General features: G+C 61.9%; 52 protein-coding genes. 25 read left to right on the top strand and 27 right to left on the bottom strand.

Going from position 1 to position 50,152, the window contains the following annotated elements:
* On the top strand, positions 1 to 121 hold a 121-nt coding region (locus KGA81_RS27785), incomplete at its 5' end, for a transposase (RefSeq protein ID WP_141228961.1).
* A gap of 10 nt (positions 122 to 131) precedes the next feature.
* Here the strand turns inward: KGA81_RS27785 and thpR are convergent.
* Positions 132 to 674 (bottom strand): RNA 2',3'-cyclic phosphodiesterase, encoded by a 543-nt coding sequence (thpR, locus tag KGA81_RS27780; RefSeq protein WP_223550480.1) that lies wholly within the window; start codon positions 672 to 674, stop codon positions 132 to 134.
* A 122-nt stretch (positions 675 to 796) separates the two neighbouring features.
* Between thpR and KGA81_RS27775 the strand changes: the two genes are divergently transcribed.
* Positions 797 to 991, top strand: a complete 195-nt coding sequence (locus KGA81_RS27775; protein WP_223550478.1) for a hypothetical protein — start codon at positions 797 to 799, stop codon at positions 989 to 991.
* Between the two features lie 14 nt (positions 992 to 1,005).
* Here KGA81_RS27775 and KGA81_RS27770 read toward each other — a convergent pair whose 3' ends face one another.
* Complete coding sequence (locus tag KGA81_RS27770) at positions 1,006 to 1,359, bottom strand: DUF1428 domain-containing protein (protein ID WP_223550476.1); 354 nt, start codon at positions 1,357 to 1,359, stop codon at positions 1,006 to 1,008.
* A gap of 17 nt (positions 1,360 to 1,376) precedes the next feature.
* Positions 1,377 to 2,441 carry a hypothetical protein gene (locus tag KGA81_RS27765; RefSeq protein ID WP_223550474.1) on the bottom strand — a complete coding sequence of 355 codons (1,065 nt, stop codon included), beginning with the start codon at positions 2,439 to 2,441 and terminating at the stop codon, positions 1,377 to 1,379.
* A 320-nt stretch (positions 2,442 to 2,761) separates the two neighbouring features.
* On the opposite strand from KGA81_RS27765, the gene KGA81_RS27760 reads away from it, so the two are divergent.
* Positions 2,762 to 3,022 (top strand): hypothetical protein, encoded by a 261-nt coding sequence (locus tag KGA81_RS27760; RefSeq protein ID WP_223550472.1) that lies wholly within the window; start codon positions 2,762 to 2,764, stop codon positions 3,020 to 3,022.
* A 37-nt stretch (positions 3,023 to 3,059) separates the two neighbouring features.
* Here the strand turns inward: KGA81_RS27760 and KGA81_RS27755 are convergent, their stop codons facing one another.
* Entirely contained in the window at positions 3,060 to 3,296 is a 237-nt protein-coding gene (locus KGA81_RS27755; protein ID WP_223550470.1) for a hypothetical protein, read from the bottom strand.
* Between the two features lie 179 nt (positions 3,297 to 3,475).
* On the opposite strand from KGA81_RS27755, the gene KGA81_RS27750 reads away from it, so the two are divergent.
* The 6 genes from KGA81_RS27750 to yghX all read left to right on the top strand — a co-directional run bounded on the left by KGA81_RS27750 (position 3,476) and on the right by yghX (position 10,708).
* Positions 3,476 to 5,239, top strand: a complete 1,764-nt coding sequence (locus tag KGA81_RS27750) for an L-lactate permease (protein ID WP_223550467.1) — start codon at positions 3,476 to 3,478, stop codon at positions 5,237 to 5,239.
* A 227-nt stretch (positions 5,240 to 5,466) separates the two neighbouring features.
* Entirely contained in the window at positions 5,467 to 6,966 is a 1,500-nt protein-coding gene (glcD, locus tag KGA81_RS27745) for a glycolate oxidase subunit GlcD (RefSeq protein WP_223550465.1), read from the top strand.
* Positions 6,966 to 8,030, top strand: coding sequence for a glycolate oxidase subunit GlcE (gene glcE, locus KGA81_RS27740; RefSeq protein ID WP_223550462.1), 1,065 nt, complete (start codon positions 6,966 to 6,968; stop codon positions 8,028 to 8,030). The genes glcD and glcE overlap by 1 nt, the downstream gene beginning before the upstream one ends.
* A gap of 3 nt (positions 8,031 to 8,033) precedes the next feature.
* Positions 8,034 to 9,251 carry a glycolate oxidase subunit GlcF gene (glcF, locus tag KGA81_RS27735; RefSeq protein WP_223550459.1) on the top strand — a complete coding sequence of 406 codons (1,218 nt, stop codon included), beginning with the start codon at positions 8,034 to 8,036 and terminating at the stop codon, positions 9,249 to 9,251.
* Between the two features lie 19 nt (positions 9,252 to 9,270).
* The gene (locus KGA81_RS27730; protein WP_223550457.1) at positions 9,271 to 9,672 is read left to right on the top strand and encodes a heme-binding protein; all 402 of its coding nucleotides are present in this window, start codon (positions 9,271 to 9,273) and stop codon (positions 9,670 to 9,672) included.
* A gap of 148 nt (positions 9,673 to 9,820) precedes the next feature.
* Complete coding sequence (yghX, locus tag KGA81_RS27725; protein WP_223550455.1) at positions 9,821 to 10,708, top strand: YghX family hydrolase; 888 nt, start codon at positions 9,821 to 9,823, stop codon at positions 10,706 to 10,708.
* Between the two features lie 115 nt (positions 10,709 to 10,823).
* Here the strand turns inward: yghX and KGA81_RS27720 are convergent, their stop codons facing one another.
* Together KGA81_RS27720 and KGA81_RS27715 are read right to left on the bottom strand one after the other, a co-directional pair.
* Positions 10,824 to 11,477 carry a peroxiredoxin gene (locus KGA81_RS27720; protein ID WP_223550453.1) on the bottom strand — a complete coding sequence of 218 codons (654 nt, stop codon included), beginning with the start codon at positions 11,475 to 11,477 and terminating at the stop codon, positions 10,824 to 10,826.
* A 123-nt stretch (positions 11,478 to 11,600) separates the two neighbouring features.
* A complete protein-coding gene (locus tag KGA81_RS27715; RefSeq protein ID WP_223550451.1) occupies positions 11,601 to 12,545 on the bottom strand; it encodes an aldo/keto reductase in 945 nt (314 codons plus the stop codon).
* A gap of 130 nt (positions 12,546 to 12,675) precedes the next feature.
* Between KGA81_RS27715 and KGA81_RS27710 the strand changes: the two genes are divergently transcribed.
* From KGA81_RS27710 to KGA81_RS27695, 4 genes are all read left to right on the top strand, one after another.
* Entirely contained in the window at positions 12,676 to 13,464 is a 789-nt protein-coding gene (locus tag KGA81_RS27710; RefSeq protein WP_223550449.1) for an alpha/beta hydrolase, read from the top strand.
* A gap of 133 nt (positions 13,465 to 13,597) precedes the next feature.
* Positions 13,598 to 14,227 carry a hypothetical protein gene (locus KGA81_RS27705; RefSeq protein WP_223550447.1) on the top strand — a complete coding sequence of 210 codons (630 nt, stop codon included), beginning with the start codon at positions 13,598 to 13,600 and terminating at the stop codon, positions 14,225 to 14,227.
* 19 nt (positions 14,228 to 14,246) lie between these two features.
* Positions 14,247 to 14,876, top strand: coding sequence for a helix-turn-helix transcriptional regulator (locus KGA81_RS27700; protein ID WP_223550444.1), 630 nt, complete (start codon positions 14,247 to 14,249; stop codon positions 14,874 to 14,876).
* Between the two features lie 150 nt (positions 14,877 to 15,026).
* A complete protein-coding gene (locus KGA81_RS27695) occupies positions 15,027 to 15,887 on the top strand; it encodes a CAP domain-containing protein (protein ID WP_223550441.1) in 861 nt (286 codons plus the stop codon).
* Between the two features lie 554 nt (positions 15,888 to 16,441).
* Here the strand turns inward: KGA81_RS27695 and KGA81_RS27690 are convergent.
* Together KGA81_RS27690 and KGA81_RS27685 are read right to left on the bottom strand one after the other, a co-directional pair.
* Positions 16,442 to 17,074: a DUF5074 domain-containing protein gene (locus KGA81_RS27690; RefSeq protein ID WP_223550439.1), complete on the bottom strand. Its 633-nt coding sequence runs from the start codon at positions 17,072 to 17,074 to the stop codon at positions 16,442 to 16,444.
* A gap of 35 nt (positions 17,075 to 17,109) precedes the next feature.
* Positions 17,110 to 18,330 carry a helix-turn-helix domain-containing protein gene (locus tag KGA81_RS27685; RefSeq protein WP_223550436.1) on the bottom strand — a complete coding sequence of 407 codons (1,221 nt, stop codon included), beginning with the start codon at positions 18,328 to 18,330 and terminating at the stop codon, positions 17,110 to 17,112.
* Between the two features lie 84 nt (positions 18,331 to 18,414).
* Here KGA81_RS27685 and KGA81_RS27680 point away from each other — a divergent pair, with 84 nt between their 5' ends.
* The gene (locus tag KGA81_RS27680; RefSeq protein ID WP_223550433.1) at positions 18,415 to 19,173 is read left to right on the top strand and encodes a DUF899 domain-containing protein; all 759 of its coding nucleotides are present in this window, start codon (positions 18,415 to 18,417) and stop codon (positions 19,171 to 19,173) included.
* Positions 19,174 to 19,415: 242 nt separating this feature from the next.
* Entirely contained in the window at positions 19,416 to 19,688 is a 273-nt protein-coding gene (locus KGA81_RS27675) for a DUF2790 domain-containing protein (RefSeq protein ID WP_223550430.1), read from the top strand.
* 56 nt (positions 19,689 to 19,744) lie between these two features.
* Here KGA81_RS27675 and KGA81_RS27670 read toward each other — a convergent pair whose 3' ends face one another.
* From KGA81_RS27670 to KGA81_RS27650, 5 genes are all read right to left on the bottom strand, one after another.
* On the bottom strand, positions 19,745 to 20,677 hold the full coding sequence (locus KGA81_RS27670) for a LysR family transcriptional regulator (protein WP_223550428.1): 933 nt from the start codon (positions 20,675 to 20,677) through the stop codon (positions 19,745 to 19,747).
* 64 nt (positions 20,678 to 20,741) lie between these two features.
* Complete coding sequence (locus tag KGA81_RS27665) at positions 20,742 to 21,692, bottom strand: aldo/keto reductase (RefSeq protein ID WP_223550425.1); 951 nt, start codon at positions 21,690 to 21,692, stop codon at positions 20,742 to 20,744.
* Positions 21,693 to 21,715: 23 nt separating this feature from the next.
* A complete protein-coding gene (locus tag KGA81_RS27660) occupies positions 21,716 to 23,194 on the bottom strand; it encodes an efflux transporter outer membrane subunit (RefSeq protein ID WP_223550422.1) in 1,479 nt (492 codons plus the stop codon).
* Positions 23,195 to 23,213: 19 nt separating this feature from the next.
* The gene (locus KGA81_RS27655; protein ID WP_223550420.1) at positions 23,214 to 24,710 is read right to left on the bottom strand and encodes a DHA2 family efflux MFS transporter permease subunit; all 1,497 of its coding nucleotides are present in this window, start codon (positions 24,708 to 24,710) and stop codon (positions 23,214 to 23,216) included.
* On the bottom strand, positions 24,710 to 25,846 hold the full coding sequence (locus KGA81_RS27650) for an HlyD family secretion protein (protein WP_223550418.1): 1,137 nt from the start codon (positions 25,844 to 25,846) through the stop codon (positions 24,710 to 24,712). The genes KGA81_RS27655 and KGA81_RS27650 overlap by 1 nt, the downstream gene beginning before the upstream one ends.
* A gap of 260 nt (positions 25,847 to 26,106) precedes the next feature.
* On the opposite strand from KGA81_RS27650, the gene KGA81_RS27645 reads away from it, so the two are divergent.
* Entirely contained in the window at positions 26,107 to 26,733 is a 627-nt protein-coding gene (locus KGA81_RS27645; RefSeq protein WP_223550416.1) for a TetR/AcrR family transcriptional regulator, read from the top strand.
* Entirely contained in the window at positions 26,726 to 27,247 is a 522-nt protein-coding gene (mug, locus tag KGA81_RS27640) for a G/U mismatch-specific DNA glycosylase (protein WP_223550414.1), read from the top strand. Before KGA81_RS27645 ends, mug begins: the two co-directional genes overlap by 8 nt.
* Before the next feature lie 152 nt (positions 27,248 to 27,399).
* Here the strand turns inward: mug and KGA81_RS27635 are convergent, their stop codons facing one another.
* Together KGA81_RS27635 and KGA81_RS27630 are read right to left on the bottom strand one after the other, a co-directional pair.
* Positions 27,400 to 28,482, bottom strand: coding sequence for a sterol desaturase family protein (locus KGA81_RS27635; protein ID WP_223550411.1), 1,083 nt, complete (start codon positions 28,480 to 28,482; stop codon positions 27,400 to 27,402).
* A 77-nt stretch (positions 28,483 to 28,559) separates the two neighbouring features.
* On the bottom strand, positions 28,560 to 29,222 hold the full coding sequence (locus tag KGA81_RS27630) for a VIT1/CCC1 transporter family protein (RefSeq protein ID WP_223550409.1): 663 nt from the start codon (positions 29,220 to 29,222) through the stop codon (positions 28,560 to 28,562).
* Between the two features lie 151 nt (positions 29,223 to 29,373).
* Here KGA81_RS27630 and KGA81_RS27625 point away from each other — a divergent pair, with 151 nt between their 5' ends.
* Together KGA81_RS27625 and KGA81_RS27620 are read left to right on the top strand one after the other, a co-directional pair.
* Positions 29,374 to 29,745: a DUF3302 domain-containing protein gene (locus KGA81_RS27625; protein ID WP_223550407.1), complete on the top strand. Its 372-nt coding sequence runs from the start codon at positions 29,374 to 29,376 to the stop codon at positions 29,743 to 29,745.
* Between the two features lie 3 nt (positions 29,746 to 29,748).
* On the top strand, positions 29,749 to 30,708 hold the full coding sequence (locus tag KGA81_RS27620; protein ID WP_223550406.1) for an HlyD family secretion protein: 960 nt from the start codon (positions 29,749 to 29,751) through the stop codon (positions 30,706 to 30,708).
* A gap of 55 nt (positions 30,709 to 30,763) precedes the next feature.
* Here the strand turns inward: KGA81_RS27620 and KGA81_RS27615 are convergent, their stop codons facing one another.
* The 9 genes from KGA81_RS27615 to KGA81_RS27575 all read right to left on the bottom strand — a co-directional run bounded on the left by KGA81_RS27615 (position 30,764) and on the right by KGA81_RS27575 (position 39,417).
* Positions 30,764 to 32,275: an aldehyde dehydrogenase family protein gene (locus KGA81_RS27615; RefSeq protein WP_223550403.1), complete on the bottom strand. Its 1,512-nt coding sequence runs from the start codon at positions 32,273 to 32,275 to the stop codon at positions 30,764 to 30,766.
* The gene (locus KGA81_RS27610; protein WP_223550400.1) at positions 32,256 to 33,329 is read right to left on the bottom strand and encodes an aminoglycoside phosphotransferase family protein; all 1,074 of its coding nucleotides are present in this window, start codon (positions 33,327 to 33,329) and stop codon (positions 32,256 to 32,258) included. The genes KGA81_RS27615 and KGA81_RS27610 overlap by 20 nt, the downstream gene beginning before the upstream one ends.
* A 5-nt stretch (positions 33,330 to 33,334) precedes the next feature.
* Complete coding sequence (locus tag KGA81_RS27605) at positions 33,335 to 33,679, bottom strand: cupin domain-containing protein (RefSeq protein ID WP_223550398.1); 345 nt, start codon at positions 33,677 to 33,679, stop codon at positions 33,335 to 33,337.
* 187 nt (positions 33,680 to 33,866) lie between these two features.
* Entirely contained in the window at positions 33,867 to 34,235 is a 369-nt protein-coding gene (locus KGA81_RS27600) for a cupin domain-containing protein (protein WP_223550396.1), read from the bottom strand.
* Positions 34,228 to 35,511 carry a nucleotide disphospho-sugar-binding domain-containing protein gene (locus KGA81_RS27595; protein ID WP_223550393.1) on the bottom strand — a complete coding sequence of 428 codons (1,284 nt, stop codon included), beginning with the start codon at positions 35,509 to 35,511 and terminating at the stop codon, positions 34,228 to 34,230. Before KGA81_RS27595 ends, KGA81_RS27600 begins: the two co-directional genes overlap by 8 nt.
* 32 nt (positions 35,512 to 35,543) lie before the next feature.
* Positions 35,544 to 36,623 carry an ABC transporter ATP-binding protein gene (locus KGA81_RS27590; protein ID WP_223550391.1) on the bottom strand — a complete coding sequence of 360 codons (1,080 nt, stop codon included), beginning with the start codon at positions 36,621 to 36,623 and terminating at the stop codon, positions 35,544 to 35,546.
* Positions 36,616 to 37,422, bottom strand: coding sequence for an ABC transporter permease (locus KGA81_RS27585; protein ID WP_223550388.1), 807 nt, complete (start codon positions 37,420 to 37,422; stop codon positions 36,616 to 36,618). The genes KGA81_RS27590 and KGA81_RS27585 overlap by 8 nt, the downstream gene beginning before the upstream one ends.
* Complete coding sequence (locus tag KGA81_RS27580; RefSeq protein WP_056727353.1) at positions 37,419 to 38,279, bottom strand: ABC transporter permease; 861 nt, start codon at positions 38,277 to 38,279, stop codon at positions 37,419 to 37,421. The genes KGA81_RS27585 and KGA81_RS27580 overlap by 4 nt, the downstream gene beginning before the upstream one ends.
* 82 nt (positions 38,280 to 38,361) lie before the next feature.
* Positions 38,362 to 39,417, bottom strand: a complete 1,056-nt coding sequence (locus KGA81_RS27575) for a spermidine/putrescine ABC transporter substrate-binding protein (RefSeq protein ID WP_223550385.1) — start codon at positions 39,415 to 39,417, stop codon at positions 38,362 to 38,364.
* Positions 39,418 to 39,671: 254 nt separating this feature from the next.
* On the opposite strand from KGA81_RS27575, the gene KGA81_RS27570 reads away from it, so the two are divergent.
* The 4 genes from KGA81_RS27570 (at position 39,672) to KGA81_RS27555 (ending at position 43,820) form a co-directional block, all read left to right on the top strand.
* Complete coding sequence (locus tag KGA81_RS27570) at positions 39,672 to 40,604, top strand: GntR family transcriptional regulator (protein ID WP_223550383.1); 933 nt, start codon at positions 39,672 to 39,674, stop codon at positions 40,602 to 40,604.
* 100 nt (positions 40,605 to 40,704) lie between these two features.
* A complete protein-coding gene (locus KGA81_RS27565; RefSeq protein WP_223550381.1) occupies positions 40,705 to 41,979 on the top strand; it encodes a nucleotide disphospho-sugar-binding domain-containing protein in 1,275 nt (424 codons plus the stop codon).
* Positions 41,980 to 42,049: 70 nt separating this feature from the next.
* Positions 42,050 to 43,447: an NAD(P)/FAD-dependent oxidoreductase gene (locus KGA81_RS27560; protein ID WP_223550379.1), complete on the top strand. Its 1,398-nt coding sequence runs from the start codon at positions 42,050 to 42,052 to the stop codon at positions 43,445 to 43,447.
* A gap of 13 nt (positions 43,448 to 43,460) precedes the next feature.
* Positions 43,461 to 43,820 (top strand): cupin domain-containing protein, encoded by a 360-nt coding sequence (locus KGA81_RS27555; RefSeq protein ID WP_223550377.1) that lies wholly within the window; start codon positions 43,461 to 43,463, stop codon positions 43,818 to 43,820.
* Here the strand turns inward: KGA81_RS27555 and KGA81_RS27550 are convergent.
* The 3 genes from KGA81_RS27550 to KGA81_RS27540 form a co-directional block, all read right to left on the bottom strand.
* Positions 43,817 to 44,854: a GGDEF domain-containing protein gene (locus KGA81_RS27550; RefSeq protein WP_223550374.1), complete on the bottom strand. Its 1,038-nt coding sequence runs from the start codon at positions 44,852 to 44,854 to the stop codon at positions 43,817 to 43,819. The genes KGA81_RS27555 and KGA81_RS27550 overlap by 4 nt on opposite strands.
* 336 nt (positions 44,855 to 45,190) lie before the next feature.
* Positions 45,191 to 45,607, bottom strand: a complete 417-nt coding sequence (locus KGA81_RS27545) for an organic hydroperoxide resistance protein (protein ID WP_223550372.1) — start codon at positions 45,605 to 45,607, stop codon at positions 45,191 to 45,193.
* 125 nt (positions 45,608 to 45,732) lie between these two features.
* The gene (locus tag KGA81_RS27540) at positions 45,733 to 46,062 is read right to left on the bottom strand and encodes a hypothetical protein (RefSeq protein WP_223550370.1); all 330 of its coding nucleotides are present in this window, start codon (positions 46,060 to 46,062) and stop codon (positions 45,733 to 45,735) included.
* A 182-nt stretch (positions 46,063 to 46,244) separates the two neighbouring features.
* Here KGA81_RS27540 and potE point away from each other — a divergent pair, with 182 nt between their 5' ends.
* Together potE and KGA81_RS27530 are read left to right on the top strand one after the other, a co-directional pair.
* The gene (potE, locus tag KGA81_RS27535; protein ID WP_223550368.1) at positions 46,245 to 47,654 is read left to right on the top strand and encodes a putrescine-ornithine antiporter; all 1,410 of its coding nucleotides are present in this window, start codon (positions 46,245 to 46,247) and stop codon (positions 47,652 to 47,654) included.
* Entirely contained in the window at positions 47,651 to 49,936 is a 2,286-nt protein-coding gene (locus KGA81_RS27530; protein WP_223550366.1) for an Orn/Lys/Arg decarboxylase N-terminal domain-containing protein, read from the top strand. The genes potE and KGA81_RS27530 overlap by 4 nt, the downstream gene beginning before the upstream one ends.
* The last annotated feature ends 216 nt before the right edge of the window (positions 49,937 to 50,152 follow it).

The following is a 50,152-nucleotide window of genomic DNA, read 5'->3' as shown; positions in this document are numbered from 1 at the left end:
TACGGGCCAGCTGGAAGGCATCAACAATCGAATCAAGGTCATTAAGCGGATGGCGTACGGTTACCGGGACAGCGAATTCTTTTTCATGAAGATCAAGAGCGTCTTTCCCGGTAATCCGTGAAGAACCTTTTTTATTGGGGATCGATCAACGGCCATTCGGCCAGCGCCCGATAACGGCCCTTGTGGGATTCGAACAGGGTGAATCGGTCGGCACGCAGGAAGAATTCAGGCGGTGTCGCGGACTCCGGCACCGGCGCCCGATACTGCCGTGCCAGGGTCAGGTGCGGACGGTATTCCCTGGGTGCTTGCTCCAGCCCGAACGGCAACATCGCCTGTTCCAGGGCATACACCAGGCGCAGCAATGCCGGGGACGCCTGCTGCGGCGCGAGCACCAGCGCCCCTGCCCTGCGCCACACGTCCAGCCGATCCAGCACCACCGTCAAGCGCTCGCCCGGGGTACGGATGGACGCAGCAGCGGCGCAGAGCTCGGCGATCTGCGCCACACCCACTGCGCCCAAAAATTTCAGCGTCAGGTGAAAGTTATCCGCTGGCACCGGCCGTCCGCTGCGCAGTTGCAGCGCACTGCGCCATTGTGCGATATCCCGGCGCAGGGCCGGGGCGCAGTTCAGCGCAAAGAACAGGCGTTTGAACGGCTCGCGGGTTTCGTCGTTCATGCCGGGCACCTCGTGGGAAGACTGCCTGAGTGTACTCAACACTCGCGTGCCGGCCAGCGCATTTCTGGCGCCGTGCGGCAGGCGCGTTATAGTTTTAGCATCCCGCAATACCGGAGGGGGCCATGCGACAGATCATCAGCAAAGAGCCATGGTGGGCCACGCCACCCGAGCCAGGTCAGGATGAACTCAAGCTGGAATGGGGCTGGCTGGTGCATTACAACGAAGGTGAGCCGCGCTTCGAGTTCATCCACGAGCGGCCGACGGACGACGAGATCCGCCAGCGCAAGAGTTGCAGGATCACCCCGCCGCCGGAGTGATCCCACTTGCGGCATCAGGCCTGGAGCAGTACTTCGAACCCACCGTAGACCATGCGCTGGCCATCGAAGGGCATCGGATTGACGTTCGGCTGCATGCGCGGGTCTTGCATCATCTTGTCCATCCCGGCATTTCGGGTGGCCTTGTCCGGCCAGATGATCCAGCCAAAGGCCACGGTTTCGTCTTCCTTGAGCTTCACTGCCAACGGGAACGAGGTGACCTTGCCTGGCGGCACGTCTTCGCCCCAGCATTCGACCACGCTCAAGGCACCGTTTTCCTTGAAGATCGAGGCGGCGATTTCGGCGTGTTTAATGTATTGCTGACGGTTGGCGGTGGGTACGGCAGCGATAAAACCATCGACGTAAGACATGAGTTTTTCTCCTTGGGTCATGGGGTGTGCTGCAGGTTAGTCGGTTGCGCGGGCGTCCGATCGACAGTGCCGGCGCTCAAACCGACCGGCGGTTGTGCGCTGCCGCCCAGGCTGCCTTCGATCTGCGCCGCCATGGAAAGCGTGGCGGCCATGACGCCGCTGGTCGGGCTCTGCACCAGTTTGATCCAGGCCTTGTCGAAGGTATTGCCCAGGCTACGGCGAATCAGCGCCTCGCTATCGGGCCGGTCAAAGGCCTGGATGAATGCGCGAATGCCCGCCACCCCTAGCGTGATCAAGCCACCGGCCAGTTTCCCGGTCGCTGCGGCCACGGCGCTGGCGGCCCCGCGCGGGGCCATCTCGGCTTCCATCCGCCGGCTGGCGCGCCTGGCCACCGGCGCCATCGCGGTGTCGGTCGAGCCCACTCCCTTGTCGCCACCGGCCTTATGGACTTTGTCGATCAGCGCGGCGAAGGCCGGCAAGGAGTTCAGCGGTTCGGTGTGTACGACCTGGTACAACGAGGCGTCCCTCGTCGGCGGAGGCCCAAGGGCGATGGCCGGGACTTTCTGGATGCGCCCGTTGAGCTGGGCCATCGGCACGCCGTGGCGGTCGGAGATTTTCTGCAGCTCTTCCTTGAGGATGTCGACATAGAACGCCGCTGCCAGACTGAGAATCGCATCGGGATCGATTTCCACGGCCGCCGGGGCCAGGACCTTCTCCTGATAGGCTTCGAGCAGGTACGCCGCCAGGCGTTTTTCCACGGCGTCCTGCTCACCCTTGGCGCTGATGGTGTACCAGCTGACCTTCATCGACAGCCATTCCTGGGTCCAGTAACTGCTGAACCACGGTATGAAATTCTGTTCGGTCAATTCATAGACCCGTGTGCGCCAGTAATCCATGGCGCCGCGGGCGTAGATTCTGCTCTGCTCGGTGGCAGCCTGCGACGCGGTAACGATCTCCCGGTCCACTTGTTGCCAGGTGCTTGCAGGAATGGTGACCGGTGTGACTTCCACCGGCGCACGCGGCGGTGTGGCGCACCCTGCCAACACCACCAGCACGGCAACGATCAGCGAACGCAGGCTCACGATGGCGGCTTCCTGCAGTTGGCACCGGGCGAAATGCCCGGCACGCGAAACCTTCCGTTTCAGTATAGGTGGCGGTGTCCCGGAGCCCGCGAAAGAGCCCGCATCAACAGTGAAAAAAACACCATCACTCGCATCGATAATCACCATCGCCGCGATTGCCTTCCGTTTGATGGCCGTCAGCGTAGGATCGATCCCAAGCCAACACGAAACCCCGAATCGGAGGGGGACATCATGCTGATCCATTTGCTGACCTGCCTGGCTCTGACGGCTTTCACTTTGAGCGTATTTTCCTGGTACGTCCTGAGCGAGGAGCAAACATCATGATTCCCACGGTCACCCTCGCCGTACGCTTCCCGGTGTTCGGCAACAATTTCTACGCACAGAAATTCGAGTCACGTAAAAAGTTGACTCTGCTGTTCGACGAGAAGTTCGAGGCGTTGCTGATCCCCGCAGCCGATCATCACTTCAGCAACGAAGTGGTCGGGCTCAATGATCAGTTCCGTTTCTTGAATGACGTGCTGGTCGGGCATCTGCTGGATGTAGAAGTGGCAAAAGGCTCGGCCCGTTCGTTCGGGTTCTGACAGCGACCGCCGGTCGCCGGGCACGGACGGCAACCGCTCACAGCGTTCGCTGGCTATTGCCGATCCCCTTGGCAATATCGATCCCCCAATCCATCGCCGCTTCCATGTCCAGCATGTGCGGCCGCGGGTCATGGTTTTCATCGATGACGGTGCCGTCCGGCCAATAGACACCGATGAACATGCCCAACGAACCGTCCTTCAATATCTCGGCTTTGACCTTGATGCTGCATCCGTTCGATAGCGTTTCCTTGTGCTCCATATGGCGCTCGGTCATGACTGCATTGCTCCCCTGACTGAATTCAAACCCTATTGGCCATGCTAGCTCAGCCCTCCGGAGCGCGCCGATTGGCAGGACCGGAGGCCAGCCCTGACAGCGGCGCAATGCCACCTATACTCAAATCCACCTCCCTTCAGGGGACCTGCACGTTCAACAATAAAAAGCAGAGGTGGAACATGGTCTGGCAGCAAGTCTACGATCCGTTCGGTAACCCGGTGCTTTCTACACTCATGGCGGCTGTGCCGGTGGTGGTGATGTTGGCGTCCCTGGCGTTTTTCCATGTCAAGGCGCACCTGGCGGCGTTGCTCGCCCTGGCCTCGGCCTTACTGATCGCGATCTTCGCCTTCGGCATGCCGGCGAACATGGCAGGTACCGCGGCGCTGTTCGGTGCAGCCAACGGTCTGCTGCCGATTGGCTGGATTGTGTTGAACATCATCTTCCTGCACCGCCTGACCACCGAGAACGGCTCGTTCAAGGTCTTGCAAGACTCCCTGGCGCGCATCACCGATGACCGGCGCCTGCAATTACTCCTGATCGCTTTCTGCTTCGGTGCGTTTTTCGAAGGCGCGGCCGGTTTCGGTACGCCGGTGGCGGTGACCGGGGCAATTCTGATCGGGCTGGGTTTTTCGCCGCTCGCCGCTTCAGGGCTGGCGCTGATCGCCAACACCGCCCCCGTGGCGTTCGGCGCCCTCGGCACGCCGATCATCACCCTGGCCAGGGTGACCGGGCTGGACGAAATGGAGCTGTCGATGATGGTCGGCCGACAGTTGCCATTCTTTTCGGTGCTGGTGCCATTCTGGCTGATCTGGGCCTTTGCCGGCTGGCGCAAGATGCTGGAAATCTGGCCGGCGATCCTGGTGGCCGGGGTCAGTTTTGCCGTGCCGCAGTTCCTGGTGTCCAACTATCACGGGCCGATGCTGGTGGACGTGATCGCCGCACTGATTTCCATGGCCTGCCTGGCCGGCTTCCTCAGGGTCTGGAAACCGGCCACCGTGCACACCTCCGCGGCGCTGTCCGGCCGGGTCGACAACTCGAAGATCGACGCCGAGCACGACGAAAAGCCTGTACCGACTGCAACCTTCGCCGACGAGGCAAAACCGGCGGTGATGCGCGCATGGATGCCGTGGATCATCCTCACCGTCTTCGTGTTCATCTGGGGCACGCAAGGCTTCAAGAACACCTTCGACACCCGCCCTGCCATCGACCCGCAAACCAGTGCCGCCAAGCTCGACCCTCAGGGCAAACCGATGCGCGAGGCCAACCCGGTGTTCGCGCCGGTCCTGACCTTCACCACCCTGCACTTGCAGGTCGAGAAAGTCCCTCCCGTGGTGCCCGCGCCGAAAACCGAAGAGGCGGTGTACAAGTTCACCTGGTTCACCGCCACCGGCAGCGGCATTCTGCTGGCGGCGATTGTCGGCGGCTTGCTGATGGGGTACTCGATACCACAACTGATTCGTCAGTACCTGCGCACCTTGTGGGTGGTGCGCTACTCGCTGACCACCATTGCGGCGATGCTCGCGCTGGGCTTCCTCACGCGCTACTCGGGCCTGGATGCGACCATGGGCCTGGCCTTCGCCGCGACGGGCATCTTCTATCCGATGTTCGGTACCTTGCTCGGCTGGCTCGGCGTAGCGTTGACCGGTTCGGACACGGCTTCCAACGTGCTGTTCGGCGGCTTGCAACGGGTGACGTCCGAGCAGTTGGGCATGAGCCCGGTGTTGATGGCCGCCGCCAACAGCTCCGGCGGGGTCATGGGCAAGATGGTCGATGCCCAGTCGATCGTGGTCGCCTCCACCGCCACCCGCTGGTACGGCCATGAAGGGGAAATCCTGCGCTACGTGTTCTTCCACTCGATTGTGCTGGCGATCCTGGTCGGCGGGCTGGTGACGCTGCAGGCCTATGTCGCGCCGTTCAGCCACATGGTGGTAGGCGGACATTGAGTCGAGTACAAGCGTAATTCTGCGTAAACCTGATCCTCTGTGGGAGCGAGCTTGCTCGCGATGACTGTGTCACATTCGACAGAGATGTCGACTGAGCCACCGCTATCGCGAGCAAGCTCGCTCCCACAGTGGGCGGTGGTACGTCGAGCAGACAACGATCCCATGGACAGTCGGCTGTATCGGGCCAATGATTAAGGTCAGTGGCCTCCAGCGAGAATCGTGACCCCATGAACATTCTCTACGATGAACGCGTTGACGGCGCCCTGCCCGACGTCGACAAACAGGCGCTGTTGCACGCCCTGCAAACCCGCTTGCCGAATCTGGAAATCCTGCACCAGCAGGAGGAACTCAGGCCCTACGAATGCGACGGACTGTCGGCCTATCGCACCACGCCGATGCTGGTGGTGCTGCCCCGCTATATCGACGAAGTGCAAGGGGTACTGCGCGTCTGCCATGAGCGGCACGTCCCCGTGGTAGCCCGTGGCGCGGGCACCGGTTTGTCCGGCGGGGCACTGCCCCTGGAGAAAGGCGTGCTGCTGGTAATGGCGCGCTTCAACAACATCCTGGGCATCGACCCCGCCGCCCGTACCGCACGGGTTCAGCCCGGTGTACGCAATCTGGCGATTTCCCAGGCGGCGGCACCGTTCGGCCTGTATTACGCGCCGGACCCTTCCTCGCAAATCGCCTGCTCCATCGGCGGCAACGTCGCGGAAAATGCCGGTGGCGTGCATTGCCTGAAGTACGGTCTGACGGTGCACAACGTGCTCAAGGTCGACATCCTCACCATCGATGGCGAGCACCTGAGCCTGGGCTCCAACGCCCTCGACGCCCCCGGTTTCGACCTGCTGGCGCTGTTCACCGGCTCCGAAGGCCTGCTCGGGGTGATCACCGAAGTCACGGTCAAGCTGCTGCCCAAACCGCAGACCGCCAAAGTGCTGCTGGCAGCGTTCAATTCCGTGGAAAAAGCCGGGCGCGCCGTTGGCGACATCATCGCCGCCGGCATCATCCCCGGTGGCCTGGAAATGATGGACAACCTGGCCATCCGCGCCGCCGAGGACTTCATCCACGCCGGTTATCCGGTGGACGCCCAGGCCATTTTGCTGTGCGAACTCGATGGCGTCGAAGCCGACGTCAGCGATGACTGCGAGCGGGTGCGCCAGGTGCTGCAACAGGCCGGCGCCATCGAACTGCGCCAGGCCAGGGACGAAGCCGAACGCGTGCGTTTCTGGGCCGGACGCAAGAATGCCTTCCCGGCGGTGGGCCGCCTCTCGCCGGACTATTACTGCATGGACGGCACCATCCCCCGTCGCGAACTGCCCGGCGTGCTGCACGCCATCGCCGAACTCTCGAACGAGTACGGCCTGCGGGTGGCCAACGTGTTCCATGCCGGCGACGGCAACATGCATCCGCTGATTCTGTTCGACGCCAATCAACCCGGTGAGCTGGACCGCGCCGAAGCCCTGGGCGGCAAGATTCTGGAGTTGTGCGTGAAAGTCGGCGGCAGTATCACCGGTGAACACGGCGTGGGTCGCGAGAAAATCAATCAGATGTGCGCACAGTTCAACAGCGATGAGCTGACCCTGTTCCATGCCATCAAAGCCGCCTTCGATCCGAGCGGCCTGCTCAACCCCGGCAAGAACATCCCGACCCTGCACCGCTGCGCCGAATTCGGTGCCATGCACGTGCATGGCGGTCAACTGCCCTTCCCTGAGCTGGAGCGTTTCTGATGCACGGCCCTGCAGATTTCGATGACAGCCCGTCACTGCTGGAACAGGTCAATCAGGCGCTGGAAAACGCTACGCCGTTGCGCATTCAGGGATCCAACAGCAAGGCCTTCCTGGGGCGCACCACGGCCGGGGAAATTCTCGATACCCGTGCGCACCGGGGCATCGTCAGTTACGACCCGACTGAACTTGTGATCACCGTCCGCTGCGGCACACCGTTGTCCGAACTGGCGCAAGTGCTGGACGCCGCGCAACAGATGCTGCCCTGTGAGCCACCGTCCTTTGGCGATGGCGCCACCGTCGGCGGCATGATCGCCTGTGGGCTGTCCGGGCCACGGCGCCCGTGGGTCGGTTCGGTGCGGGACTTCATTCTTGGCACGCGGGTCATCACCGGGCAAGGCAAGCTGTTGCGCTTCGGTGGCGAGGTGATGAAAAACGTCGCCGGCTACGACCTGTCACGCCTGATGGCCGGCAGTTACGGCAGCCTCGGGCTGATCACCGAAGTCTCGCTCAAGGTGCTGCCAAAACCCCGGCAAGCCTTGAGCATCAGCCTGGAAATGGACGCCGAGCGGGCCTTGTTGCGCCTGGCGGAATGGGGCCAGCAGCCGCTGCCGATCAGCGCCGCCTGTCACGACGGTTCACGCCTGCACCTGCGGCTTGAGGGCGGTGAGGGATCGGTGGCGGCAGCCCATGAGCGCCTCGGTGGCGAGCAACTGGACGCTGGCTGGTGGGACGATCTCAACGAACAGCGCTTGGGTTTCTTCGATGAAGACCAGCCGCTTTGGCGCCTGTCCCTGCCGCACAACACGCCGTGCCTGTCGCTGCCGGGTCGCCAATTGATCGACTGGGGAGGCGCCCAGCGCTGGCTGAAATCCGATGCCGACGCGGCGTTCATCCGCCAGGTGGTCGACGAGGTCGGCGGCCATGCCACCTGCTTCAGCCACGACCTGACCGACACCCCGTTCCATCCGCTGCCGCCAGCACTGATGCGTTATCACCGCAACCTGAAGCAGCAACTCGATCCACGGGGCATCTTCAACCCCGGACGCCTGTACGCGGAGCTTTGAACCATGCAGACGACCTTGAGTGAAAGCGCCAGCCAGCTGCCCCGCGCCGCAGAAGCCGAAAGCATCCTGCGCACCTGCGTGCACTGCGGCTTCTGCAATGCCACGTGCCCGACCTATCAATTGCTCGGCGATGAACTGGACGGACCGCGGGGGCGCATCTACCTGATCAAGCAAGTGCTGGAAGGCAACGACGTCACGCAAAAGACCCAGCAGCACCTGGATCGCTGCCTGTCGTGCCGCAACTGCGAAACCACCTGCCCGTCGGGCGTCGATTACCACAACCTGCTGGACATCGGTCGCGCGGTGGTCGATGCGGCGGTGCCGCGCCCGCTCGGTCAGCGTCTGTTGCGCGAGGGGTTGCGGCAGACCGTGCCCCATCCAGAACTGTTCAAGAGCCTGGTCAATAGCGGTCAGGTGTTCCGCGCGCTGCTGCCCGGCACCCTGCAAAGCAAGTTGCCGCGCAATGTCTACCCGGCCAAGCCGCGGCCCATGACCCTGCGTGAGCGTCAGGTGCTGATGCTTGAAGGTTGCGTGCAACCCAGCCTGTCGCCCAACACCAATGCCGCGGCGGCGCGGGTGCTGGACCGGTTGGGGATCAGTGTCATCGCAGCCCGCGAAGCCGGTTGCTGCGGCGCCGTGGACTACCACCTTGGCGCCCAGGTCGCCGGCCTCGATCGTGCCCGGCGCAACATCGACGCGTGGTGGCCGGGCATCGAAAAAGGTGCCGAAGCGATTGTGCAGACGGCCAGCGGTTGCGGCGCCTTCATCAAGGATTACGGCCATCTGCTCGCCAGCGACCCGGTCTATGCCGACAAGGCAAAAAAGGTCAGCGCGCTGGCCCGGGACCTGGTGGAAGTGTTGCGCGACGAGCCACTGGAAAAACTTGGCATCCACGCCTCCCAACGCCTGGCCTTCCATTGTCCCTGCACCTTGCAGCACGGACAGAAACTCGGCGGTGCCGTGGAAGCGCTGCTGACCGGACTCGGTTTCAACCTGACACCCGTCCCCGACGGGCACCTGTGCTGCGGCTCGGCGGGCACTTATTCGCTGACCCAGCCCGAACTGTCGCGGCAGTTGCGCGACAACAAGCTCAACGCCCTGGAAAGCGGCCATCCCGAGGTGATTGTCACGGCCAACATCGGCTGCCAGACGCACCTCGACGGCGCGGGCCGAACCCCGGTGCGGCACTGGATCGAACTGGTCGAAGCCGCCCTGCCTTAACCCAATTCCGGAGATGCCCATGAACAGCAAAGCCGTCCTGAGCCAGACCGAAGTCAGCCAGATCATCAAAGCCGCCCGCGCCGAAGCACAGGCCAATCAGTGGGCCGTGACCATCGTGGTAGTCGATGACGGCGGCCACCCGCTGGCCCTCGAACGCCTCGACGGCTGCGCGCCGAGCAGCGCGTACATCGCCACCGAAAAGGCGCGCACCTCGGCCCTCGGGCGGCGTGAAACGAAAAGCTATGAGGACATGGTCAACGCCGGGCGCTACGCGTTCCTGTCAGCACCGTTGCTGACTTCACTTGAGGGGGGCGTGCCGATCGTTTTCGATGGCCAGGTGATTGGCGCTGTCGGTGTCTCTGGCGTCAAGCCCGAGCAGGATGCGCAAGTGGCCAAGGCCGGGGTGCAGTGCGTGAAATGATGCTTTGGGATCACCCTGGATCCCTGTAGGAGCGGGCTTGCCCGCGAAGACGGCGGCACATCCGATACTTTTGTGCCAGACACACCGCTTTCGCGGGCAAGCCCGCTCCTACAGGGGGCGTGTTGAACCAGACGAGAGGAGCCGTATCATGAACCGCCTCACTGCCAAAGACTTTGCCCCCGAACTGCTGGAACTGTACGACTACTACGCCCACGGCATGATCAACCGCCGGGAGTTTCTCGATCGCGCGGCGTTGTTCACCTTCGGCGGATTGACCGCTGGAGCCCTGCTCGCCGCGCTAAGCCCCAACTATGCGCTGGCCGAGCAGGTCGAGTTCACCGATCCGGACATTGTTCCCGAATACATCACCTACCCGTCGCCCAAGGGTCACGGCCAGGTTCGCGGTTATCTGGTGCGTCCGGCCAAGGCCACCGGCAAGGTTGCGGCGGTGGTGGTCGTGCACGAAAATCGCGGGCTCAACCCCTACATCGAAGACGTGGCCCGACGTCTGGCCAAGGCCGGTTTCATCGCCCTCGCCCCTGACGGCCTGAGTTCGGTCGGCGGTTATCCCGGCAATGACGACAAGGGCCGCGAACTTCAGGCCACGGTCGACCCGGAAAAGCTGATGAACGACTTTTTCGCCGCCGTCGAGTGGATGATGAAACACCCCGCCGCCACTGGAAAAGTCGGCATCACCGGGTTCTGCTACGGCGGTGGCGTGACCAATGCCGCTGCCGTGGCCTATCCGGAACTGGGGGCCGCCGTATCGTTTTATGGCCGTCAGCCAACGGCCGAGGAAGTGCCACGGATCAGGGCACCGGTGATGCTGCACTACGGCGAACTGGATACGCGGATCAACGAAGGCTGGCCGGCCTATGAGAAAGCGTTGAAGGCCGGGGGCAAGACCTATGTGGCCTACTTTTATCCGGGCTGCAATCATGGCTTTCACAATGATTCGACGCCGCGCTATGACGAGGCGGCGGCGAAGCTGGCGTGGGAACGGACGTTGGGGTGGTTTCGCAAGTATCTGGTTTGACCAAAATTTGAGGCCGGCAGGACCGGCCTCTTCGCGGGCAAGCCCGCTCCTACAGGGGATTGGTGAACCTGTAGGAGCGGGCTTGCCCGCGAAGGCGATCTCAAGGCTGCCACGATTACTTCGGCTGAGCCACCGTCCGCAGATACGGCTTCAGGGTCTTGAAGCCATTCGGGTATTTCTTCTTCGCGTCTTCGTCAGACACCGAGGTCGGGATGATCACGTCTTCACCCGGCCGCCAGTTCACTGGCGTGGCGACGGTGTGTTTGGCGTTCAATTGCAGGGAATCGAGCAGGCGCAGCACTTCATCGAAGTTGCGCCCGGCGCTCATCGGGTAGATCAGCATGGCCTTAACCTTCTTGTCCGGGCCGACGATGAACACCGAACGCACCGTGGCGTTGTCCGCTGCCGTGCGCGCGCCGCCGCTGGCATTGGGATGGATCATGTCGTAGAGCTTGGCCACCACCAGGTTTTCGTCGCCGATCAGCGGATAGTTGACCGCCGCACCCTGGGTCTCGGCGATGTCACCGACCCAGCGGTTGTGGTCACTGACCGGGTCGACGCTGAGGCCGATGATCTTGGTGTTGCGCTTGTCGAATTCCGGCTTGAGTTTGGCCAGGTAGCCCAGCTCGGTGGTGCACACCGGGGTGAAATCCTTGGGATGGGAAAACAGGATGGCCCACCCGTCGCCGATCCATTGGTGAAAGTTGAGGGTGCCTTCGGTGGTGTCAGCGGTGAAATCCGGTGCTTCATCGCCAATACGGATAGCCATGTTCGATCTCCTTGCTGTGATGGACAGGGACGCCGTCAGGGCAGCGAATACGCTTTCAACGGCATGGACGCGAGACATTATAGGATAGGTTCCGGCACACGCCCGCCTGCGTTGGGTGAGTCGCTAGCCCACCAGCGCAATCAGTTGCTGACGCTGGGCGTCGGTCAGCATCGGGCCGAAACCGGCCTGGGCATTTTCCGCCATGTAGCGCGGGTTGCCGGTGCCCGGAATCACGCAGGTCACCGCCGAATGCGACAGCAGGAACTTCAGCGCCAGTTGCGGCCAGGTCTTGACCCCGACTTGCGCCGCCCAGCCTGGCAACGGCTTATCCTTCAGCCTGGCCAGCAGGCCGCCTCCGCCGAACGGCCGGTTGCAGATCACCGCTACCCCACGCTCACGGCACAACGGCAGCAGGCGATTTTCGACTGTGCGATCATCCAGGGCGTAGTTGATCTGCAAAAAGTCCAGTGGCTCGGCCTTGAGTACCGCTTCCACTTCTTCATAGGCCGATGCGGTGTAATGGGTGATGCCGATATAACGAATACGCCCTTTTTCCTTCCAGTGGCGCAGGGTCGGCAAGTGCGTCTGCCAGTCCAGCAGGTTGTGGATCTGCATCAGGTCGATCCGGTGGGTCTGCAACAGGGCGAAGGATTGCTCCATCTGCGCGATGCCTTCTTCGCGGCCCCGGGTCCACACTTTGGTGGCGAGGAACGCCGGTGAGCGTGGCTCATGGATCGACAGCAACTCACCGACGGTCTGTTCGGCGCGACCGTACATCGGCGAGCTGTCGATCAACTTGCCACCCTTGTCGAACAACGCATCGAGCACCGCGGGCAAGTCTTTGTAGCCCGGTTGCGCAGGCTCGACATCGAATCCGCGATAAGTGCCCAGCCCTACGATCGGCAAGGACTCGTTACTGGAAGGAATGGCCCGGGTCTGCATGGTCTTGCCTCCTGTTCCCGTCGACGACGCGGGTTGCGCGACCGCCGAACCAAACGTGAAGACCGCCGAAGCACCGGCAGCCAGCGTGAGTATTGCTCTACGGGTGTAACCCTCAGGATGGCTCATAAAACGCTTCTCACCAGTCGCACGGGTTCGGCCCGCTGAATCGACAATCCGGATAATCCGCACCAGCGGTCGATTGACTACACTCAGGATGCCTTGCGGCGCCAGCCACTTTCACTCCCCCGAGCAGTCAATGCCGCCCACTAACGTTAGTCGAATGTCACGCACCCTGGTGTTACTCGTCGTCATCGTCGCTGCGTTGTACCTGGCGCTGTGCGTGGCGCTGTTCGTGTTCCAGCGGGCACTGATTTATTACCCGCAACCGCGTACCGTCGGTAGTGCCGAGACACTGCTCACCCTGCCGATCGCCGACGCGCAGGTGCTGGTCTCCACCCGACCTCACGAAGGTCCCAACGCGCTGATTTATTTCGGCGGCAATGCCGAAGACGTCTCGCGCAACCTGCCCGGGTTCACCCAAGCGTTCCCTGACTACGCACTGTATCTGCTGCATTACCGCGGCTACGGCGGCAGTTCCGGCGCGCCTTGCGAAGAAGCCATTGCCCGCGATGCCATGAAGTTGTTCGATCTGGTGCATGCCACCCATCCGCATGTGGCGGTGGTCGGGCGCAGCCTGGGTTCCGGGGTTGCCGTGCGCCTTGCCAGCGAACGCCCGGCCGCGCGACTGGTGCTGATCACGCCCTACAACAGCCTCGAAGAGCTGGCTGCCCGTCAGTTACGCTGGTTTCCGGTGCACTGGTTGTTGAAGGACAAATACCAGTCCTGGCGCTACGCCGCCCGCATCACGGTGCCGACTCGGCTGATTGCCGCCGAGCACGACGAAGTGATTCCGCGACCGAGCACCGAGCGCTTGTATACACACTTCGCCAAAGGCGTGGCGTCACTGCAGGTGATACCGGGGACGGGGCATAACTCGATCGGCGACAGCCCTGAATACCTCAAGGCGCTGGGGGACGGGTTGTAACGGCAACACTGGACTTTGTGGCGAGGGGGCTTGCCATGACCGTTAATCCGAGAATTCGCCAGCGCCCAATAAAAACATATTTTTATGTCTATATTGATATTGTCGAACGTTTCCACTCTCAGAGGGTGCCGTCATGAATATCAAAACCCTGGCTTTGCTCCTGCTGGCTTTGTGTGCGCAACCGGTCTGGAGCCAAACGCCCGCCGCTTCACCCGCCGCTGCCGACAGCCCTGCGCTGACCACGCGCCTGGCCGAGCGTGACCTTTGGGTCGAACACATTTTCTGGATCAGAAACTACGCGTTGGCCAATCAATCCGCCGATAAAAAGCAAGCCAAAGTCGCGGCGGACCAGGTCGTCGACAACGCGACCAAAATCGCCAACAGCATCGCCCCGCTCTACGGCCAACCGGCGGCGGATCAACTGCTCAAGCTGCTGGCCGGTCACTGGGGCGCGGTGAAACACTACAGCGATGCCACCGTCGCGAAAGATGCCAAGGGCAAGCAGGCCGCCGTCACCGAGTTGACCAGCAATGCCAAGGCGATTGCGGCTTTCCTGGCCACCGCCAACCCCAATCTGCCTGAAGCCACACTGGTCAACATGCTGTCGGTCCATGGCGGTCACCACGTCGCCCAGATCGATGCGTTTGCCGCGCACGATTACGCCGGCGAAGCCCGTACCTGGGCGATGATGCGCACGCACATCCAGGCCCTGGCCGACGCGCTGACCGCGGCGCTGGTCAAGCAGTTCCCTGACAAGTTCTGATATCGCGCGAGGGCATCCCATGCTGGAAGGACTGGGCCGAACACAGCAAGACCTGCTCAATGCGCTGCTGCACCATGCAGGCGGCATGAGCATTGACGAGTTGGCTGAACATCTGGCCGTCACGCGCACGGCGATCCGCCAACACCTGGCGGCGCTGGAGCGTGACGGTCTGGTGCTGCGCGGCGACACCCGTCCAACGGGTCGTCGTCCGGAGCAGTTGTATCGGCTCACCGACCACGCGCGGGAGCAGTTCCCTCGCCACTATCGGCTACTGGCCAGCGTATTGCTTGATGAAGTGGCAGGCATCATCGGACCCGAAGCCCTGGCCTCGCTGATGCGCAGCGTGGGTCGCAAACTGGCTTTGGAGCGTGAACAACAGGTCGTGGACGAAGCCAGGATCGTCCAGCACATGAACCAGACAGGCTACGAAGCCGAGGTGTTTTTTCGCTCGGGAGGCACCCCGGAAATCGTTGCGCATAACTGCGTCTTCCATCGCCTGGCTGCCGAGCACCCGGTGGTCTGCCAACTGGACCTGGCCTTGATCGGCGCACTGGGCGGCGGTGAAGTCGAACACAGCGAATGCATGGTGCGCGGCGGGCATGTCTGTCGCTTCAGGCTGCGACCGAGAGAGGACCAGGATCCCGTTTAAACGGCGCACCACGCCTTCACCTTCGTCGAACGCATCGGCTGGACGACAAGCAGTTGCTTGTCCGCCGTGAACCTTGTGTCGAGTCACCAGTCATACCCAGCGCTTTCCCCCCACTCCTATCGTCGTCATCTCATCCGAGTTGCCCGTCCCATGCGCCAAACCGCCGTTGCCTTGCGCTTTCCTTCGCTGTGCCTGTTTTCCCTGCTCCCGTTTTTTGCCAGCCCCGCCCACGCCGATGGGCAACGGCAACTGGTCGATGCCATCAACGACTATCGCGCCCATCCGCAACGCTGCGATCGACGACCGACGCAACGTTTATCACCCCTGACACTCAAGTCGAACCTGGCCTTGCCTGTGGGCGTGGGCGGTGGGTTGCGGGACCGGTTAAAGGCTTCCGGCTATCAGGCAACCATGGTGCGCTCTATCCGCGTGGTGGGTGCACAGGATGCCGAGGAAGCCTTCGATATGTTCCAGGACGAGCACTGCGCCGCGCTGCTCGACAATCAATACGCCGACATCGGCGTCAGCCGCGCCGGGAGTGAGTGGCAAGTGGTGCTGGCGCGACCGGTGCTCGATGGGCAAACCGGCGACCCACGCAACGCCGGCCAGGCGTTGCTGGCGCAGGTCAACGCCGCCCGGGCAAGGCCGCGCCTGTGTGGTCGCCAGCGCTTCGCTGCCGCGCGGCCGCTGACCTGGAACGCCGCCCTCGGCGCCGCAGCCCAGGGTCATAGCAAGGCCATGGCCTACGGCAACTATTTCGCCCACCAGGACCCCGACGGCGACATGCCCTACGACCGGGCCAGGGCTGCCGGCTACCGTGGTCGGCAGATCGGTGAAAACATCGCCGCCGGACAAGGCTCACCGAGCAAGGCCATGGCCGGCTGGCTCGCCAGCCCCGGGCACTGCGCCAACCTGATGAACCCGATGTTCACCCAGGTCGGTGCCGCTTACGCCGCCAACGCCCGCAGCGACAACGGTGTGTACTGGACGATGCTGTTTGGCGCGCCCTGAGCCGCTGGCCAGACCCACCTTGCGGGCATTAAAAAGCCCGCACTGGGCGGGCTCGCGGGTGAGTGAAGTAGGTGGCCGGCGCTGGTCTCCGGCTTACAAGGTTTATCAGGCTTCCCACAAAAGAGCCGTGAATCTGTATTGGACCTCTTCTGCTTCACACGGCATAAGGGCTGGATCCCAGCGCGGGGATCTTTCTAACCGTGTACCCTTCGGAACGCGCCCCACGTCTCCTTGCTATCCTTTTGCGCATCAGTCTGCGTCTTCACCTACAAGGTTGAGGATAGCAAAACAGGCATGATTGCCAACCAGGCTTTTAGACCGATTTCGACCAGCAGAAAACATGGCAGGACGGAAAAATGCTATCGATCCAGGGATGGCGTTACATGGCACATCCAACATTGATGGTGCCTGACACGCCGCCTTCGCTGCGATGCGGCGACCCGACAAGCCAGCTCCTACAGGGATTGTGGCCAGACGTTAATGCCGGAAGCGACAAATAACCTTGTAGGAGCTGGCTTGCCAGCGAAGAGGCCGGCACAACCAACATCGGTGCCTCAGGCAGGCCGACGCACCACCCTCACCCTGCCGCTATCGCCGCCACCGCAGAACAACCGCTCTCCGCCATCGGACTCCAGCCCCGACACGCCGACGCCTTCCGGCATCTTGAGGCTTTCCAGCACTTCACCGGTTTGCGAGTCGATGCGCCGCAGTTCACTTTCGTCGCCCTCCCAGGTGCCATGCCACAGTGAACCTTGCACCCAGGTCACGCCGGTGACGAAACGGTTGGATTCGATGGTGCGCAGGATCTTGCCGGTCTCGGGATCGATCTGATGGATCTTGCGTTCCCGGTACTGACCCACCCACAACGTCCCTTCGGCCCAGGTCAGTCCCGAATCGGTGCCTGCGCCGGGGGCGGGAATCGTGGCGAGAATACGGCCGGTGCGGGGGTCGATCTTGTCGATACGGTCTTCGGCGATCTGGAACAGGTGCTCGCCATCGAACGCGGTGCCGGCATGGGCAGCGACATCGATCGAGCCCAGCACCTTGCCGCTTTGCGGGTCCAGGGCGTTGATTTTGCTGTTGCTGGCGAACCAGACCTTTTCGCCGTCCCAGGTGACGCCGCACACATGGTCGACATCGGCAAACGGGCCATATTCACGAATGATCTCAGCAGTTGCGTGTTTCATTCCGGCATTCCTCATTGGGGTTGGTGGCGTTCATCCTAGCCACCGGGCGGCGGTACCGGGAGTAACAAGGTCGTCGCGAATCCCGGCACGGGCGGTGTCATCCAGCGCCGCGCGCGACCACGGCCAAACCACTGCACCTTGCCCTCCTGCGCCAGTGTATCGAGTGTGCGCTGCACCGTGCGCTGGCTGGTGCCCAGCGCCAATGCCAGGGCGGAGCTCGACCACGACTCGCCATCGGCGAGACAGGCAAATACCGCGGCAAATTTTTCCTCGACCGGCGGTGCCAGTGTCACCACCTGCGTACACGCCGGTGATTGCAGGGCAAAACCGCGAGCCGTCGCGGTGATGCCGGCCAGGGGCTTGAGCGCTTGACGCAACCTGCCGATTTCCACGCGAAGCCGGACGCGATGGGATTCATCCGAAAGCTTCAAGCGGAACGCCCGGGCGATCAACGTTTCCCGCGCAACGTCGGCGGGCCACGCTTCGGCCAATGCGCGGGCAAGCATGAACAGAATCGGCCGCGTCGCAAGCGACACCGACATGCCACGGCCCCGCACAGCGTACCGGCAGGCATCCACCACCAGCGACGTGGAACCGAGCAACGCTTGAACTTCATCGAGCAACAACGGCCGTGCCTTACCCTGGGCAATCAGGCGTGCCGCGGGGGCATCGAGCAGGTGCGCAGCGTGTTCGACCTCGGCCATCAGCGCGATAATCCCCGCTTGACTGGCCGCTTGCCCGGCCCTCGTCAACGCGTCCCGTGCCGCGTTCGATTGCAGGCGTCGAATGGCAATACCCGCCAGTACCAGTTCATGGGTCGCACGCAATGCCGGCGGCAATCGCCCGGGATCGAGTTCGGCCAGTCGCTGCTGCGCCTCATCGAGATGACCGATCAGCAGTAACCGGCGGATTTGCAGATACCGTGCATGGGCGGCATTGACCCGGTCACCGTGGTGTTCAAGGGTGACCCGCGCCGATTCGAGCGACTTGACCGGCCACCCGAGTTCCCGCGAAGCCAGGGCGATTTCGGCCTCGGCCACCACACAGCGCGCACGGGCCAGCACTTCCCTGGGCGCAAAGGCCCGTTGCGCACGCTTGACCAGCGTCCGGGCCCGCACCAGATCGCCCAGTTGCGCCATGGCGATACCGCGCAGGGCCAGCGCCGGCGCATCGTCGCGCAAGGCCACACGGTCCAGTGCGCCCAGCGGATTGCCCGCCGCCAGCGCCTGTGCGGCTGCTGCGATCATCGAGTCCATCGAAATCCCGCCACACTTGTCACTCCCCTCATTCGATACCCGGGTTTAGTCTAAATCACGACCTTTCACCAGGAGCGTACAACGATGAACACGCACAATACCGCGACCCGGGAACAATGGCTGGCAGCACGCTTGCAACTGCTCGAAGCGGAAAAGGCCCTGACCCGACGCAGCGATGAAGTGGCCAGGCAACGCCAGGCATTGCCCTGGGTTCGCCTCGACAAGACGTATCGTTTCGATACCGACAACGGCAGCGCAACCCTGGCCGAGCTCTTTCAGGGGCGCTCGCAACTGCTGGTCTACCACTTCATGTTCGGCCCCGACTACACGGCCGGCTGCCCGTCCTGCTCAGCCATCGCCGATGGCTTCGAGCCCATCGTCGTCCACCTGGCGAACCACGACGTGACCCTGATGGCGATATCCCGCGCGCCGTTGGCGAAACTGCAGGCTTACAAGCGCCGAATGGGCTGGACTTTCCCCTGGGCTTCGGCCGCCGACAGCGACTTCACCGCCGACTTCAACGTCTACTTCACCGAAGCACAGCAGCGCGAAGGCTTGGTCGAATACAACTACCAGCGCGGCGGTCATGCCATGGACGCCAGTGAAGTACCGGAACCGGTGAAACAGTTCGCCGCGACCTGTGGCACCGATGCGCCGACCTATACCCGCGACAGGCCAGGACTGAGTACGTTTGTGCTGGAGGACGGCGAGATCTATCACACCTATTCCACCTACGCCCGGGGCCTGGACGGATTGTGGAGCATGTACCAATGGCTCGACCGCGCGCCCAAGGGCCGCAATGAAACGGGGCCCTGGTGGCGCCGGCATGATGAATACCAGTGAGCGCCAGCGGTGTCACTGACCGCCGATGAAGACGTTCGCCAGATTGTCCACTAGCGTCGTCAACGAACTCCCCTCGATTCATGAGCGATCCGGCAACAGTGTTTATCCCGCGAGCCGATATTTGCGTCCCCGCCAAACGCCTAATATCGGCTCTACCCAAGTGAGCAAACCCAATCAGATGCAACCCGCTCACATGGCTGAACACCCTTGCAGGACAACGCATCAACCACGAGGTGAAGATCATGAAACTGTTGAACATCGCACTCTTTGTTGCCCTTGGCACCGCCGGTGCCCAGGCCTTTGCAGAGGACAGCCACTCGACTGCCGCAAGCAGTCAGGCGCAGGTTGAAACCTACACATACGGCACTCAGCTTGATATCAAACGCGTCATCGAAGTATCGGAAATCGCCGACGAATGTGGCCCGGTCCCGGCGCGCATGACTTATGAAGACTCCCAGGGTCAACGCCGCACCATCGAATATCAGGTCATGGGCAGCGGATGCTCGAACGGTTGAACACTGTACGGACGATGGAGGGTCGACACTCCATGCGTACAGCGCCAGCTACATCGCTACACAGCTGCACCGACAATTTTTTCATCAGAGGCGAGCAAACCCGGAATGGAATGTTTCAGAAATTCCACCCAGGTTTTTATTTTTGCGTCCACGAACTTGCGTGACGGGTAGATCGCAAACAGGTTCAACTCTTCGAGCCGATACCCCGGCAATACCCGCACCAACGTCCCCGCTCGCAGGCCTTCGACGGCCGAAGCAATCGGCTGAATGCCAATCCCCATCCCGTTCTTGATCGCGAAAGTCATGGCGTCAGCCGTGTTGACGTGAAAGGGCGACACCGGCGTGCCGAACGTCTCTATCCCAAGCGGGCCTTCAAACACCCAGTTCTCCACCGGCATGACCGTATTGACGATTCGCAGGCAAGCATGGCCGCCAAGATCACTCGGCGACTCCGGTGTCCCATGTTTGTTCAGGTACGCCGGCGAAGCGCAGAGGATGCTGTAGGTGATACCCAGCCGCTGGGCGACAAACCCGGAATCGGGCAGGTCCCGCGCCAGCACGATCGACATGTCATAGCCCTCCTCCAGCAAATCCGGCAGCCGATTGGTCACGGTCAGGTCAAACAACACTGAAGGATAGGTTTCCCGGTAGCGGGCGATGGCACCGATCACGTAATGGTTGCCGATGGCCGACATGGCATGGATTTTCAGCCGGCCGGCGGGCATGACCTGAGCCGTACCCGCCTCCTCATCGGCCTCGCGCATGTCCTGCAGAATCCGCTCGCAGCGCTGCAAATAGCGCACACCGGCTTCGGTCAGTGCCAGGCGCCGGGTGGTGCGGTTGATCAACCGCGTTTGCAGCCGGGCCTCCAGGCTGGAAACGGCTTTTGAAACGTTGGTCGTGGTGGTGTCCAGCATCGCGGCCGCCGCGGTGAAGCTGCCGCTTTGGGCGACTGCCGTGAAACAGCGCATAGTCTGGAAAACATCCATCGTTTTCACCTCAAGGTGTCGGCAAACAGGGCGGCCCCGTGACGGACCGCCCTGGCGCCAGTAACTACTGCTTGCGCGGAATGAATCCAGGCACACCGGTTTCAACCACCGAATTGAAGCGTATACGGGTTGTGATGTCTTGCTGAATCTCGACCATGGCCCTGAGCGGCAAGGTCGAGATATCGATGTTTTCCCGGATATGGCTCGGCGTTGCCGAAGTGGTCAGGAACGCTACCCCACGTTGTACCGACCAGGCCAGCGCCACTTGGGCCGGGGTTTTCTGCACACGCCGGGCGATGCCGACAAGCACCGGGTCCTGCAGCACATTCGGTTCCATGCCATGCCCCAGTGGCGCAAACGCCAGCACGATAATCCCGTGCTCCTTGCAGAATTCCAGCAACTCCCACTCGGGCAAATAAGGATGGGACTCGACCTGCACAACGGCAGGTTTTATCCGGGCATCGGCAACCAGCGCCTTTAGCGCCTGCAGCGTGATATCGGACACCCCGATGGACCTCGCCCGTCCTTCATCCACCAGCCGCTCGAGCGCCCGCCACGTCTCGATCAGCGTCACGCCGCCGTCGTAGATGACATTGCCCTGCTCGTCCCTCGGGTCCTGGTTGTCGCCGGGTTGAAAGGCAAACGGCGTGTGGATCAGGTAGCAGTCGATGTAGTCCACTTGCAGACGCTGGCAACTGGCCTCGAAGGCAGGCCCGACGCGCTCGGGACGGTGGTTGGTGTTCCACAGTTTGGTGGTGATGAACAGCTCCTCGCGCCGGACTTTGCCGGCCTCCAGCACCTCCTTCAGCGCAACACCCACCTGCGCTTCGTTGCGATAACGCTCGGCGCAATCGAAATGGCGGAAACCGGCGGCCAGCGCCTCCTTCACCGCTTCAGTCGTAGTGGCGAGATCGCGGAACAACGTACCGAACCCAACCGCCGGCATCTCGACCGCCCCATGGTTGAGCAGGAATCCGGTATCGCGCAGTCCGTCGTGAAAGGCTTCATAAGTCATGTCATTACTCCAGGCCGCAGCCATTATTGATACGAAGGTTTCTGCTCGTCGCCCGATGCCACGCGTTGCTCGAAGGCACCGACGGAGTTGCCGCCCAGCGCAATGAACAACTGCACGGTGTCGAGGTACTGCGCGGTTTTCACGCGGATCTGTCCCAGCAGCGCCTGCTCGTAGGCGCGCTCTGCTTCCAGGACCTGGAGGATGCTGTTCTCGCCTTGCGCGAAGGCCTGCCGGTTCAACTGCAAACTGGTTTCGGCCGCGCGCAATGCGTCGGACTGGGCCTGGTGTTCCTCGGCGTCATGGTTGATCGCCTGCAAGGTGTCGGCGACCTGCCCGAACGAGGTAATGACCGTCTGCTGGTAACCGGCGAGCGTCGCCTTGTAACCATCGACGGCTGCCTGTTGTTCGGCCTTGAGCGTTCCGCCATCGAAGAGCGGCCCGGCCAACCCGGCAGCGAAACCCCAGAGTGCCGCGCCGCCATTGCCGGAAGCCGCCTGCGCCAGGGACGCGGACAGCGTGACGTGGGGATAGAGATTCGCCGTCGCCACGCCCACCGCTGCGCTGGCCATGTGCAGTTGCGCCTCGGCTTGCAGCACATCCGGCCGGTCGTGGGCCATTTCCGAAGGCAGGCTCACCGGCATGTTCGACGGCAAGGCAAACTCGCTCAAGTCGAAGTCGGGAGCGATCCAGTCCGCCGGTCCCTTCCCCGTCAGGATCGACAGTGCGTGGCGTGCGGCATCGCGCTGCTGAGCAAGGGGCGGCAACAGCGTGCGGTCCTGGGCGAGACGAGTCTCGGCCAGCGATACATCGATCTGCGTGGTGCTGCCGTTGAGGTGGGCCATGCGCACCAGTTCAAGGTTCCTTGCGTCATTGGCCAGCAGCTTTTCCACGGCTTGCATCTGCGCGTTGGCGGAGGCCACCAGCAACGCCTGGCTGGCGACGTTGCCGGTCAGGGTCAGGTACGCCGCTTCGTAGCGGTGTTTTTGCAGGTCGGCCAACGCCTGCTGCTGTTCGACCAATCGCTTGTTGCCACCAAACACATCGAGGTCGAACCCCACCCGCGGCCCGATCGCATAGAAATTGGCGATGGAGGGTTCCCTGGCGTTGTGCACCCGTTGACGACCGGCCACGGCAGCGAAGTCGACCTGCGGATACAGCGCACCCTGCGCCGCCGCCACAGAAGACGCGGCTTGCCGGATCGTCGCATCGGCGGCCACCAGGTCCAGGTTGCCGTCGATGGCACGCCGCACCACCTGATCGAGCTTCTGCGAGCCAAAGGCCGTCCACCAGTCGCCACTGACTTTCTTGCCAAGGTCGATGCGTGGGTTGTCACCATGAGCCAGACGCTGCTCGGCCTGTGGGTCATAATGTTGCGATGCACTCGCCGCCGGTGTTTCAAAGTCCGGGCCAACGGTGCAGGCGGTCAGGAAGGCAAGCAGCGACAACGCCGCGAATTTCGGTTGCAGCAGATAGCGGTTGATGAGCCGCGCATAAGAATTCATTTGGCACACTCCACGAACACTAATTGGCCGCAACGGGCTTGCGAAGGAACAACACCAGCGGGCTCACCACCAGCATCACCACCATCAGGATCTTGAACTGGTCGATCACAGCGATGAACGCGGCCTGGCCGGTGATCATTTCGTTGAGTCCGCCCAGCACCTGCAACGGCGCCGAGGCCAGCGAATGCGCAGCGGCGCCGTACGGCGTCAGGTGGCTGGCCAGCGCCATGTGCATCGCCTGGGTGTTGTTGAAGAAGAACAACTGCACGATCGCCACGCCCAAGGTGCTGCCGTAGACCCGGGCCAAGTTGAACAGGCCGGTGCCCTCGGGGCGCAGCGCGGGGTCGAGCGTACTGAGCGCGACCTTGCTCACCGCCGGCATCAGAATGCCCAGGCCCGCGCCCTGGATCGCACCGGCGACCGCCACGGGCCACTCGTCCATCAGCGGCGAATAACCAAGCATCAGCCAGTTGGCATAAACAACGATCGCGATACCGGCCGCCACGAAGAGGCGCCGGTCGAAGCGCTCGGGCAGCCGCCCCATCAGCAGAAAAGCGCCAACCAGGCCCATGCCACGGGGAATGGTCAAGGCGCCGGTGGTGTCCGGCGGATAGCCGAGAATCTCGTCCAGCATCGGCGAGGTCAGGGCCATGGTCGACAACAGCACGAAACCGAGGGCGAAAAAGATCACCGTCGACAACACGAAGTTGCGGTCCTTGAGCAGGCGCTTGTTGAGGAAATGCACCTTCGAGGTCAGCACATGCACCACGAACAGGTAGGCCCCCAACGCAGCCGCCATGGCTTCGAGCCAGATCTCGGTCGAAGCGAACCAGTCCAGGCGCTCCCCCCGGTCGAGCAGCATTTGCAGGCTGATCAGGCCGAGGGTAAAGGTGGCGAAACCGAAGAAATCGAACGCCGGAGGTTTCGCGGCTTTCTTCTCGGTCAACAACAGCGCCATCACCAGGAAGATAAACGCCGACAGCGGCACGCTGAGGTAGAACATCGGCCGCCAGCCAGAATGTTCGGCGATCCAGCCACCGATGCTCGGGCCGCTGACGATGCCGAACAGCACAATGGCCGTCCACCTCGCGCCAAACGTTGCACGCTTGTCCAGCGGCAAGGTTTCCATGGCAATCGCCATCGACAGCGGCGCCAGCACGCCACTGGCGATGCCTTGAACGATGCGCGCACCCACGAACCCCAATGGCGTCGTCGCTGCCGTGGCGAGCAACAAGCCAAGGACAAACAACGCCAGCGCCGCCTGATACACGAGCTTCAAGCCAAAGCGTGCGGCCAGCCACTGCGCGACCGGCATGCTGATCGCACTCGCAGCCAGGTACGCGGTGAAAATCCAGCCCGCCTGATCGTCGCTCATCGACAGGCTGCCCTGAATCAACCTGAGTGCCGAGTTCGGCAGCGGCAGGTTCGCCGACTGCATGTAGGTCGCCAGCAAGGCAGCGAACCTGAGCGAACGCGCACCCTCCCCACCGGGGCTTACCATCGTTTGGGCGTTCATCAGAAGTTACCTGCGGTCAGCAACGCCTTGAGTGGATGCCACCAGGGGCTTTGAAAACGGGTGTCGATCCGCACCGTGGCGCTGGTCCCGGAGAACAGCGGCAGCGCCGGGTCCATTTCGTCGAGCTCGAGCCGTACCGGCACCCGCTGCGTCACCTTGACCCAGTTGCCCGTCGCATTTTCCGGCGGCAGTAGGGCGAAATCCGCCCCGGCCCCCGGGCTCATGCTGGTGACGTGGGCCTTGAACACGCGATCCGGGTAGGTATCGATGCGAATGGTGGCCTCTTGGCCCGCACGCATGTGAGTCACGTCGGTCTCGCGGAAGTTGGCCTCGATCCAGATCTCGTGACCGGACAACAAGGCAAAGGCCGGCGCGCCGTTATTCACATGGTTGCCCACCTGCAGGTCGTCGACCTTGGCCACGATGCCATCCTGCGGCGCATACACCGTGGTGTACGAGAGGTACAACTGCGCCTCGTCGAGCTCGGCTTTGGCCGCGCGCACCGTCGGGTGACTGTCGGCATCGATGTCCGGATTGCCGTTCAAGGCCACCACGGTGCTGGCGATCTGTTGTTCGATGGACGCGATCCGTTGCCGCGCCACTTTCACATCGGTATCGGCCCGTTCGTAAATCGACTTCGAAACGAACTCGGAGGCGACCAGAGCCTTTTTGCGGGCAAAATCCTTTTGATCGAAGTCCGCCGACGCTTTCGCCGATTGCAGTTCCGCCTGTTGCTGGCGGTAGCTGGATTTGAGCCCGTCGATACGCAGGCGCGCCACGCCCAGTTGTGCTTGCGCGCGGTCGACGGCGATCTGGAACGGTTTCGGGTCGATCCGGAACAGCACCTGGCCCTTGTGGACCTGTTGATTGTCTTCGACGGCGATCTCTACCACTTGCCCGGAGATCCGCGCATTGATCGATGCCTTCGCCACCCGGGCGTAAGCGTTGTCGGTCGAGACAAAAGCCTGCCCCGACACGTAGTGGGCATAGCCCAACGCTGCGAAGAGGATGGGAACACCCACCATCAGCCAGGGGCGCAACCGCTGTTTCAGTGGTTTGTCGATACGCGAGTCAGCCGGGTTTGGGCCTGGGTGCTCGAAGGTCTGCGAAGCCGGGAGATCGAACGGTTTGGTCATGATCGAGTGCGCCTTTAGCCGGGTAATCGGGCCGACGTCGGCAAGCATCGCCAGCGGCCCGCAGGTCAATAAATGTCGTAAGGAAGCAAGCCCGTGCGCGGCCGGGAGGATCGCTCCCGACGCGTCGGTTTCGTCGCCGCAACACTCAGTTCGCGCTCGGCTACAACAAACCCTGGAACAAGGAATTTCTGATTCCTTAATTTTGTGCGATGGTGTAAGAATACCCCTCGACCCATCCTCCCACAAGGATTTTGTACGACATGGCACAAAATAAATCAACAGAGGGCAAAGGCCGCGGCCGCCCTCGCGCCTACGACCCGCAGACAGCGTTGCAGCAGGCACTCGGTGTGTTCTGGAACACCGGCTATTCCGGCGCGTCCCTGGACAGCATCGCCACCGCCGCCGGGATGAATCGGCCCAGCCTCTATGCGGCATTCGGCGACAAGCACGCGCTCTACATCAAAGCGCTGGAGCAGTATTGGGAGTTTGCCGCGGCGTCCATGCACGAGGCGCTGACGGACCTGGAGCTGCCGTTGGTCGAGGCCTTGCAGCGTTTCTATGAGGGGCAGTTATCGATTTACTTCTCGGGAGACGGGCAGCCCCGGGGCTGCTTCGCCATCGGCACGGCCACCACCGAAGCCGTCGAGGACCCGGAAATTCGTGAGGTGCTGTCCGACCGCTTGAGCCGGCTGGATGCCGATCTGGAAGTTCGCCTGCAAGCGGCGAAAGAGGCTGGCGAGTTGAAAGGCGACGCAGACCCGGCGGCCCTGGCGGTGCTCGCCTCGTCTCTGCTGCACAGCATTTCGATACGTGCCCGGGCCGGTAAATCCCGAGCCGAACTGACGGAACTGGCACGTAATGCAATCAGAGTGATCTGCGGTGGGTGAAAATCTCGAAGATATCCTCGCCGAGCAATTGGCCGTGATCTTCTGCGGCATCAACCCCGGCATGACGGCCGCCGCCCAGGGGCACCACTTTGCCGGGCGCGGCAATCGCTTCTGGCGAACGCTGCATCTCGCCGGGTTTACCCCGGAGCTTGTACAACCGGAAAACGATCGGACGATCCTGAGCTATCGATGCGGATTGACCGCGGTGGTCGAACGGCCGACGGCCAGCGCGGATCAGTTGTCCTTGCACGAGTTCACCGCCGCGGCAGCGGCCTTCGAACAGAAAATCGCCCGCCATGCGCCGCGTTTCGTGGCGTTTCTGGGCAAGGCGGCGTACGCCGCGCTGTCCGGTCAGCGGGAGATTGCCTGGGGCCTGCAAACCAAAACCTTCGGCAATGCCTCGGTCTGGATCCTGCCCAACCCCAGCGGCAGAAATCGCGGGTTCAACCTCGAGCAACTGGTCACGGCCTACCGCGAACTGCGCCTGGCAGTCGACGGCAATCGGCCGGAGTGATCACGTCGGCGGAATTGTCGCGAGCATACCGATCAGGATGGTCAACAGCAGAAAACCGCCGAGAAAAATCGTCATCTTGGCCATGGGGCCTCCCACACTATGAATTGGCGGTACAGGGGCGGCGTGCGCCGCCCGAACAGCGTACCGAAGACTTATTGTGGGCTGGTGGCTGTATCCGTTACAGAGGCAGATTGCGCTGAAAAATACGGATCAGATCCGCTTTCAGGCCGTGCTTTCGCGCGTTTCCCTGAGAGGAGTTTGCGCGCAATGTCCACAAACGGCGTGACGATCAAACCGTGCAGCGTCAGGTAACGCTCGTGATCCCGTTCCCCGGTACCGTATTGAATGGCCTCGGGTGTGGACCGGGTGACGTACAGCGTGCCGAACATCCAGTCCCACAATGACAGATTGATGCCGAAGTTCTTGTTGAAGTGTCGCGGCGCATCGCTGTGATGAATCTGGTGTTGCGCCGGGCTGCTCAGCACCCGCTCAAGCAATGGCCCGAAGGAACACCAGACATGGCTGTGGCGCAGGTTGGCCGCCAGGCTATTGAAGATGAACACCATGTAGGTCACGCCAAACAGCGTATAACGGCTGATCTCCCCGCCGCAGGCGTACCAGAAGACACCGGCAAACGCGCCGACGCAGATGATGTCCGAGAGCTTTTCGACCACTTCTTCCAGAAAGTGCACCCGGCTGGCCGTCGCCGGCACCAGCACGGGCGCCGAATGATGGACTTTGTGGAAGGCCCACAGGTACCGCGAATGAAAAGCGCGATGGCCCCAGTAATGACTGAAATCCTTGACCAGGAATACGCCCAGCCCATAAAGCAGGGTCAGCGCCAGGTGTTCCTCCACTTGCGTGCGTGCACCCCACAGGTGAGTGAAAAACGCGATGTAGTCCGCTGAACGCAAGACATACGGATCGACCAGGCCGACGATGGGCAACACCAGGGCAACCTTGAGGATGGCGAGTACGAAGTAATAGCGGTAGTCGAGCAGCGCCGAACGGTGCAAGTAAACCTGGCGGCCGCCGATGAACTGGCCGAACGAGCGGGCGTCGGTCAAACCCCGGGATTTGCGCCAGCGGAACAGGCCATAAGCGACACCGTAAGACATGCAGAGAAAGGCTAGACCGAGTCTGCCGTTGAAGTCGAAAATGCCCAGCAACTGCCGGGTGACCGGCTCGATCACCCACTGGGATAAATAAAGATGGATTGTGGCAAGAACATCCATACCAGGCTGCCCGACGCAAATGGAAGGGCAATGGTAAATGAGAACGAGTCTTTAGTGTGTTGAATTATGACCAACAGTCAGCCACCGAGCGCAATGATTGCCAGGATCAGCACGCCCCCCGTGGCGGCCATGACCACCCCACCCTGCCATTGCGTGGCGCCAGCGTATCTGGCGAGCATCCAGCCGGCGATGAACAGCACCACGAGGCCCACCAGGTTGGACAGGCGAATGGCGAGTGCCGTCTGATCGAGCAGGATGAACGGCACCACCAGCGGAAATGTCGAGCCCACCACCAACAGGAAAACACCGAGCGCACCCTTGAAGTCGTTCCAGCCAAGGCCCGCCCTGGTCGGCAAGGGGGGCTGCTCGAGCAGCCGACGGCGCAACAACTCCAGGCCCTCGCTGCCAGCCGCCGTGGCGAATTGCACCGGCAACACTTGCGCAACGAGCGCCTGACCGACCGCGGCGTCCGCGCCATTGCGCAGGGCGAGGTACAGCTTGATTCTGCGCGTGCGCTCGACCAGTGCGCGCAACAGGTACATGACCGCATCGGCCAGTCCCCAGGCGAGATTGCAACCGAGTGCGGCAAGCATCATCGTGCGTTCGGCAGCCTGATCTGCCGTGGACACGCTGATGGTACCGGTGAACGTCATGGCCATCAGCAGGCCGAAGATCACCTCGGTAATGCGCTCGACAGGGTCAAGTACCGGCGCCCTTTCGAATTGACCAGTGGTTTGCATGATTTCACCTCGCCCGGGGGTGCCTGCACGATATCGGTCGACACTTCGGCCAGGCACCGGTTGCTCAAACTGGATATCCGCGTCCCCATCAAGTGTAGATTGAACGGCTACACTCTTGCGCACACGTCACCTGTTTCAAGAGGAGTGATTCATGCTTGATTACTTCGCGCTGGGCCTGCTGATCTTTGTCGGGCTCATCCTGTTCTACGGGATCATCCTGCTCCACGACATCCCCTATGAAATTGCCGTCCACCGCAACCACCCCCACCAGGATGCGATCCATGCCACCGGCTGGGTCAGCCTGTTCACCCTGCATGCGCTCTGGCCGTTCCTGTGGATCTGGGCGATGGCCTATCGAGAGGACCGTGGCTGGGGTTTCAGTGACGGACATTCAGCAAAAAGCCATGTGGTTCACCTCGAACAACAGGTCGCCGAACTGCAAGGGCGGATCGAGCGCCTCGAAGCGGCAACCGGCACTGCACCGGGCAGGCTGCCAACGGACAATCTCGGCGAGGGCATCTGAGCCATGGATCTTTTACTCATTCTGACGTATGCCGCACTCTGCGTTGCCATCTTCAAGATCTTCCGCATTCCCCTGAACAAATGGACGGTGCCCACAGCCGTGCTGGGCGGAATCGTGATCATCGGTGCGCTGATTTTCACGATGAACTACAACCACCCCTACTCCGAGGTGGCGCGTTCCTATTTCGTATCGGTTCCGGTGATACCCGTGGTCAGTGGCCAGGTGATCGACGTGCCGGTGAAGACCAACCAGCCCCTGGAAAAAGGCGATGTGCTGTTTCGCATCGATCCCACGCCGTTCGAATACCGGATGAAATCCCTCAAGGCACAACTGATTGCCGCCCAGGCCGATCGCGCCCGGATCACCGAGCTGATCAAGCGTAATTTCGGCACCCAACGGGAACTGGACATTGTGGTCGCGCGCAGTGATGACCTGAAGGCACAACTGGACAACGTGCAGTACGAACTCGACAACACCACGGTCCGCGCGCCGAGCAAAGGCTTCGTCACCCATGTTTCGTTGCGTCCGGGCATGATGGCGACCAAGTTGCCGCTGCGCCCCTCGATGGTCTTCATTCCCGCCGAAGGGCATTACTTCGCGGCGTGGATGCGCCAGAACAGCCTGTTGCGCCTGACCGAGGGCGACGAGGCCGAAGTCGCTTTCGACGGCATTCCCGGAAAGGTTTTCGAAGGCAAGGTCAAAACCGTGGTTTCGGTCATCGCCGAAGGCCAGGTCCAGCCTTCGGGCACGCTGCTCGGCTTCACCGGTTCACCACCGGCCGGCCGGGTTCCGGTGGTCATTGAAATCACCGATCCCGACTATGCCCAGTACGCCGACCAGATGCCCGGCGGGGCCTACGGCCAGGCGGCGCTGTACAGCCAGCATTTCCATCACATCGCGATGATGCGCAAGATCCTTCTGCGCATGGCCGCGTGGATGAACTACATCTTTCCATTCCACTAATCCGGCAGCGACGGCAACTGGCTCAATCCTTGAATTGGGTCAGTTGCCGGTTCAGCTAACCGGCCTGATCGCGATAGAACACGTCGTCGGCGTACGGGTACCACCAGTCCTGAATCTTCGGCTGGTGGTCGATGATGACCATTTTCGAGCGGCGGAACGCTTCCAGCCCCTGACGCCCGAGTTCGCGCCCAAGACCCGACATCTTCCAGCCACCGAAGGGCAGCGCATCGTTGTCGATCAGCGGATTGTTGACCCAGACCATCCCCGCTTCCAGACGCTCGGCGGCCTCCATGGCTTCGGCCAGATCCGTGGAAAACAGCGAGGCACCGAGGCCGAACGGTGAGTCGTTGGCCAGTCGCACCGCCTCGTTGAAATCGCTGACACGGCAAATCGCCGCCACCGGGCCAAAGCACTCTTCTTGCAGGATCGCCATGTCGCCGGTCACACCGGTGAGGATGGTCGGCTCATAGAACCAGCCCACCGCGTGCTGCGGCGGAATCCGTCCGCCACAGACCACTGTCGCGCCCTTGGCCACGGCGTCATCGACCAGGCGCATGACCTTATTGCGCGCCGCCTCACTGACCATCGGCCCGATTTCCGAACGCTCCAGGCCATGGCCGATGCGCAAGGCGCGGGCGCGCTCGGCGAATTTCGCGACAAACTCGTCATGGATTTCATCGACGACGTAAAAGCGTTCCGCCGAGGTGCAGATTTGCCCGCTCAAGTGGAAGGCAGCGGTCACTGCGCCCGCCGCCGCCACTTCCAGCGGCGCATGTCGGGAGATGATCAACGGATCGCTGCCACCGGCCTCGATCACGCAAGGTTTCATCCGTTCGGCGCAGGCTACGGCTACCGCCTTGCCTGCCGCCACGCTGCCGGTGAACGCCACCGCGTGGGTCTGATCCGACTGCACCAGCAATTGCGCGGTCGCTGCATCGCCCGGCACGCAAGACACCAGCCCCGGCAATAGCGCGCTGAAGTGTTCCATGAACTTGAGGGTGCACAGGGTCGTGGCTTCCGCCGGTTTGATGATGCAGGCATTGCCTGCCGCCAGCGACGCGGCGACCGTCCAGCACATCAGCAGGATCGGAAAGTTGAACGGCATGATGTGCACGCTGACGCCATAGGGCTCGTAACGCACATGCTGGAAGGAGCCGATCTGCGTGGTGCCGGCGACCTTGCCGGCATCGTCCCGGGCCATTTCCGCATAGTAGCGAAAGATCGGCGCGCAGTTGGCCAGTTCACCCATGGCTTCGGGAAACGGCTTGCCCATCTCCAGGGTCATCAACCGTGCGACTTCACGGTTGCAGGCCAGGTTCTGCTCGATGGCGTTGGCCAGTTGATGCAGGCGTGCAGCGCGGCTTTTGGCATCCACCACGCGCCAATGTTTTTGTGCGGCGGTGGCGGCCTCGATGGCGGCTTGCACATCGGCGTCGCCACACACGCCGACTTGTCCGACCGGTTGCAGGGTCGCCGGGTCAAGCACTTCGCGCACGCTGCCATTGGTCAGCGGCAGGAACCCGGAATGGATGAAACGCAATGCGGTGTCAGGGTTGAACGTGGCCATGGGATGATCCTTGAACCAATCGATAAGGGGTTTCACGTAACGTCGCCAAGGTTTCGGCGGGCAGTTCTTCACGCCAGCCCGGCACGTGCCGGTCAAGCCACTGGCGCAGCGGCGCCAAGGCCTCGGCGCCCAGGGCGCGGACAAACAAACCCAGGGTGCGCGACAGGTGCGCCAGGTAGCCGTGCTTGCCGTCCCGCCCGGCCAGGCGCACGAAAATCCCCAGCACCTTGGCATGACGCTGGGCGGCCAGGCGCCGGTAGTCTTCGAGAAAAACCGGCGCATCCAGCTCCGGGCGCTGCAACAGGTAGTGGTTGATCAGGGCCACCCGCAACGCCTCGGGCACATCGCGTCGGGCATCTTCGAGCAGCGACATCAGGTCATAGGCCGCCGCCCCGGCCAGGGCGTCCTGGAAATCCAGCAAGCCGCAGGCCGCCACGCCCTCACGGCCTTGCAGCAGCATCAGGTTGTCGACGTGGAAGTCGCGCAATACCAAAGCTTCGCGGCGTTTTGCGACGTCGCGGCAAGCGTCGGCGAACAGCGCCAGATACTCATCGCGCAGAGCCAGTGCCGCCTCTTTGCCGATCAACAACGGCACATACCAGTCGATGAGCAGCGCGTACTCGGCCGCCAGTCGCGGTTCGTCGTAAGGCGCCAGTTCCGCGGCTGGCGCTGCGCGATGCAACGCCACCAGCGTATCGACCGCCAGGTGATACAACGCCGACTCCGAATGCCCGGCCAGCAGCAGCCGGGTGTAGGTGTCGTGACCGAAATCCTCGATCAACGCCAGCCCCGCCGCCTCGTCCACTTCCAGCAAGACCGGCGCGGACAGGCCCAGCCCCTGCAACTGCCGGGCGATCCGCACGAACGGGCCGATGGGCTCGCTGTGTGGCGGCGAATCCATCAGCAACAGGCCGGCGCCGTCCAGGCGGAAATAACGCCGGGTCGAGGCATCCGCCGGCAACGCAATCAGCGGCGCATCGGCAAAACCGGCGCGGGCCAGAAAGGCCGCACGCTGGTCTTCACGGGTTGGCAATGACGCCAGTGCATCTGTCATGGCAGTCACCGGATCATATAGACCTTTTTGATGGTCTCGTGGACGGTGCACACACCCTTCCAATCCTTGCCGAAGAAGGCGGCGGTGTCCGGTTTGATCTCGATCACCTCGCCGGACTCGTGGACGTACGTGCAGCGGCCTTCAAGGAAGTGGCAGAACTCGTCGCTGGTGACATGGCAAAACCACTTGCCCGGGGTGCAGATCCAGATGCCGCATTCGGATTGACCCTCGGAGCCTTTGTGCAGCACCACGCCGGATACACGGGATTCACCCTCAAGCATGGTCGGGATCACGCCCCAATCCTTGACGTCGGTGATGCTCAGCGGGTCGTACAGAAACGGGGTTGTCATGTGTTCTCTCCAAAAAAGCCAGTTCAAAAAAGGTCTCATCACAACCTGTGGCGAGGGAGCTTGCTCCCGTTGGACTGCGCAGCAGGCCTTGCTTTTCAGGTGAAGAGCTGGGGGGCAGCTTCGCTGCCCAGCGGGAGCAAGCTCCCTCGCCACAGGTTCAGGTTCAGGTTCAGGTTCAGGTTCAGGTTCAAGCCAGCATGTACACGTTGCGCAGGGTTTCCCGGACGTGGCATTCGCCCGTCCAGCCGGCCGGGAACAGCACCAGGGTGTTGGGGCGCACTTCAATCACTTCGCCGTTGTCGCTGCGGTACGTGGCGTGCCCCGCGATGAAGTGGCACAGCTCGTCCCGGGGAATCGACAGCCGCCAGCGCCCGGGGGTGCACACCCACAACCCGGTTTCCGGGCTGTTGTCCGGGCCCTTGAACAGCAAGCGCCCGCTGGAATGCGAGACGCCTTCGACGGCGTCGCTCTGCACGCCCCAGTCCACCAGGTCGGTGCGGCTGCTGACGGCTTCGAGGTACGGCGTGATACCCGCCGTGGTGGATGAATCAGGCATCGTTGAGCACCTTGTCGAGAATCGCGGCCGCGTCTTGCGGCCCCTTGCGTGATTGCATCTGCGCGCTGGTGCGCTGCAGGCGTTGGCGCATCGCCTCGTCGTTGAGGCACGCGTGGAGTTTTCCCGCGAGCTGTTCTTCGCTCCACTCATAGCGGTCGAGCTTGAAGCCATGGCCGCTTTCTTCGGCGCGCATGGCGTTGTCGTGGCCGTCCCAGACGTAGGACATGACAATCGCCGGTTTGCCGAAGAACAGGCACTCGGTAAAGCTGTTGTTGCCGCCGTGGTGGATCACCGCATCAACCTGGGCAATCACCGACGGCTGCGGGAACCAGTTGGAAATCTGCACGTTGTCCGGCAGGTCGGTGTATTCGTCGAGGTGCTCGCCAACATTGAACAGCGCCCGGTAAGGCAGCTTGCCCACCGCCTCGATCAGGCGCTTGAGCAACTCGACATCGCCGGAACCGAGGCTGCCGAAACTTGCGTACAGCAACGGCTTGTCGTTGTTGGCGCGAAACTGCGGAATCTCGTACGGGGTGTCGTGGCGCACGCAACCCTGCAGGTAATGGAAACGCTCGGCCGGCAGCGGATGGCGGCGGTCGAACTTGACCGCATCCGGGTACAGCAGCAGGTTCATGAACGGCGAGGCTTCAAAGAAGGTACCCAGCGGGTACGGCTCTTCACCGTGGGCCTGGAGGAACCGGTTGAAGTCCTCGTGGATCGGTCCGACCACTTCTTCGAAGCGCTGGCGGAATTGCGCGTGGCCGGCCTTGTCGTCGATGCTCATGCCTGACAGGTGCGGCGGGATATCCGGGTCTTCGATCTCGTTTTCCGAGCAGGAAATGATCCGCACCCACGGTTTGCCGTACTGCTTGATCGCCGGGAACAGGATCACGTTGTCGACGCAGATCAGGTCGGGCTTGACCTTGTCCAGCACCGCCGGCAGGTCCTTTTGCGCCCACTTGGCGGTTTCGACGATGGCCGCCCAGCATTCCTTGACGTAGTTGTCGATCTGCTCCAGCGGCGACTTGCGAAAATTCGGAATGTGGCCGTTGATGAAATCCACCCAATAGCGGGCCATCTCTTCGGCCGGCATCGGCGCCGACATATTCACCACGTGCTCTTCAAAACCATAACCGGCGTACACACCGCTCATGCCCGGGTCGGTGAGGAACACCGCTTTATGACCCAGGGCTTCACACGCCTGGGCGATACCCACTGAGTTCAGCGCCGGGCCGTAGGCGGCTTCGGGGAAGAATGCGATCACTTTCTGTTTCATCGAGTGCTGCTCCTGCCTGGTCTTTTTATTGTTCAGCGTGTCAATACGCGGGCATGCCGGGCCTGCCAGCCCAGCCGGATGGTCGTGTCGATTGCAAAATGGGCGAATTCGAACTGTGAGGACGGCACGCGTACGATCAGCGGCTTGTCGCTGAGGGGTGTCTGCACATGCAGGTTGGTGTCGAGACCGTGGTAGGCGACTTCGACGATCTTGCCGCTGACCTGATTGGCGCAATCGCCGCCCTGCTCCGTCAGCACTTGCAGGCGTTCGGGACGCACCACCACGGCGACGGATTGGCCGGTCACCAGCGGCGCGTCGGTTTCGACCCTCAGCTCCTGGCCGTTGACCCGTACCGAGTGCTGGCCCGAGCGCACGCCTTCAAGCAGGTTGCTGACGCCGATGAAGTTGGCGACAAAACGGCTGTTGGGGTTTTCGTAGAGTTCGGTCGGGCTGCCGCACTGGCACACCTTGCCGCCGTCGAGCACGGCCATGCGGTCGGACATCACCAGCGCTTCTTCCTGGTCGTGGGTGACGATGATGAACGTGATGCCGCTCTCGTGTTGCAGACGCTTGAGTTCCAGTTGCATCTTTTCCCGCAGCTTCTTGTCGAGGGCGCCCAAGGGCTCGTCGAGCAACAGCACCCGCGGACGCTTGACCAGTGCCCGGGCCAATGCCACTCGCTGGCGCTGGCCGCCGGAAAGCTGATCGGGCTTGCGTTCGGCCAGCTCGCCCAGTTGCGCTGTGCTCAGTACTTCATCGACCCGGCGACGGATTTCGCTTTCCGGCAGGCGCTCCATTTCCAGGCCGTAGGCAATGTTCTTGCGCACGGTCATGTTGGGAAACAGCGCGTAGGACTGGAACATCAGGTTCAGCGGACGCTTGTTGGCCGGCAGCGGCGAAATGTCATTGCCGTCCAGGTAGATGCAGCCACCGCTGGGGGTCTCGAAACCGGCGAGCATGCGCAGCAGCGTGGTCTTGCCGCAGCCCGACGGCCCGAGCAGCGCGAAGAACTCGTTCTCGCGGATGCTCAGCGACACCTCGTTGACCGCCAGGCCGTTGCCATAAGACTTGCTGACCTTATCCAGGATCAGTACCGCAGATGAATTATTCATGGGTGCGAGGAGCCTTGTTGAGACGCTGCGAAGCCAGCAGCGCGGTGATGCTGACCAGCATCACCAGCGTCGCCAGAGCGTTGATTTCCGGGGTGACGCCGAAGCGGATCATGGCGTAGATCTGCATGGGCAAGGTGGTGGACGCCTGGCCGGAGCCGGCGTTGAAAAAGGCGATGATGAATTCGTCCACCGACAGGGTGAACGACAGCAAGCCGCCGGCCAGCACGCCGGGAAAGATCACCGGCAACAGCACCCGACGGAACGTGGTGAACCAGCTCGCGCCAAGGTCGATCGAGGCTTCGAGGATCGAATAGTCGAAGTGCTTGAGCCGCGTGCGCACCACCGCGCAGACGAAGGCGATGTTGAACACCGCGTGGCTGATGATGATCGAGTGCAGCCCCAGGCCGACCTTGAGCAGGTTGAAAAAACTCAGCAGCGCAATCGCCAGCACGATGTCGGGAATGATCATCGGCGCCATCAGCAAGGTGTCGACCACCTGGCCTTTGTGGTTGTCCTTGCGGCGCAACTCGATGCCCAGCGCCAGGAACGTGCCGAGCACGCAGGCAATGAAGGTCGCCGACAACGCCACGATCAGCGTGTTGAGCGCTGCCGACAGAATCGCCGTGTTGTGCGCCAGTGCCGCGTACCATTTCAGCGAGACGCCGCCCCAGGCGGTGGGCAAGCCGGACTTGTTGAACGACAGCAGGATCAGCACCAGGATCGGTATATAAAGGAAGGCGTACACCAGACCCAGGTGCGAACCCAGCACGGTGCCGCTGACAGAACGCGACTGACTCATGAGCGCGCCCCTTCTGCACGACGGGCCACCAGGGCCTGGATGAACAACAGGATCAACATGATCGCGATCAGGAAGAAGCTCAGCGCCGCGCCGAACGGCCAGTCCCGCGCCGTGAGGAATTGCGAATAGATCAGGTTGCCGACCATCTGCACCTGCTTGCCGCCCAGCAAGTCGGCGGTGATGAAGTTGCCGATGCTCAGCACGAACACAAACACCGCACCCGCCGCGATACCCGGCACGCTCAGCGGCAGGATGATCCGGCGAAAGGTCATCCAGCCCGAGGCGCCGAGGTCTTTCGAGGCGTCCCACAGTTCGTTGTTGATCCGCGACAGCGACGAGAAAATCGCCAGGATTACAAAGGGGATGTAGTTGTAGACCAGCCCCAGCACTACGGACGATTCGGTGTACAGCAGGCTGATGGGTTCGCCGCTGTAGCCGAGCATTTGCAGCAGGCGGTTGATCAGGCCTTCGCGGTTGAGCAAGACGATCCAGGCATAGGTGCGGATCAGGTAATTGCTCCAGAACGGCAGCATCACCAGAAACAGATACACCGCCTGACGCCGCCGTGGCGCCCGGGCAATCGCATAGGCCGCCGGGTAGCCGATCAACACCGCGAACACCGTGGCCAGCCCGGCGATTTTCGCCGACTTGAGCAGGATGCCCAGGTACAGCGGATCGAACGCACGCTGGTAGTTTTCCCAGGTGAACAACCAGTCGATGCCACCATAGGCACCGCGTTCGACGAAGCTGTAGACCAGCACCAGCAGGCACGGAATCACCAGGAACATCAGCAGCCAGCCAAAGCCGGGCGCAAGAAGCCAGGCCGACAGACGCCTGTCAGCATGCAAAGCACTCATTAACCCTATCCTCCCGCTTCAGGACACAAGCGGCTTGCGAGCGTGGCGAGGCATGCCTGGCATGCCCCGGATCGACGTGGCGTCAGTTCTGCGCCGCCATGATTTCGGTGACCGCGCGGGTGTAGGCCTTTTGCGTGGTGCCGCCCAAGTCGCGCAATTGCTCCATTTTCAGCAGCTCGGCGGGGGCGATGGTCAGGTTGGGGTATTGCTTGAGCAAGTCAGCCGATAAGCCGGCCATGGCCGCCTGGTTGGGGACTTTGTAGAGGATGTTTTCAGCGACCCAGGCGTGGTTGTCCTTGGCCAGCATGAAGTTGATGAACTTGAAGGCTTCGTCCTGGTGCTTCGAATTCTTGAGCACCACCATGGTGTCCACCCACAGGTCGGAACCTTCTTTGGGCACCACGAACCTGATCGCCGCGTTGGCCTGGGTGCCGTAGTTGCACCAGCCGTCCCAGGCGTGGGCCATCAGCGATTCACCGGAGGCCAGTTTGGAATAGAAGGTGGTGTCGTCGAAGGAGAGAATGCGTTTCTTGGTGGCGATCAGTTGATCGCGAACCGCGGCGATTTGCGCGGGGTCGCTGTCGTTGACCGACCAGCCCTTGGCGAGGAAACCGGCACCGAGCATCCAGCGGTCGGTGGCGAGCATCGTCACCTTGCCCTTGAGGGCATCGCTCGGATTGAGCAGCTCGTTCCAGCTCTGCGGCGCTGGCGTCACCTTGTCGGAGCGGTAGCAGATGCCGGTGGTACCCCAGGTGTAAGGCACGGAGAACCGGTTGCCCTGGTCATATTCCAGGTGAGTGGCTTCGGGGTAGAGGTTTTTCAGGTTGGGGACCCGGACCGGATCGATGTCCGCCAGCAGCCCCTGCTTGTGCAGGACTTCGGCGAAAGGCGAAGAGACGAACACCACGTCGTACCCTTCACCGCCGGACGCCATCAGCTTGCCCATGATTTCTTCGTTGGTGGCGTGCAGCGCCTTGTCGACGTCCACACCGCTGGCAGCCTTGAACTTCTCCAGCGCATCCGGGGCCATGTAGCCGTCCCAGATGGAAATCACCATGTCTTTCGCACTTGCAACCTGTGAAGCGAACGCCAGGGAAACGGCCACCCCCACGCACAGAAGATCATTCAGCTTGCTCATAAATACTCACCCGACGATTGTTTATTGTTGTGTTCGAAGGCAGTACGGCAAAACGAGAAACGATTGCTGGTGTTTTTTTTTAGAAATTAGGACCAGTATCAAAAGATGTCAACGCCTTTTTCCGATTCTTCGCAGATAGCGGAATATCTGTAGGGGAAGGCGTACACCGTCAGGGTGTTACAACCTGACCATTGAGCGGCGCATGGCATAAGATGAGCACCTGATTCACCAGCGACCAAACCGAGATAAGACGCTTGAGCACAACAGCCGAAAAAAAACCGCGCACCAATCACCTGGAACTGGCCCGGCGCATTCTCGAGCACACTCAGGAAAGCGGCCTGGTGGCTGGCGACCCGGTGGCCGAACAGGCCCTGGCCCGGACCTTCCAGGTCTCGCGCACGCTGATTCGCGGCGCGTTGAAAGTGCTGCTGGAAGAAAACCTGCTGAGTCATGAAGCCGGCAAGGGTTACCGATTGCTGGCCTCGCCGGCGAGCCAGGCCTTCAATGCCACCCTGCCGCAAGCCGAGGAAGAAGAACTGGCCGCCTCGGTACTGCGCGATCGCATGGCCGGGCGCCTGGGCGACAGCATCAGCATCAGCGAACTGATGCGCCGCTACGACATCGGCCGGCCAGCGGCACAAAAGGCCCTGCAGCAATTGAGCGAAAGCCAGGCCATCGAGCGCGGCCCCGGCCAGTCCTGGCTGTTTCGCCCGTCACTGAATAGCCTGGCAGCCCTCGAAGAAAGCCTGAAATTCCGCCTTATTCTCGAACCCGAAGCCTTGCTCAGCCCGAACTTCAATGCCGACCCGCAACGCCTTGCCCTGCTGCGTAGCGCCATGCAAAGCCTGCTCTCGAGCCCCGTGGAAAATTTCGACATCCAGCAGTTTCGCGAGCTGGACATCAGCTTTCACGAACTGCTGGCCCAGAGCTGCGGCAACCGCTTCATCAGCGATGCCCTGCTCCAGCACCAGGGCCTGCGGCGCCTGCCGAACCTGCTGCCATCGGTGAGCGTGCACCGCCTGCAGGAAGCGCTGCGCGAACACTTGCAAATCATCGCGCAGATCGAACGCGGGCAGATGGAGATCGCCGCCGACCTGCTGCGCCTGCACCTGCGTCTGAGCGCCGCGCAACGCCCGCAAACCGCCAACCGCGGCATTCCGCAAAGCCATCTGTTTGGGCGTCGCTAACCGACTCGCAAAAACATGATGATTTTTTTTTAAAAATAAGACAGCATCAAAAACACCTTCAGGAACGGCGGGTCTGACCCGCCATGGACAGTCCCTCGCCATGCAAAAACAAAAACTTATCGCCCTGTTTCCGGAAGCCAGTTTTGGCGCGGCCTTGAACTGCATTGGTATCGCCCAGTCGCTGCGTGAGCTGGGCGCCAGGCCGGTGTTCATCTGCCATGAACATTTCCAGGGATTGTTCGCCGAATACGGTTTCGACGAATACCCGATTCCGCAAGTGAGCCCATTGTCGGCGGCGGAACACCAGCACTACTGGGAACGCTTCATCGAGCGCAGCATTCCGTACTTCGACCAGACCCCGCTGGCACAGATCGACAGTTACGTGGCGCCAGCCTGGGAAGCGATCATCGACACCGCGATCGAAGCGGAAAAACCCTTGCAGCAGTTGCTCGCACGCCTCAAGCCCGACGCGATCGTGCTCGACAACGTGGTGATGTTCCCGGCCATCGCCAACGCCGGTTGCCCCTGGGTGCGAGTGGTGTCCTGCGCCGAAACCGAACTGCCGGATGCAGCCGTTCCGCCGTACCTGTCCGGGTGCCTGGCCAGTGACACCAAGGCCTGCGAGCGCTACTCCGAGCAGTACCTGAAGGCGGTTGCACCGACCCATGAACGCTTTTCGCAATTTCTCCTGAACAACAATACGGCACCCTGCCCTGCGGGGCAGTTCCTCACCGATTCGCCGTGGCTGAACCTGCTGCTGTCGCCGACGCCAGTGCGCTACGAACGCCAGCAACCGCTGGACCCGCAGCGCTACGTCTACCTCGACGGCTGCGTACGACGGGAAGCGCCGTACATCGTGCCGGACTTTCCACGGCACAACGACGCGCCGCTGATCTACCTCAGCTTCGGCAGCCTCGGCGCCGCCGACACCGGGATGATGAAGCGCCTGATCAGCACTATCGAAACCTTGCCGTACCGCTTCCTGGTCAACGTCGGCGCCTACCGCGGCATGTACACCACCGTGCCGGACAACGTGTACCTCGACAGCTGGTTTGCCCAGCCGGCGGTGCTCAAGGAATGCGATGCATTCATCCACCACGGCGGTAACAACAGCTTCTGCGAAGCGCTGTACTTTGGCCTGCCGTCGCTGATCATCCCCTATTGCTGGGACGGCCACGACAACGCCGCCCGCGCCGAGGAAGTCGGTGTCGGCCGCTATCTGCCGCGCTTTGCAGATCCCGTGGCCGCCCTGCCCGCCGCCCTCGAACAGTTGCTGGCCGACCAAGCGATGAAACAACGCCTCAAATCGTTCAGCGAGCGCATGCAGGCGACCCGTGGCACCGACATTGCCGCGCGCGCGATTCTTGACCTCTAGCCAAAACAACAAAAACCGTCGGGCAACCGAATGCAATCGTCGCTGCCCGACACACCGCCGGAGTTTCAGCATGAATGCCCCACCGCGTCTCGACTCCCTCGACCACGTCCTGCCCCATCCCTTCTGGCAGGACACCGTCACCCCGCCGCCCGCCGCACCTTCCGTAGCCGGAACGGTGCAATGCGACCTGGCGGTGGTCGGCGGTGGATTTACCGGATTGTGGACGGCGCTGCAGGCGCGCCAGCGTAGCCCCGGGCTGAGCATCGCGATCATCGAGGCGCGCCGTTGCGGCGGTGAGGCCAGCGGGCGCAACGGCGGTTTCTGCGCGCCGAGCATCTCCCATGGCGTCTCCAACGCGCTCAAGCGTTGGCCGGATGAAGCAGAGCAACTGATCCGCCTGGGCCGGCAGAACTTCGATGAACTGGCCGCCGACCTGGATCGTTTCGGCATGCAGGTCGAGTTCGAGCGCCAGGGCAAACTCAACGTCGCCAGCCAGCCGTGGCAGGTCGACGGGCTACGCTCGATGCAGCGTAACTACGCGCGGTTCGGCATTGACTGCCAGTGGCTGGAAGGCCGCGATCTGGCACGGAAACTCGACTCCCGAGCGTATGCGGCCGGCCTGTTCGAACCCAATTACGCCCTGCTCAACCCAGCAAAGATGGCTGCCGAACTGCGCCGCGTTTGCCTTGAGCAAGGCATTCAACTGTTCGAAAACAGCCCGGTCCTGCAACTGAATGCGGACAAAGACAATTTGCGCCTGCGTACGGAAAGCGGCGAAGTGACCGCTGGAAAAATCGCCCTGGCCACCAACATTGCCCCGCCGCTGCTCGGCCATCTGGCATCGAGCGTGATCCCGGTCTACGACTACAGCCTGATCAGCGAACCGTTGAGCGATGCGCAACTGCAAGCCATCGGCTGGACCGGGCGCTACGGCATCGCCGACGCCGGCAACCAGTTCCACTACCTGCGCAAGACCGCCGACAACCGCATTCTCTGGGCCGGCTTTGATGCCATCTACCATTTCGGCGGACGCCGCGACGAGGCACTGACCCAGCGCCCGCAAAGCTTCCAGCGCCTGGCCGAACAGTTTCGACAGACTTTTCCGGCCCTGGGGGATGTGCGTTTCAGCCATGCCTGGGGCGGCATCATCGACACCTCCGCACGCACCACGATGTTTACCGGTTGCGAACACCAGGGCCGTGTCGCCTATGCCTTGGGCTTCACCGGGCAAGGGGTGTCCGCCAGTCGCTTTGCCGCACTGAACATGCTCGACCTGCTGGCCGGCGAGCGCACCGAACGCACTGAGTTGCTGATGACCTCCAAGGCGCCATTCCGCTTTCCGCCCGAACCCTTGCGTTACGTCGGGGTGAAGCTGGCCCAACGCTCACTGGCGCGCGAAGACCGCGACGGTCACCGCGACCTGCTGCTCAAGTCCTTCGATGCCTTTGGCATCGGCTTCGATTCCTGATCCGGAGACCACCATGTCCACAGCCCTGCCCCGGCATGTCCTCGACTTCGCCAGCGACCTTGCCCCCCGTGAAACTGAAATCAACGACCCGGCCGTGGTCGACGCGCCTTATCGCAGCAAGAGTTGGCGGCACTTCGTGGCACCCGGCAAAAACGCCGTGGCCGGCATCTGGGAGGCGGGACCGCACCGGGAGCGCTGCCAGTGCGATTACGATGAGCTGTGTCACATTCTGCAAGGCACCGTGCGACTGACCGATGCCGAGGGCGTTGCGCGCACATTCGGCCCCGGTGATTCGTTCGTGGTCGCCAGCGGGTTCAATGGCACCTGGGAAAACCTCACCCCGGTGCGCAAGGTCTACTTCATCCTCGGCTAACGTACCTGATTACGCCCGTTGCGCTTGGCCTGATACAGCGCATCGTCGGCACGGGTCAGCAGGCTCTCCGGCGTGTCACCGGGTTGAGCATGAGCCACGCCGAACGACGCGGTGATGGTGTCCAGCACCGTGTCGGTGCCCCGGGCCTTGACCCGCAGCGCCTGGACTTTCAGGCGCAGGCGTTCGGCAAAGACAGCAGCGGCCGCCACATCCGGGCAATCCTTGAGCACGACACAGAATTCTTCACCACCGTAACGCGCGGCAATGGCCTCGGCCGGCAGTGAGTCACGCAACACCCGGGCGACATGCTGAAGCACGCGGTCGCCCAGGGGATGGCCGTACTGGTCGTTGAAGTGTTTAAAGTGGTCGATATCCAGCATCACCAGCGCCACGCCGGTCGCCGCGTTGCTCATCGCCTGCTCGAACTTGCGGTTGAAGGTGGCACGGTTGAGCAATTCGGTCAGGCCATCGAGGCTCGCGGCCAATTGGGCGCGCTCCAGTTTGTCCCGCAGGCTTTTGATCTCGTGTTGCGCCGACTGCAACCGGGAGAGGAAGTGCTCCTGCTGACTTTGCATCAGTTGGGTGCTTTGTTGCAGCTGGATCAGGATGCTCGGCAACCGCTCGTTGGCGGGCTCTTCAAGCATTTGCAGGTATTGGTCGAGGTTGGCCTGGAAATTCTGATTGCCCTTCACGCTGCGCGATACATCGCGCTCCATATCGTCGACCAGGTTGATCGCTTCCTGTTGCCCGGAACGGGCGTCCGCCAGTTCGTCGCGGATTATGTACTCGCGAAACAGTCTGGCGGCCGACTCCGGCGGGAAATAGTCGAAGTCATTGACCACCCGGTCCAGGTGCCGATTGAGTTCCGGCTCCTGGCCTTTGCTGTAGGTGTACCAGAGCGCGTAGTGCACCGGGTTGGGCGCAATGTTGTGACGAACCATCAGCGGCACTGCCTGCTTGAGCAACGCAGCCGCCTCGCGGGAGTCTTCTGGATACAGCGCTAGAACAGTCGCACGCGTGTCTGATTGGCTCATGGTTTCACTGTGGTGGTTTTTATTTGGCGATTGGCAACCGCGCTGAGCATAACCATACGCCCGAAAAACGACCATCCTGACTTGCCACAATTCAATCCGGTTTACAGCATCCGGCGTCGAAACCACTGGATGAGCCGGCAGAAAAAATGGACCAACTCACCGTTAAAGCTGAACGACACCCTCTCCCACAGGTATTGCCAAAGAAACAGCCCTCGGAAATGCACCGTCGCCGACCAACTCAACGTCCGTGGTTCGCCCTGGACCAGGTAATGGTTGGTGGCGAGCTTCAGGTCTTGGCGCCCCCCCTGTCGTTCGCCAAGACCTTTTCATGCCGACTCAAACCAGCTTGAGCGCGACGTTGATGTTGTTGCGCGTGGCTTTCGAGTACGGGCAATACTGGTGCCCGGTGTCGACGATTTTTTGCGCGGTTTCGCGATCCAGCCCTGGCAGGCTGACATTGAGTCGCGCCTGGAGCAGGTAGCCGCCTTCATTGGTGCCCAGGTCGACTTCGGCATCGACGGCCACATCCTTGGGCAACGCCACGTTCATTTCCCTGGCCGCAAGCTGCATGGCGCCGATAAAACAGGCTGACCATCCGGCAGAAAACAGTTGCTCCGGGTTAGTACCGCCACCGCCCGCACCAGGCGACGACAGCTTCACATCGAGGATTCCGTCGGAGCTGCGGGAGGCGCCGTCACGCCCGCCGGTGGTATGGGTCTTGGCGGTGTACAACACTTTATCGATCTGGTTCATGATGACCTCCTGATTGAGTTGTAAAAAAACCGGCTTCAACACCCCATCGGGTCGCCGGGATGGACAATAAATATAGACGTCACACGCCCACACCGTGGTCGATCCGACCAGCGCCCGTTTCTTCTTTATTTACGCGCCAACTTGTACCTGACGCAGTCCTCATAAAAGCTCTGCCGTACAGCCGCAGGCTTGAATCTCGACGGACTGTCATAAGTTTGCTCTGTAATGCCAAGTGCCATCATGCGCATCCAGGTTTTGGCGAATTTGTAGACCTGGATTTTCTGGCGCGCGGCATACAGCGAAACGCCTGAAAGCTTGAGTTCCTGTGCCCTTGCGGCGGTGCCCGCCCCCCAACTGCACATGTACTGATCATTGCTGGCCAGTTCTTTGGCTTGAGCCGAATTGGCTACACCCGCAACTATTAGCGGGATTAACGCGATCCATGTCTTGCGCATCTTGACCTATTTAACTGGCTGAAAATGAACTAATTTTGCTGAGGATTTTTAAACTTGGGGGCCAGCATCGTGCCTTTTCTGCAAATTAATGCAAAAACCAGACGGGTAATGTCATTTCTTGCGGGTTTTCAATCCTTTGCTATAGCTAAGACTCTCAATCGCCAACTAAGTGAGGCAACGGAATGTCAGTCGCAAAGAAAATGAGTGTGGGGCAACTGACAATGTTGACCGCCGTCAACATGTTAGGCTCAGGCATTGTGCTGCTACCGACGAAACTCGCGGAAGTTGGTGCAATTTCGATTCTCTCCTGGCTGGTGACGGCCACCGGCTCCCTCGCTCTGGCCTACGCCTTTGCGCGATGCGGGATGCTCAGCCGCAAGACCGGCGGCATGGGCGGTTATGCCGAATACACGTTCGGTAAAGCGGGTAACTACATCACCAACTACACCTACGGTCTCTCGCTGTTGATTGCCAACGTCGCGATCAGTATTACAGCGGTTGGTTATATCCAGGTGTTGTTCGGGATAAAACTGGATTCCCTGCAAGTAGGCCTGGCGACCATTGCGCTGTTGTGGATCACCACTTTCGCCAACTTTGGCGGCGCGAGCATTACCGGCCGGATCGGTGCGATCACGGTCTGGGGTGTAATTGCACCTGTAGTGCTGGTATCCACGGTGGGCTGGTTCTGGTTCGACAGCAGCGTTTACGCCGCTGGCTGGAACCCTCACGACAAGGGCTGGTTCGAAGCGGCCGGCGCCTCGGTGGCGATCACCCTGTGGGCCTTCCTCGGCCTGGAATCGGCTTGCGCCAACACCGACGCGGTGGAAAACCCTGAGCGCAACGTACCGATTGCCGTGCTGGGCGGCACCCTGGGTGCGGCGGTGATCTACATCGTCTCCACCAACGTCATCTTCGGTATCGTCGGCAACGAAGAACTGGTCGCGTCCACCGCACCGTTCGGCCTGGTGTTCGCCAAGATGTTCACCCCGATGGTCGGGGACATCGTGATGGCGGCCATGGTGCTCGCCTGCATCGGTTCGCTGTTGGGTTGGCAGTTCACCATTGCCCAGGTGTACAAAAGCTCGGCGGACACCGGTTACTTCCTGTCGATCTTCGCCAAGGCCAACAAGGCGGGAACGCCGATTGTCGGCATGCTGGTCCTGCTCGCCGCACAGACCGCGCTGGCCCTGCTCACCATCAGCCCCGACCTGAGCAAGCAGTTCGACACCCTGGTCAACCTCGCGGTGGTCACCAACCTGGTGCCTTACATCCTGTCCATGGCCGCGCTGATGACCATGCAGAAAGTCTCCAACGTGCCGGAAGGCAAGGCGCTGGCAACCAACGTCATTGCCCTGATCGCGGCGGCCTACAGCTACCTGGCGCTGTACAGCTCCGGCGAGCAGGCGCTGATGCTGGGCGGCGTGGCGACCATCGCTGGTTACACCCTGTTCGGCTTCGTCAACAACCGCCTGATCCGCCTCGAAGCACTCAACAACAGCGTACCGACGCAAACCGTCAGCGCGCAGCACCTCACTGCCGAGCCAGTGCCGGTGAATAATCTGAATACAGCAATTATGGAGGTTCAAGCATGACGGAATATAAACACTCGCTGGGCATGCTGGCGCTACTGGTCAGCAGTGCGCCGGACAAGCGAACGGTGTTCGGCCGTGCCCTGGACCAACTGGTCCACGACGTAGAGGGCCGTGGTGTCAGTGTACTGGCCTCGGAAAGCCTCACCGATGCCGCCTCGATCCTGCGCTCGGACCCGGCCATTCAATGCGTGCTCATCCGGTGGGAAATGGACACCAGCGAAGGCCACGCCGATTGCACCAGATTGCTGGTCAAGCTACGCGAGCGCAACACCCGGGTACCGGTGTTTCTGATCAGCGACCGTACCACCGCGTCGACCATTCCGTTATTGGTCATGCAACACGCCGACGACTTCATCTGGCTGCCCGAGGACACCTCGCGCTTCCTCAGCGGGCGCATCCTGGCCGCTATCGAACGCTATCGCCAGGCTGCCCTGCCGCCGATGTTCGGCGCGCTGGTGAAGTTCGCCCGCAACTATGAATACTCGTGGCACACCCCTGGGCATGCCGGTGGCACGGCATTCCTGAAAAGCACCGCTGGTCGGGCCTTCTACGAGTTCTTCGGCGAAAATCTGCTGCGTTCCGACCTGTCGATCTCGGTCGGCGAACTGGGCTCCCTGCTCGATCACAGCGGCCCGATCGGCCAGGGCGAACGCTATGCCGCCAAGGTCTTTGGCGCGCACCGCACGTACTACGTGACCAACGGTTCGTCGATGTCCAACCGCGTCATCCTCATGGCCAGCGTCACGCGCAATCAGATCGCCCTGTGCGACCGCAATTGCCACAAGTCCGCCGAACATGCGATGACCCTGTCCGGGGCGATTCCGACCTACCTGGTGCCGACCCGCAACCGCTACGGCATCATCGGCCCGATCCTGCCGCAGACCCTGAGCGCCGAAGGCGTGCAAGCCGCCATCGCCGACAATCCGCTGGTCAAGCAAGGCATCGACCCGACGCCGGTGCACGCCATTGTCACCAACTCCACCTACGACGGCCTGACCTACAACGTCACCCGTGTCGAAGAGCTGCTGGGCGAAAGTGTCGACCGTCTGCACTTCGACGAAGCCTGGTACGGTTATGCGCGCTTCAACCCGCTGTACAGCGGTCGCCATGCCATGCACGGCAACCCGGCCGATCACGACAAGTCCAGGCCGACCGTGTTCGCCACCCAGTCGACCCACAAGCTGCTGGCCGCCCTGTCCCAGGCCTCGATGATCCACGTACGTGACGGCCGTAACCCGATCGAACATGCGCGCTTCAACGAGTCGTACATGATGCACGCCTCGACCTCGCCGAACTACGCGATCATGGCCTCCTGCGACGTCAGCTCGGCGATGATGGAAGCGCCGAGCGGGCAGATCCTCACCAACGAGTCGATCGAAGAAGCCATCAGCTTCCGCCAGGTGCTCTCGCGCATGCACAACGAGATGCTGAGCAAGGATGACTGGTTCTTCACCTGCTGGCAGCCGCCGACCGTACAGGTTGGCGCAGCGACCGTGCCGTTCCATGAGGTTGACCCGGCTACGCTCAAAACCGATCCGAACTGCTGGGTCCTGCACCCGAACGCGGTATGGCACGGCTTCGGCGACATCGAAGACGGCTACTGCATGCTCGACCCGATCAAGGTTTCGGTACTTGCCCCGGGCATGGGCGACGACGGCAACCTGCTCGCCAACGGCATCCCCGCCTGCGTGGTCACCGCGTACCTGGGTCGCCAGGGTATCGTGGTCGAGAAAACCACCGATTTCACCATCCTGTTCCTGTTCTCCATCGGCATCACCAAAGGCAAGTGGGGCACGCTGCTCAACGCCCTGCTCGACTTCAAGCGCGATTACGACGACAACGCCGAGCTCGAGCTGTGCCTGCCCGATCTGTACAACGCCAACCAGCATCGCTATGCCGGCATGGGCCTGAAGGATCTGGCTGACGAAATCTTCGCCGCCATGAAGCAACACAAGACCACCGCCAACATGTCCCAGGCCTTCGGCACCCTGCCAAAAGCCGAGTTCAGCCCGGTGGAGGCCTACGAAAAACTGGTGCGCAACGACATCGAGCTGGTCACCCTCAACGAAGCCGCCGGGCGCCTCGCCGCCACCGGTATCGTGCCCTACCCGCCAGGCATTCCGTTGCTCATGCCAGGCGAGAACGCAGGGCCTGCGGACGGTCCGTTACTGGCGTATCTCAAGGCACTGGAAGCCTTCGACAAATCCTTCCCCGGGTTCACCCATGACACCCACGGGATCGAAGTCGAGGACGGCGTTTATCGGATGCTGGTGTTGAAGTGAGGTAAGCGAGACCAAGGAGCGAGCTTGCTCGCGATAGCGTTTTTGCAGCCAACATCTCTGTTGCCTGACACTCCGCCATCGCGAGCAAGCTGAACTGGCCTAATGATTTTGGACACTTCAATCGGGCGCTATGATGGCGCCCAAATCTGAGGTGTTTGGATATGCGTAAATCTTATTCCAGTGAGTTCAAGCTCAAAGCTGCCAGCATGGTGCTGG

This window comes from Pseudomonas sp. A-B-19 (assembly GCF_019947515.1).
GTDB lineage: Bacteria > Pseudomonadota > Gammaproteobacteria > Pseudomonadales > Pseudomonadaceae > Aquipseudomonas.
Note: the sequence above shows the minus strand (reverse complement) of the source record. Positions and strands in the feature narration are given on the sequence as shown.

Coding starts and splice junctions, on each gene's coding strand:
- KGA81_RS27715 (WP_223550451.1), bottom strand. CDS start 12,545: ATGAGCCATCCTGAGGGTTACACCCGTAGAGCAATACTCACGCTGGCT.
- KGA81_RS27625 (WP_223550407.1), top strand. CDS start 29,374: ATGCTTGATTACTTCGCGCTGGGCCTGCTGATCTTTGTCGGGCTCATC.
- KGA81_RS27720 (WP_223550453.1), bottom strand. CDS start 11,477: ATGGCTATCCGTATTGGCGATGAAGCACCGGATTTCACCGCTGACACC.
- KGA81_RS27555 (WP_223550377.1), top strand. CDS start 43,461: ATGTCCACAGCCCTGCCCCGGCATGTCCTCGACTTCGCCAGCGACCTT.
- KGA81_RS27560 (WP_223550379.1), top strand. CDS start 42,050: ATGAATGCCCCACCGCGTCTCGACTCCCTCGACCACGTCCTGCCCCAT.
- KGA81_RS27620 (WP_223550406.1), top strand. CDS start 29,749: ATGGATCTTTTACTCATTCTGACGTATGCCGCACTCTGCGTTGCCATC.
- KGA81_RS27545 (WP_223550372.1), bottom strand. CDS start 45,607: ATGAACCAGATCGATAAAGTGTTGTACACCGCCAAGACCCATACCACC.
- KGA81_RS27645 (WP_223550416.1), top strand. CDS start 26,107: ATGGCACAAAATAAATCAACAGAGGGCAAAGGCCGCGGCCGCCCTCGC.
- KGA81_RS27530 (WP_223550366.1), top strand. CDS start 47,651: ATGACGGAATATAAACACTCGCTGGGCATGCTGGCGCTACTGGTCAGC.
- KGA81_RS27710 (WP_223550449.1), top strand. CDS start 12,676: ATGCCGCCCACTAACGTTAGTCGAATGTCACGCACCCTGGTGTTACTC.
- KGA81_RS27580 (WP_056727353.1), bottom strand. CDS start 38,279: ATGAGTGCTTTGCATGCTGACAGGCGTCTGTCGGCCTGGCTTCTTGCG.
- KGA81_RS27685 (WP_223550436.1), bottom strand. CDS start 18,330: ATGGACTCGATGATCGCAGCAGCCGCACAGGCGCTGGCGGCGGGCAAT.
- KGA81_RS27600 (WP_223550396.1), bottom strand. CDS start 34,235: ATGCCTGATTCATCCACCACGGCGGGTATCACGCCGTACCTCGAAGCC.
- KGA81_RS27615 (WP_223550403.1), bottom strand. CDS start 32,275: ATGGCCACGTTCAACCCTGACACCGCATTGCGTTTCATCCATTCCGGG.
- KGA81_RS27675 (WP_223550430.1), top strand. CDS start 19,416: ATGAAACTGTTGAACATCGCACTCTTTGTTGCCCTTGGCACCGCCGGT.
- KGA81_RS27540 (WP_223550370.1), bottom strand. CDS start 46,062: ATGCGCAAGACATGGATCGCGTTAATCCCGCTAATAGTTGCGGGTGTA.
- KGA81_RS27690 (WP_223550439.1), bottom strand. CDS start 17,074: ATGAAACACGCAACTGCTGAGATCATTCGTGAATATGGCCCGTTTGCC.
- KGA81_RS27695 (WP_223550441.1), top strand. CDS start 15,027: ATGCGCCAAACCGCCGTTGCCTTGCGCTTTCCTTCGCTGTGCCTGTTT.
- KGA81_RS27635 (WP_223550411.1), bottom strand. CDS start 28,482: ATGGATGTTCTTGCCACAATCCATCTTTATTTATCCCAGTGGGTGATC.
- KGA81_RS27660 (WP_223550422.1), bottom strand. CDS start 23,194: ATGAATTCTTATGCGCGGCTCATCAACCGCTATCTGCTGCAACCGAAA.
- KGA81_RS27665 (WP_223550425.1), bottom strand. CDS start 21,692: ATGACTTATGAAGCCTTTCACGACGGACTGCGCGATACCGGATTCCTG.
- KGA81_RS27775 (WP_223550478.1), top strand. CDS start 797: ATGCGACAGATCATCAGCAAAGAGCCATGGTGGGCCACGCCACCCGAG.
- KGA81_RS27700 (WP_223550444.1), top strand. CDS start 14,247: ATGCTGGAAGGACTGGGCCGAACACAGCAAGACCTGCTCAATGCGCTG.
- KGA81_RS27755 (WP_223550470.1), bottom strand. CDS start 3,296: ATGACCGAGCGCCATATGGAGCACAAGGAAACGCTATCGAACGGATGC.
- glcD (WP_223550465.1), top strand. CDS start 5,467: ATGAACATTCTCTACGATGAACGCGTTGACGGCGCCCTGCCCGACGTC.
- yghX (WP_223550455.1), top strand. CDS start 9,821: ATGAACCGCCTCACTGCCAAAGACTTTGCCCCCGAACTGCTGGAACTG.
- KGA81_RS27575 (WP_223550385.1), bottom strand. CDS start 39,417: ATGAGCAAGCTGAATGATCTTCTGTGCGTGGGGGTGGCCGTTTCCCTG.
- KGA81_RS27760 (WP_223550472.1), top strand. CDS start 2,762: ATGATTCCCACGGTCACCCTCGCCGTACGCTTCCCGGTGTTCGGCAAC.
- KGA81_RS27605 (WP_223550398.1), bottom strand. CDS start 33,679: ATGACAACCCCGTTTCTGTACGACCCGCTGAGCATCACCGACGTCAAG.
- KGA81_RS27595 (WP_223550393.1), bottom strand. CDS start 35,511: ATGAAACAGAAAGTGATCGCATTCTTCCCCGAAGCCGCCTACGGCCCG.
- KGA81_RS27680 (WP_223550433.1), top strand. CDS start 18,415: ATGAACACGCACAATACCGCGACCCGGGAACAATGGCTGGCAGCACGC.
- KGA81_RS27670 (WP_223550428.1), bottom strand. CDS start 20,677: ATGGATGTTTTCCAGACTATGCGCTGTTTCACGGCAGTCGCCCAAAGC.
- KGA81_RS27565 (WP_223550381.1), top strand. CDS start 40,705: ATGCAAAAACAAAAACTTATCGCCCTGTTTCCGGAAGCCAGTTTTGGC.
- potE (WP_223550368.1), top strand. CDS start 46,245: ATGTCAGTCGCAAAGAAAATGAGTGTGGGGCAACTGACAATGTTGACC.
- KGA81_RS27750 (WP_223550467.1), top strand. CDS start 3,476: ATGGTCTGGCAGCAAGTCTACGATCCGTTCGGTAACCCGGTGCTTTCT.
- glcF (WP_223550459.1), top strand. CDS start 8,034: ATGCAGACGACCTTGAGTGAAAGCGCCAGCCAGCTGCCCCGCGCCGCA.
- KGA81_RS27655 (WP_223550420.1), bottom strand. CDS start 24,710: ATGAACGCCCAAACGATGGTAAGCCCCGGTGGGGAGGGTGCGCGTTCG.
- KGA81_RS27730 (WP_223550457.1), top strand. CDS start 9,271: ATGAACAGCAAAGCCGTCCTGAGCCAGACCGAAGTCAGCCAGATCATC.
- glcE (WP_223550462.1), top strand. CDS start 6,966: ATGCACGGCCCTGCAGATTTCGATGACAGCCCGTCACTGCTGGAACAG.
- thpR (WP_223550480.1), bottom strand. CDS start 674: ATGAACGACGAAACCCGCGAGCCGTTCAAACGCCTGTTCTTTGCGCTG.
- KGA81_RS27630 (WP_223550409.1), bottom strand. CDS start 29,222: ATGCAAACCACTGGTCAATTCGAAAGGGCGCCGGTACTTGACCCTGTC.
- KGA81_RS27705 (WP_223550447.1), top strand. CDS start 13,598: ATGAATATCAAAACCCTGGCTTTGCTCCTGCTGGCTTTGTGTGCGCAA.
- KGA81_RS27550 (WP_223550374.1), bottom strand. CDS start 44,854: ATGAGCCAATCAGACACGCGTGCGACTGTTCTAGCGCTGTATCCAGAA.
- KGA81_RS27770 (WP_223550476.1), bottom strand. CDS start 1,359: ATGTCTTACGTCGATGGTTTTATCGCTGCCGTACCCACCGCCAACCGT.
- KGA81_RS27585 (WP_223550388.1), bottom strand. CDS start 37,422: ATGAGTCAGTCGCGTTCTGTCAGCGGCACCGTGCTGGGTTCGCACCTG.
- KGA81_RS27610 (WP_223550400.1), bottom strand. CDS start 33,329: ATGACAGATGCACTGGCGTCATTGCCAACCCGTGAAGACCAGCGTGCG.
- KGA81_RS27590 (WP_223550391.1), bottom strand. CDS start 36,623: ATGAATAATTCATCTGCGGTACTGATCCTGGATAAGGTCAGCAAGTCT.
- KGA81_RS27650 (WP_223550418.1), bottom strand. CDS start 25,846: ATGACCAAACCGTTCGATCTCCCGGCTTCGCAGACCTTCGAGCACCCA.